Origin of the sequence: Streptomyces sp. NPDC048277, from assembly GCF_040652235.1 — a bacterium.
Taxonomy (GTDB): domain Bacteria; phylum Actinomycetota; class Actinomycetes; order Streptomycetales; family Streptomycetaceae; genus Streptomyces.
Genome location: NZ_JBEZLQ010000001.1, coordinates 799,452 through 857,122, shown reverse-complemented (window position 1 = coordinate 857,122; position 57,671 = coordinate 799,452). Strand labels below are relative to the sequence as shown.

Annotated in this window: 48 protein-coding genes (2 of these 48 cut by a window edge); 18 read left to right on the top strand and 30 right to left on the bottom strand. The window is 71.8% G+C overall.

Annotated elements, in window-relative coordinates:
- Positions 1-234, bottom strand: the beginning of a protein-coding gene (locus AB0D85_RS04015; protein WP_362313084.1) for an ATP-dependent DNA helicase UvrD2. It extends 1,962 nt beyond the left edge of the window; the window shows 234 of its 2,196 coding nt (coding positions 1-234); its start codon is at positions 232-234; its stop codon lies off the left edge, out of view.
- 177 nt (positions 235-411) lie between these two features.
- Here AB0D85_RS04015 and AB0D85_RS04010 point away from each other — a divergent pair, with 177 nt between their 5' ends.
- Positions 412-654: a mycoredoxin gene (locus tag AB0D85_RS04010; protein ID WP_362313082.1), complete on the top strand. Its 243-nt coding sequence runs from the start codon at positions 412-414 to the stop codon at positions 652-654.
- 51 nt (positions 655-705) lie between these two features.
- On the opposite strand, the gene AB0D85_RS04005 is transcribed toward AB0D85_RS04010, so the two are convergent.
- The 6 genes from AB0D85_RS04005 to AB0D85_RS03980 form a co-directional block, all read right to left on the bottom strand.
- Complete coding sequence (locus AB0D85_RS04005) at positions 706-1,308, bottom strand: methyltransferase domain-containing protein (RefSeq protein WP_362313080.1); 603 nt, start codon at positions 1,306-1,308, stop codon at positions 706-708.
- Positions 1,309-1,318: 10 nt separating this feature from the next.
- Positions 1,319-2,263: an NAD(+) diphosphatase gene (nudC, locus tag AB0D85_RS04000; protein ID WP_362313078.1), complete on the bottom strand. Its 945-nt coding sequence runs from the start codon at positions 2,261-2,263 to the stop codon at positions 1,319-1,321.
- Positions 2,264-2,418: 155 nt separating this feature from the next.
- Positions 2,419-3,822 (bottom strand): dipeptidase, encoded by a 1,404-nt coding sequence (locus AB0D85_RS03995; RefSeq protein WP_362313076.1) that lies wholly within the window; start codon positions 3,820-3,822, stop codon positions 2,419-2,421.
- Between the two features lie 10 nt (positions 3,823-3,832).
- Entirely contained in the window at positions 3,833-7,444 is a 3,612-nt protein-coding gene (locus AB0D85_RS03990) for a UvrD-helicase domain-containing protein (RefSeq protein ID WP_362313074.1), read from the bottom strand.
- 45 nt (positions 7,445-7,489) lie between these two features.
- Positions 7,490-10,777 (bottom strand): ATP-dependent DNA helicase, encoded by a 3,288-nt coding sequence (locus tag AB0D85_RS03985; protein ID WP_362313072.1) that lies wholly within the window; start codon positions 10,775-10,777, stop codon positions 7,490-7,492.
- Positions 10,778-11,043: 266 nt separating this feature from the next.
- Positions 11,044-11,430: an MGMT family protein gene (locus tag AB0D85_RS03980; RefSeq protein WP_362313071.1), complete on the bottom strand. Its 387-nt coding sequence runs from the start codon at positions 11,428-11,430 to the stop codon at positions 11,044-11,046.
- A 161-nt stretch (positions 11,431-11,591) separates the two neighbouring features.
- On the opposite strand from AB0D85_RS03980, the gene AB0D85_RS03975 reads away from it, so the two are divergent.
- From AB0D85_RS03975 to AB0D85_RS03965, 3 genes are all read left to right on the top strand, one after another.
- On the top strand, positions 11,592-14,390 hold the full coding sequence (locus tag AB0D85_RS03975; protein ID WP_362313069.1) for a lysylphosphatidylglycerol synthase domain-containing protein: 2,799 nt from the start codon (positions 11,592-11,594) through the stop codon (positions 14,388-14,390).
- A gap of 70 nt (positions 14,391-14,460) precedes the next feature.
- Positions 14,461-16,002, top strand: coding sequence for an alpha/beta hydrolase (locus AB0D85_RS03970; protein WP_362313067.1), 1,542 nt, complete (start codon positions 14,461-14,463; stop codon positions 16,000-16,002).
- A gap of 158 nt (positions 16,003-16,160) precedes the next feature.
- Positions 16,161-17,708 (top strand): alpha/beta hydrolase, encoded by a 1,548-nt coding sequence (locus AB0D85_RS03965; protein ID WP_362313066.1) that lies wholly within the window; start codon positions 16,161-16,163, stop codon positions 17,706-17,708.
- 62 nt (positions 17,709-17,770) lie between these two features.
- Here the strand turns inward: AB0D85_RS03965 and moeZ are convergent, their stop codons facing one another.
- From moeZ to AB0D85_RS03905, 12 genes are all read right to left on the bottom strand, one after another.
- Positions 17,771-18,949, bottom strand: coding sequence for an adenylyltransferase/sulfurtransferase MoeZ (gene moeZ / locus AB0D85_RS03960; protein ID WP_362313064.1), 1,179 nt, complete (start codon positions 18,947-18,949; stop codon positions 17,771-17,773).
- A 63-nt stretch (positions 18,950-19,012) separates the two neighbouring features.
- Entirely contained in the window at positions 19,013-19,762 is a 750-nt protein-coding gene (locus AB0D85_RS03955) for a spherulation-specific family 4 protein (protein WP_362313062.1), read from the bottom strand.
- Positions 19,750-20,709: an NAD-dependent epimerase/dehydratase gene (locus tag AB0D85_RS03950; RefSeq protein WP_362313061.1), complete on the bottom strand. Its 960-nt coding sequence runs from the start codon at positions 20,707-20,709 to the stop codon at positions 19,750-19,752. The genes AB0D85_RS03955 and AB0D85_RS03950 overlap by 13 nt, the downstream gene beginning before the upstream one ends.
- A gap of 183 nt (positions 20,710-20,892) precedes the next feature.
- On the bottom strand, positions 20,893-22,239 hold the full coding sequence (locus AB0D85_RS03945) for a hypothetical protein (RefSeq protein ID WP_362313060.1): 1,347 nt from the start codon (positions 22,237-22,239) through the stop codon (positions 20,893-20,895).
- Positions 22,236-23,936 carry a glycosyltransferase gene (locus AB0D85_RS03940; protein ID WP_362313505.1) on the bottom strand — a complete coding sequence of 567 codons (1,701 nt, stop codon included), beginning with the start codon at positions 23,934-23,936 and terminating at the stop codon, positions 22,236-22,238. The genes AB0D85_RS03945 and AB0D85_RS03940 overlap by 4 nt, the downstream gene beginning before the upstream one ends.
- 256 nt (positions 23,937-24,192) lie before the next feature.
- Positions 24,193-25,785: an ABC transporter ATP-binding protein gene (locus AB0D85_RS03935; RefSeq protein ID WP_362313058.1), complete on the bottom strand. Its 1,593-nt coding sequence runs from the start codon at positions 25,783-25,785 to the stop codon at positions 24,193-24,195.
- The gene (locus tag AB0D85_RS03930) at positions 25,782-26,780 is read right to left on the bottom strand and encodes an ABC transporter permease (RefSeq protein ID WP_362313056.1); all 999 of its coding nucleotides are present in this window, start codon (positions 26,778-26,780) and stop codon (positions 25,782-25,784) included. The genes AB0D85_RS03935 and AB0D85_RS03930 overlap by 4 nt, the downstream gene beginning before the upstream one ends.
- Positions 26,777-27,841 carry an ABC transporter permease gene (locus AB0D85_RS03925; protein ID WP_362313054.1) on the bottom strand — a complete coding sequence of 355 codons (1,065 nt, stop codon included), beginning with the start codon at positions 27,839-27,841 and terminating at the stop codon, positions 26,777-26,779. The genes AB0D85_RS03930 and AB0D85_RS03925 overlap by 4 nt, the downstream gene beginning before the upstream one ends.
- 4 nt (positions 27,842-27,845) lie before the next feature.
- On the bottom strand, positions 27,846-29,564 hold the full coding sequence (locus tag AB0D85_RS03920) for an ABC transporter substrate-binding protein (RefSeq protein WP_362313053.1): 1,719 nt from the start codon (positions 29,562-29,564) through the stop codon (positions 27,846-27,848).
- Positions 29,565-29,731: 167 nt separating this feature from the next.
- Positions 29,732-29,824, bottom strand: coding sequence for an Ms4533A family Cys-rich leader peptide (locus AB0D85_RS03915; protein WP_355722876.1), 93 nt, complete (start codon positions 29,822-29,824; stop codon positions 29,732-29,734).
- Positions 29,825-29,880: 56 nt separating this feature from the next.
- The gene (locus AB0D85_RS03910) at positions 29,881-31,533 is read right to left on the bottom strand and encodes a DUF3152 domain-containing protein (RefSeq protein WP_362313051.1); all 1,653 of its coding nucleotides are present in this window, start codon (positions 31,531-31,533) and stop codon (positions 29,881-29,883) included.
- Between the two features lie 7 nt (positions 31,534-31,540).
- Positions 31,541-32,530 (bottom strand): alpha/beta hydrolase, encoded by a 990-nt coding sequence (locus AB0D85_RS03905; RefSeq protein ID WP_362313049.1) that lies wholly within the window; start codon positions 32,528-32,530, stop codon positions 31,541-31,543.
- A 199-nt stretch (positions 32,531-32,729) separates the two neighbouring features.
- Here AB0D85_RS03905 and AB0D85_RS03900 point away from each other — a divergent pair, with 199 nt between their 5' ends.
- The 4 genes from AB0D85_RS03900 to AB0D85_RS03885 all read left to right on the top strand — a co-directional run bounded on the left by AB0D85_RS03900 (position 32,730) and on the right by AB0D85_RS03885 (position 34,601).
- Complete coding sequence (locus tag AB0D85_RS03900; RefSeq protein WP_362313048.1) at positions 32,730-32,954, top strand: hypothetical protein; 225 nt, start codon at positions 32,730-32,732, stop codon at positions 32,952-32,954.
- A 168-nt stretch (positions 32,955-33,122) separates the two neighbouring features.
- Positions 33,123-33,767: a TetR/AcrR family transcriptional regulator gene (locus tag AB0D85_RS03895; protein ID WP_362313047.1), complete on the top strand. Its 645-nt coding sequence runs from the start codon at positions 33,123-33,125 to the stop codon at positions 33,765-33,767.
- A gap of 140 nt (positions 33,768-33,907) precedes the next feature.
- Positions 33,908-34,135, top strand: a complete 228-nt coding sequence (locus tag AB0D85_RS03890; RefSeq protein ID WP_362313046.1) for a DUF3107 domain-containing protein — start codon at positions 33,908-33,910, stop codon at positions 34,133-34,135.
- Between the two features lie 193 nt (positions 34,136-34,328).
- Positions 34,329-34,601, top strand: a complete 273-nt coding sequence (locus tag AB0D85_RS03885; protein ID WP_362313044.1) for a hypothetical protein — start codon at positions 34,329-34,331, stop codon at positions 34,599-34,601.
- Positions 34,602-34,710: 109 nt separating this feature from the next.
- Here AB0D85_RS03885 and AB0D85_RS03880 read toward each other — a convergent pair whose 3' ends face one another.
- A complete protein-coding gene (locus AB0D85_RS03880; protein WP_362313042.1) occupies positions 34,711-35,457 on the bottom strand; it encodes a ferritin-like fold-containing protein in 747 nt (248 codons plus the stop codon).
- 498 nt (positions 35,458-35,955) lie between these two features.
- On the opposite strand from AB0D85_RS03880, the gene AB0D85_RS03875 reads away from it, so the two are divergent.
- Positions 35,956-38,679 (top strand): DEAD/DEAH box helicase, encoded by a 2,724-nt coding sequence (locus AB0D85_RS03875; RefSeq protein WP_362313040.1) that lies wholly within the window; start codon positions 35,956-35,958, stop codon positions 38,677-38,679.
- A gap of 129 nt (positions 38,680-38,808) precedes the next feature.
- Positions 38,809-39,690 (top strand): alpha/beta hydrolase, encoded by an 882-nt coding sequence (locus AB0D85_RS03870; protein WP_362313038.1) that lies wholly within the window; start codon positions 38,809-38,811, stop codon positions 39,688-39,690.
- A 35-nt stretch (positions 39,691-39,725) separates the two neighbouring features.
- On the opposite strand, the gene AB0D85_RS03865 is transcribed toward AB0D85_RS03870, so the two are convergent.
- Positions 39,726-40,619 carry an NYN domain-containing protein gene (locus AB0D85_RS03865; RefSeq protein ID WP_362313503.1) on the bottom strand — a complete coding sequence of 298 codons (894 nt, stop codon included), beginning with the start codon at positions 40,617-40,619 and terminating at the stop codon, positions 39,726-39,728.
- A 170-nt stretch (positions 40,620-40,789) separates the two neighbouring features.
- On the opposite strand from AB0D85_RS03865, the gene AB0D85_RS03860 reads away from it, so the two are divergent.
- The gene (locus AB0D85_RS03860; protein WP_362313036.1) at positions 40,790-40,942 is read left to right on the top strand and encodes a hypothetical protein; all 153 of its coding nucleotides are present in this window, start codon (positions 40,790-40,792) and stop codon (positions 40,940-40,942) included.
- A gap of 100 nt (positions 40,943-41,042) precedes the next feature.
- Here AB0D85_RS03860 and AB0D85_RS03855 read toward each other — a convergent pair whose 3' ends face one another.
- From AB0D85_RS03855 to AB0D85_RS03845, 3 genes are all read right to left on the bottom strand, one after another.
- Positions 41,043-41,648 (bottom strand): MarC family protein, encoded by a 606-nt coding sequence (locus tag AB0D85_RS03855; protein WP_362313034.1) that lies wholly within the window; start codon positions 41,646-41,648, stop codon positions 41,043-41,045.
- Between the two features lie 68 nt (positions 41,649-41,716).
- Positions 41,717-42,574, bottom strand: a complete 858-nt coding sequence (locus AB0D85_RS03850; RefSeq protein WP_362313033.1) for a PHP domain-containing protein — start codon at positions 42,572-42,574, stop codon at positions 41,717-41,719.
- A 172-nt stretch (positions 42,575-42,746) separates the two neighbouring features.
- On the bottom strand, positions 42,747-43,388 hold the full coding sequence (locus AB0D85_RS03845; protein ID WP_362313031.1) for a DUF6758 family protein: 642 nt from the start codon (positions 43,386-43,388) through the stop codon (positions 42,747-42,749).
- A 173-nt stretch (positions 43,389-43,561) separates the two neighbouring features.
- Between AB0D85_RS03845 and AB0D85_RS03840 the strand changes: the two genes are divergently transcribed.
- Positions 43,562-44,788, top strand: coding sequence for an MFS transporter (locus tag AB0D85_RS03840; protein ID WP_362313029.1), 1,227 nt, complete (start codon positions 43,562-43,564; stop codon positions 44,786-44,788).
- A 54-nt stretch (positions 44,789-44,842) separates the two neighbouring features.
- Here AB0D85_RS03840 and AB0D85_RS03835 read toward each other — a convergent pair whose 3' ends face one another.
- Positions 44,843-45,439 carry a suppressor of fused domain protein gene (locus AB0D85_RS03835; RefSeq protein WP_362313027.1) on the bottom strand — a complete coding sequence of 199 codons (597 nt, stop codon included), beginning with the start codon at positions 45,437-45,439 and terminating at the stop codon, positions 44,843-44,845.
- A 486-nt stretch (positions 45,440-45,925) separates the two neighbouring features.
- Here AB0D85_RS03835 and AB0D85_RS03830 point away from each other — a divergent pair, with 486 nt between their 5' ends.
- Complete coding sequence (locus AB0D85_RS03830) at positions 45,926-47,056, top strand: magnesium and cobalt transport protein CorA (protein ID WP_362313025.1); 1,131 nt, start codon at positions 45,926-45,928, stop codon at positions 47,054-47,056.
- 23 nt (positions 47,057-47,079) lie between these two features.
- Positions 47,080-47,592, top strand: a complete 513-nt coding sequence (locus AB0D85_RS03825; protein WP_362313023.1) for a hypothetical protein — start codon at positions 47,080-47,082, stop codon at positions 47,590-47,592.
- A gap of 297 nt (positions 47,593-47,889) precedes the next feature.
- On the opposite strand, the gene AB0D85_RS03820 is transcribed toward AB0D85_RS03825, so the two are convergent.
- Positions 47,890-48,615 (bottom strand): hypothetical protein, encoded by a 726-nt coding sequence (locus AB0D85_RS03820; protein ID WP_362313021.1) that lies wholly within the window; start codon positions 48,613-48,615, stop codon positions 47,890-47,892.
- Positions 48,616-48,814: 199 nt separating this feature from the next.
- Here AB0D85_RS03820 and AB0D85_RS03815 point away from each other — a divergent pair, with 199 nt between their 5' ends.
- Genes AB0D85_RS03815 through AB0D85_RS03805 form a run of 3 tightly spaced genes read left to right on the top strand, consistent with a single transcriptional unit; the run spans position 48,815 to position 51,879 of the window.
- Entirely contained in the window at positions 48,815-50,116 is a 1,302-nt protein-coding gene (locus tag AB0D85_RS03815; RefSeq protein WP_362313020.1) for a CBS domain-containing protein, read from the top strand.
- Positions 50,106-50,702, top strand: coding sequence for a DUF1003 domain-containing protein (locus tag AB0D85_RS03810; protein ID WP_362313018.1), 597 nt, complete (start codon positions 50,106-50,108; stop codon positions 50,700-50,702). The genes AB0D85_RS03815 and AB0D85_RS03810 overlap by 11 nt, the downstream gene beginning before the upstream one ends.
- Positions 50,703-50,745: 43 nt before the next feature.
- Positions 50,746-51,879 carry an Mrp/NBP35 family ATP-binding protein gene (locus tag AB0D85_RS03805; protein WP_362313016.1) on the top strand — a complete coding sequence of 378 codons (1,134 nt, stop codon included), beginning with the start codon at positions 50,746-50,748 and terminating at the stop codon, positions 51,877-51,879.
- Positions 51,880-51,974: 95 nt separating this feature from the next.
- Here the strand turns inward: AB0D85_RS03805 and AB0D85_RS03800 are convergent, their stop codons facing one another.
- Positions 51,975-52,373, bottom strand: coding sequence for a hypothetical protein (locus AB0D85_RS03800; RefSeq protein ID WP_362313015.1), 399 nt, complete (start codon positions 52,371-52,373; stop codon positions 51,975-51,977).
- 174 nt (positions 52,374-52,547) lie between these two features.
- Between AB0D85_RS03800 and AB0D85_RS03795 the strand changes: the two genes are divergently transcribed.
- A complete protein-coding gene (locus AB0D85_RS03795; protein WP_362313013.1) occupies positions 52,548-55,136 on the top strand; it encodes a DUF6185 family protein in 2,589 nt (862 codons plus the stop codon).
- Positions 55,137-55,220: 84 nt separating this feature from the next.
- Here the strand turns inward: AB0D85_RS03795 and AB0D85_RS03790 are convergent, their stop codons facing one another.
- From AB0D85_RS03790 to AB0D85_RS03780, 3 genes are all read right to left on the bottom strand, one after another.
- Positions 55,221-55,892 (bottom strand): hypothetical protein, encoded by a 672-nt coding sequence (locus AB0D85_RS03790; RefSeq protein ID WP_362313011.1) that lies wholly within the window; start codon positions 55,890-55,892, stop codon positions 55,221-55,223.
- A 226-nt stretch (positions 55,893-56,118) separates the two neighbouring features.
- A complete protein-coding gene (locus tag AB0D85_RS03785; protein ID WP_362313010.1) occupies positions 56,119-56,571 on the bottom strand; it encodes a sec-independent translocase in 453 nt (150 codons plus the stop codon).
- Positions 56,572-56,773: 202 nt separating this feature from the next.
- A protein-coding gene (locus tag AB0D85_RS03780) for a trypsin-like peptidase domain-containing protein (protein WP_362313008.1) crosses the window boundary here: on the bottom strand, positions 56,774-57,671 show its 3' portion. It continues 635 nt past the right edge of the window; only the last 898 of its 1,533 coding nucleotides appear in the window; the start codon falls outside the window, past its right edge; its stop codon occupies positions 56,774-56,776.

The window sequence follows — 57,671 nt, the reverse complement described above, 5'->3', positions numbered from 1 at the left end:
GTTGGTGAAGGTGACGGCGAGCACGCTGGACGGCTGGAGGATGCCGGCCCGCACCCCGTAGGCGATCCGGTGGGTGATCGCCCGCGTCTTGCCGGTACCGGCTCCGGCCAGCACGCACACCGGACCGTGCAGGGCGGTCGCCACCTCGCGCTGCTCGGGGTCGAGCCCTTCGAGCACCGCGTCGGCAGAGTCCGGTACCGGCGGGAAGAGGGAGGAGTGCGTTGCTGCTGTCACACAGCCATGCTGCCAGGTCGCCGGAGACGGCTGTGCCGGTTGTCCACAGGCAGCCCCTCGCAGTCGTACTAATGCGGCAGGCGTCACTCGGGGCAGGGGCCGCGGGAATGGCGGACGGGCCGCGTACGTTCCTTCCCTGGACGAACTTCCCCGACCTGCCGAAGGAGCGCGAGCGAGATGCAGGGCACTGTGACGATGTACAGCACCACGTGGTGCGGCTACTGCCGCCGGCTGAAGAGCCAGATGGACCGCGAGGGCATCGCGTACACCGAGATCAACATCGAGCAGGACCCCGAGTCGGCCGCGTTCGTGGAGAAGGCGAATGGCGGAAACCAGACGGTCCCCACGGTGCTCTTCGCCGACGGCTCGACGCTGACGAACCCCTCGCTGGCCCAGGTGAAGCAGAAGGTCGGCGCGTAGTTCTTCCGAGCAAGGCGGTCCCCGACCCGGTCGGGGACCGCCTTCCTGTGTTCAGCGTGGTTTGTCCCACACCATCGTGTAGCGCCAGAGCAGTCGGCGCCGGAACCGGCGCCCGGGGAGCAGGTGCGCGGTGGCCCGCCGGGCCTCTCCCCAGGTCATGATCGGTTCCTCGACGGGCATCTCGGCCGGGCCCTGCTCGCCGCCGTGCCGAAGCGCGGCCACCAGGTTCGCGGGGACTCCGCAGCAGCTGATCACCCGGTCCAGCAGGCTGTGGTCGTGTGCCATGCCGACGACGACCAGCCGGCCGCCTGGCGCGAGCAGCCGCACCAGCCGGTCGATCGCGTCGTCGAAGGGGGCGTGGTGGATGACGGCGACCGCGCTGACGAAGTCGTAGCTCCCCTCGTCGAGGTGAGCGGCGTCGAGATAGTCGGCCTCCAGGAAGGTGACGTTCCCGGCGTCCCGCTTGCCGGCCAGCCGGATCATCTCCGCCGAGCGGTCCACGCCGGTCACCGACTCCGCCCTGGCCGCGAGCCTGGTGGCCAGCAGACCGTCACCGCAGCCGACGTCGAGCGCGGCGCGGCAGCCGTCCGGTACGGCGTCCAGCACCAGGGGGTGGTAGTGGACGTTGTGGTTCCAGTACGTCTCTGCTGTCATCGCGAAGGCCTCAGACGAAGCTCCTCGTCGGCAGTGGCTTGCCGTACCACATCTCGATCAGGCGGGCCGCGATGGAGATGCCGTACGGCGGCAGGACGTCGCCGGAGTCGAAGGCGGCGCCGAGTTCGTCGCGGGAGAACCAGCGGGCCTCGTGGATCTCGTCACCGTCGACGTCGACCTCGGTCGTGGTCGCGCGGGCCATGAAGCCGAGCATGAGGCTGGACGGGAACGGCCAGGGCTGGCTGGCGACGTACTCGACCGGGCCGACGGTGATCCCGGCCTCCTCGAAGACCTCTCGGCGCACCGCCTGCTCGATGGACTCGCCGGGCTCGACGAAGCCGGCGAGCGTGGAGAAGCGGCCCTCGGGCCAGTGGACCTGGCGGCCGAGCAGGATGCGGTCGTCCTCGTCGGTGACGGCCATGATCACGGCGGGGTCGGTGCGCGGGTAGTGCTCGGCGCCGCAGGCGGGGCAGCGGCGGATGTGGCCGGCGGCGGCGATGACGGTGCGCTCGCCGCAGCGGGAGCAGAAGCGGTGGGTGCGCTGCCAGTTCTCCAGGCCGACCGCGTGCACCATCAGGCCGACGTCGCGGGGTGACAGCAGCAGCCCGGCCTCGCGCAGGCCCGCGGGCCGCGCGGACTGGTCGATGCGGCCGGGCAGGGCGTCCTTCTGGAGCGCGAAGTAGCTGACGCCGTCCTCGTCGGTGCCCAGGAAGTAACGGTGGGCCTCGGTGAGAGGGGCCTCGAAGGAGGGCGTCATCACGAGTTCGGTGCGGCCGTCGGCTGTCTCGTCGATGAGGACCTGGCCGCCGGAGACCACGAAGCAGCGGGTGTCGGGATGGCTCCACGCCGCCGCCAGCCAGGCCTCGTCGAGCCGGTGGTGGGCAGCGCGGTCGATGCCGCTCGGGGCGGTGAGCGAGATGGGTCGGTCAGCTGTGTGGTCGGTCCAGGTGGTCACGGGTGCTTCCAACTCCCCCAGTGCAACGGTTGTTTCAGCGGGCGGTTCAGCGGGACGAAGGGCGGGAGGAGACCGGGTCGGGCGGGGGCGGGACGGGCGGGGCGGCCCTTCCAGTGTGCCCCGCGCGCGATGCCGCTCCGGACGGCGCCGGTGGCTCAGGGTGCGTGGCGCCAGTTCTCGGCCAGGTCGCCCCACAGGTAGGCACTGGTCTCCACGCCCTTGAGGAGGAGGTCCAGCTCGACCTTCTCGTTCGGGGCGTGCCAGCCGTCGGAGGGGACGGAGATGCCCAGGAAGAGGACAGGTGCGCCGAGGACGTCCTGGAGGTCCGCGGCGGGCCCAGAGCCACCCGAACGGGTGAACCGGACGGGGCTCTCGAAGGCCCGGCCCATGGCGCGGGCCAGCGACTGGAGGCCGGGGTGGTCGAGCGGGGTCAGGCACGGGCGGGTGGCCGGCAGGAAGGTGATCTCGGCGCGGATCCCGGCGGGGATCCGCTCGGCGGCCCAGGCGCGGACGATCTTCTCGATGTGGTCGGGGTCCTGCCCGGCGACCAGCCGGAACGACAGCTTCAGCAGCGCCGACGACGGGATGATCGTCTTGCTGCCGGGGCCCTGGTAGCCGCCGCCGATGCCGTTGACCTCGGCGGTGGGGCGCGCCCAGATGCGCTCCAGGGTGGTGTGCCCGGCCTCGCCCTCGGTGGCGTACGAGTGCGCTTCGCGCAGCCAGCTCTCCTCGTCGAAGGGCAGCTCGGCCCACAGCTCACGCTCGCGGTCGCCGAGTTCGACGATGCCGTCGTAGAAGCCGGGGACCGCCACGCGCGCGTGCTCGTCGTGCAGGGCGGCGACCAGGCGGGCGGCGACGGTGGCCGGGTTGGGGACGGCGCCGCCGAAGGCGCCGGAGTGGATGTCCTGGTCGGGTCCGTGCAGGACGATCTGGCACTCGGCGAGCCCGCGCATGCCGGTGCACACCGTGGGGGTGTCCTCGGACCACATGCCGGTGTCGGAGACGATCACGGCGTCGGCGGCGAGCCGGTCCGCGTGCTCCTCGACCAGGGCGCGGAAGTGCGGGGAGCCGGACTCCTCCTCGCCCTCGATCAGCAGCTTCAGGTTGACCGCGGGGGTGGTGCGGCCGGTGGCGGCGAGGTGGGCGCGGACGCCGAGTGTGTGGAAGAACACCTGGCCCTTGTCGTCGGCGGCCCCGCGCGCGTAGAGGCGGTTCTCCCGGACGACGGGCTCGAAGGGCTCGCTGTCCCAGCCGTCCTCGCGGGCGGCGGGCTGCACGTCGTGATGGCCGTAGACCAGGACCGTGGGCGCCTCGGGGTCGTCCGCGGGCCACTCGGCGAAGACGGCCGGGGCGCCCGGTGTCTCCCAGACCTCGGCGGTCGGGAAGCCGGTCTCCCGCAGCTTGGCGGCGAGCCAGTCGGCGCTGCGGCGTACATCGGGGGCGTGGTCGGGCTGGGCCGACACGGAGGGGATGCGCAGCCATTCGGCGAGGTCGTCGAGGAAGGCGACGCGGTGCTGCTCGATGTACGTACGGACGGCGCTGTCCGGGGTCTGGCTCATGGTCACGAGCCTATCGGCCCGCGCGGACATCCTCGGCGGGCGGTTCGTCACACTCGGCTTGCCCAATTGTCCGATCTGATTGTCCGACGATCAGCCTTTCCAGGGCTGCCCGGTCCGGCAGCCCGTCCGGTCGTTCGATCTCGCCGGTGCGGACATGCACGAACGCGACCGTGACCGACTCGGGCGGCACGCCCTGCTGCTCGGCCCAGCCGATCCGGTAGATCGCCAGCTGGAGCGGGTCGGCGAGGCGGGTGCGGCTGGTCTTCCAGTCGACGATCTCGTACGTCGTCCCGTCGCCGTGCCCGGTCTTGTAGACGGCGTCGATACGGCCCCTGACGACCCGGCCCGCGAGGGCGAGCTGGAAGGGGGCCTCGACGCGGTAGGGCGTGCGGTGGGCGTACTCGGTGCGTTCGAAGGCCTCCTTGAGGGCTTCGAGGTCCCGTTCGTCGGCGATCTCGGCGTCGCTGCCGGGGAGCTCGTCGGGCTCCAGCATGGGCAGCGTGAGCTCCTCGAAGCGCGCCTCCACCCAGGCGTGGAACCGGGTGCCCCGGCGGGCGGCCGGTTGCGGAGGGCGCGGCATGGGGCGCGCAAGCTCCTGCGCGAGCCCGTCCGGGTCCTCGGCCAGCCGCATCAGCTGGGTGGCGGAGAGCGTGGCGGGCAGGGGGACGTCGGTGACGGCCTGCCGGGCGCGCAGGAGTTCGCCGGTGAGGGCGTCGAGGTCGCGGTCCCAGGAGGCGATGGCGCGGGCTTCCTCGGGGGTGAGGGGGGTGTGGGGGGTGCGCTCGGGCTCCGGGGCGGGTACGGGACCGGGTTCCTGGGCGCGCGCGGGCCCGGCTTCCGGGGCTCGTTCGTGCTCCGGCGTGCGCGGGAGCGTGCGCTCGGCGGGTGCGGCCTGGTGCGGGACCGTGGGGCGGTCGGTGCTCCAGGAGTCCCAGCCTGCGGAGTCCTCATCCGGGACGTCGTCCTCGTAGACGTCCGGGGTGTCGTCCTCGTACGGGTCCGGTGCCTCGTCGTAGGGGTCGGTTTCCTCGTCCTCGGGCGGCGGGGGCCACTCCGGGTCCTCGTGGCCGCTCGGGTCGTGGCCGGCCGGCGGACGGCCGTCCGTCTCGGCCGTGAGGGCGTCCAGGTGGGCGAGGACGGTCTCGGCGGCCGCGCGGCGACGGGCCAGGGCACCCTCGTCCAGGGGCAGCGGCCACACCTGGTCGGCGGTCGCCGTGTGCAGCGCCGGGTTCTCCTCGTCCTCCTCCGGTGCGTCGGCCCAGGCCTCGATCTCGCCGTGTCCGGCGGTGCAGTGGTCGTACAGCTCCTGGAGGAAGTCGGAAGGGCCGCGCGGCTTCTTCTGGTTGGGCCCCCACCAGTGGCCGGAGCCGAGGAGAAGGGAGCGGGGGCGGGTGAAGGTGACGTAGCCGAGGCGGAGTTCCTCGGTGTGCTGGTGGTCCTTCATGGCCTCGTGGAAGGCCTTCATGCCCTTCGAGTCCCAGGCCTCGACGTCGGGCAGGGTGTCGCTGTCGCCGCGCAGGGCGTGCGGGAGCACCTTGGCCTGGGCGGTCCACTTCTCGCGGCCCTGGCTGCTCGGGAAGGTGCCCTTGACCAGTCCGGGGACGGCGACGACGTCCCACTCCAGGCCCTTGGACTTGTGCGCGGTGAGCACCTTGACGGTGTTCTCGCCGCCGGGCAGGGCGTTGTCGAGGCCCTTCTCGTACTGGGCGGCGGTGCGCAGGAAGCCGAGGAAGGCGAGCAGGGTGGCCTCCTGGTCGCCGGCCGCGAAGGAGGCGGCGACGTCCAGGAAGTTGGACAGCGTCTCGCGGCGGCGGGCGGCCAGCGCGTGCGGGGACGCGGACAGTTCCACCTCCAGGCCGGTGACCGCGAGGACGCGGTGCAGGACGTCCATGAGCGGGTCGGACAGGGCGCGGCGGAGCTCGCGCAGCTCGGTGGCCAGGCGGGCGAAGCGCACGCGCGCGTCGGGCGAGAACGGCAGCCCGTCGTCCTCCTGCCCGAACTGCTCGGTGCCGAGCGGCAGCTCCAGGAACGTGTCCAGGGCGTCCGCGAGCGATATCACCTCGGCGGGGTCGACCCCCTCGACGGCCTCGGCGAGCCGGCGGTCCGGGTCGTCGGCGTCGCCCACGCGCGCGTGCGCCACGAGCAGCCGGGCGCGGCGGCCGAGGAGGGCGAGGTCGCGGGGGCCGATGCGCCAGCGCGGGCCGGTCAGCAGCCGGACCAGCGAGGCGTTGGCTCCGGGGTCCTGGAGCACCTCGCAGACGGCGACGAGGTCGGCCACCTCGGGCAGATGCAGCAGTCCGGAGAGTCCGACCACCTCGACGGGGACGTCCCGGGCGACGAGCGCGCCCTGGATCTGTGCGAAGTCGGTCGCCGTGCGGCACAGGACGGCGATCTCGCCGGGTGCGGTGCCGGTGCGGACGAGGTGGGCGACCGAGTCGGCGATCCAGTCCATCTCCTCGGCGTGGGTGCCCAGCAGGGCGCAGCGGACCGTGCCGTCCCGCTCGGCGCCCGGGGCTGGTCGGAGGGCCTCCACGCCCGCGTGCATGGCGCGCAGCGGTTCGGCGAGGCCGTTGGCGAGGTCGAGGAGGCGGCCGCCGCTGCGTCGGTTCTCACTGAGCGCCTGCCGGGTGGCGAGGCTGCCGTCGGCGTGCGCGAAGTGCTCGGGGAAGTCGTCCAGGTTGGCGACGGAGGCGCCGCGCCAGCCGTAGATGGCCTGGCAGGGGTCGCCGACCGCGGTCACGGGGTGGCCGGTGCCACCGCCGAACAGGCCCGCCAGGAGCACACGTTGGGCGACCGAGGTGTCCTGGTACTCGTCGAGGAGCACGACGCGGAACTCCTCGCGCAGCAGCCGGCCCACCTCGGGGATGCCGGCCAGTGACGCGGACAGCGCGATCTGGTCGCCGAAGTCGAGCAGGTCCCGCTCGCGCTTGGCGGCCCGGTAACGGACGACGAGTTCGGCCAGTTCGCGGCGGGCGGCGGCCGTCTCGGGCACCTTGCGCAGATCGGCGTTGCCGAGCCTGACGCCCGCCAGGGTGTTCAGCAGTCCGGCGTCCCAGGTGCGCAGGTCCTCGGGGCGGACGAGGTGTTCGGCGAGTTCGGAGTCGAGGGTGAGCAGGTCGCTGACGAGGTCGGCGAAGGAGCGGGTGAGGGCCGGGTAGGGGCCGGGGGCCTCGCGCAGCACGCGCGCGGCGAGCTGGAAACGGGTGGCGTCGGCGAGCAGCCGGGAGGTCGGCTCCAGGCCGATGCGCAGGCCGTGGTCGGTCAGCAGCCGGCCCGCGAAGGCGTGGTACGTCGAGATGACCGGCTCGCCCGGCGGATTGTCGGGGTCGATGACGTCGGGGTCGGTGACGCCCGCCCTGACGAGCGCCGTGCGGACGCGCTCGGCGAGCTCACCGGCCGCCTTGTTGGTGAAGGTCAGGCCGAGGACCTGTTCGGGGGCGACCTGTCCGGTGCCGACGAGCCAGACCACGCGGGCCGCCATCACCGTCGTCTTGCCCGACCCGGCTCCGGCCACGATCACCTGCGGGGCGGGCGGCGCGGTGATGCAGGCCGTCTGCTCCGGGGTGAACGGGATGCCGAGGAGCTCCTTGAGCTGCTCGGGGTCGGTGATGCGGGCGGGCATAAGGAAAGAGGCTAGCGGCGGGCACTGACAACCGGGACACGGCGCTCACTCGACCACGTGCCGTCCCTCGGGCCGCGCGCTGCACGACGCGCGGAAGGCACAGTGCGTGCAGTGCTGGCCGGTGGTCGGGGTGAACCGTTCGTCGAGGACCTTGCCGGCGGCGGTGGCCAGGAGCTCGCCGACCCACTCCCCCTCCAGCGGCTCCTGGGCCTGCACCTTGGGCAGGGTCTCGCCGCCGTCGCGCTGGGCGGCGCCCTGTCTGAGGTGGACCAGTTCGGCGCCCCCGGGCTCGGGTCGTACGCCGTCGAAGGCCTCGTCGACGGCGCCCTCGCGGACCGCGAGCTGGTAGACGGCGAGCTGGGGGTGGCGGGCCACCTCGGCCGCGCTCGGCGCCTGCTTGCCGGTCTTGAAGTCGACGACGTACGCGCGGCCCTCGCCGTCCGTCTCGACGCGGTCCATCTGGCCCCGGATGCGCACCTCGTAGTCGCCCGCTCCGAGGGTGACGTCGAAGTCCTGCTCGCTGGCCACGGGGGTGCGTGCGGTGCGGTCCAGGACGTGCCACTTCAGGAAGCGTTCGAGCGCCACGCGCGCGTTGTCCTTCTCCTGCGCCGACTTCCAGGGGGCGTCGAAGGCGAGCGCGTTCCACACCGACTCCAGGCGCTCCATGAGGACGGCCAGGTCGGCGGGGGTGCGTCCGGAGGCGACCTCGTCGGCGAGGACGTGCACGACGTTGCCGAAGCCCTGGGCGGTGGTGGCGGGGGCGTCGGCCTTCACCTCGCGGCCCAGGAACCACTGCAGGCTGCAGGTGTTGGCGAGCTGGTCGAGAGCGCTGCCCGAGAGCACGACGGGCTGGTCGCGGTCGCGCAGCGGCACCTTGCTCTCGGTCGGCTCGAACATGCCCCACCAGCGATAGGGGTGGGCGGACGGCACCAGGGGGCGGCCGTCCTCGTCGGCGAGCGCGGCCAGCCGGGCCAGGCGCCGGGCGGCGGCCTGGCGCAGGGCGTCGGACGCGCGCGGGTCGACCGTGGTCGCGCGCAGTTCGGCGACCAGGGCGGCCACGGCGAGCGGGCGGCGCGGCCGTCCGGTGACGTCCTGGGGTTCGACGCCCAGTTCGGTGAGGAACCGGGAGGGCTGGTCGCCGTCGTCCGCGGGGGCCTTCACCGCGGTGACGACGAGGCGCTCACGCGCGCGTGTGGCGGCGACGTAGAACAGGCGGCGCTCCTCGGCGAGGAGCGCGCCCGGGGTGAGCGGTTCGGCGAGTCCGTCGCGGCCGATGCGGTCCGCCTCAAGCAGCGAGCCGCGGCGGCGCAGGTCCGGCCACAGCCCCTCCTGGACGCCGGCGACGACGACCAGGCGCCACTCCAGGCCCTTGGCGCGGTGCGCGGTCATCAGGCGTACGGCGTCGGGGCGTACCGCGCGGCCGGCGAGGGTGTCGGCGGCGATGTCCTCGGCCTCGATCTCCGCGAGGAAGTTCAGGGCGCCCCGGCCGCCGCTGCGCTCCTCCGCGCGGGCGGCGGTGGCGAACAGGGCGCACACGGCGTCCAGGTCACGGTCGGCGTTGCGCCCGGCCGCGCCGCCGCGCCGGGCGGTGCGCTCCAGGCGCGAGGGCCAGGGTGTGCCGTTCCACAGGTCCCACAGCGCCTCCTCGGTCGTGCCGCCGTCCGCCAGGCGCTCCCGGGCCTTCCTGAGCAGCGCGCCGAGCCGCTGTGCCCCGCGCGCGTACCGGGGGTCGTGGACGGCCAGGCGCTCGGGCTCCGCGAGCGCCCGCGCGAGCAGCTCGTCCGAGGGGGGCGGGAGCGCGTTGCCGGCCGCGCGCTCCTCGTCGCGCAGGGCACGGCCGAGGCGGCGCAGGTCGGCCGCGTCCATGCCCGCGAGGGGGGAGGTGAGCAGGGTGAGCGCGGTCTCGGTGCCGATCCGGCAGGCGCCCTCTTCCGTGTCGTGCGCCGCCTCCGCCACCGCCCGGAGCGCGGTCAGCAGGGGCGCCACCGCGGGTTCGTGGCGCAGCGCAACGTCGTCGCCGTCGATGTCCAGGGGCACGCCGGCCGCGGTGAGGGTGCGGCGGACCGTCGGGATGGTGCCGGATCCGGCACGCACCAGGACGGCCATGTCGCTCCAGCGGACGCCGTCCTCCAGGTGCGCCCGGCGCAGGATGTCGGCGATGTTGTCCAGCTCGGTGCCGGGCGTCGGGTACGTGTAGACCTCGACGCGGCCGCCGTCGCGCGCGGCCGTCGGCTCGCGGTGGGCGCGTGCCTTGTCGGCGGGCAGCCTGTTGAGCGGCATCCGCCGGGTCAGCAGGCGGGTGGCGGCCAGCAGGCCCGCGCCGGAGCGGCGGGCGGTGCGCAGCACCTCGACCGGGGCGGGACGGCCGTCCACGCGCGCGAAGGCCGACGGGAAGTCGAGGATGCCGTTCACGTCCGCGCCCCGGAACGTGTAGATCGACTGGTCCGGGTCGCCGAACGCGACCAGGGTGCGGCCGCCGCCCGCCAGGGCGTGCAGCAGGCGCACCTGGGCCGGGTCGGTGTCCTGGTACTCGTCGACGTACACGGCGTCGTAGCGGCCTGCGAGGTCCAGGGCGACCTCGGGGCGGTGGGCGAGCAGTACCGCGCGGTGGACGAGTTCGGCGTAGTCGAGAACGCCCTGGAGGTCGAGGACGTCGAGGTACTCGGCGAGGAAGGCTGCCGCGGCCCGCCAGTCGGGGCGGCCGATGCGGTGGGCGAAGGCGTCCAGGGCGGCCGGGTCCAGGCCCAGTTCGCGGCTGCGGGCGAGGACCGCGCGGACCTCGTCGGCGAAGCCCCGGGTGGTCAGGCAGGCGCGCAGCTCGTCCGGCCAGCGCACATGGTTCAGGCCGAGCCGCTCCAGGTCGGGCTGGCCGGCCAGCAGCTCGCGGACGGCCACGTCCTGCTCGGGGCCGGACAGCAGCCGCAGCGGGTCCACGAACAGACCGCTGTCCTGGTGGGCGCGGACCAGGGCGTAGCAGTAGGAGTGGAAGGTGGTCGCCCGGGGCGCGCGGGCCGCGCCGACGCGCAGGGCCATGCGGTCGCGCAGTTCGACGGCGGCCTTGCGGCTGAACGTCAGCACCAGGATCCGCTCGGGGTCGTCGCCACGGGCGATCCGCGCGGCCACGGACTCGACCAGAGTGGTGGTCTTCCCGGTGCCGGGACCCGCGAGGACGAGCAGCGGGCCGGACCCGTGGTCAACCACGGCGCGCTGTGCGGCGTCCAGTCGAGGGGGATCCACGTCGGCCGACGGGGTTCGGACCAGTCGGTAAGCGCCACGGTTCCCCTGTCGCACCGGGAGGTGCGACAGGCGCCTGGTGAAGGAAGAGGAGCTCACGTGGTTCGCCGGTCCTGGTGGGTGTGCTGGTCGGTTCGCGGTCGCGCGTGCGCAGCGGTGGCCGCGGGGTGAGCGGGACACGCGCAGCCGACGCTACGCCGACGAACCGGACGGAAGCAGAGCTTCCGCTTCTTCCCATCCGTCTCGGGCGGCACTCACGGCACACGCGCCCCGCATCTCACGAACGTACGTCATGCCACGGACGTCCCCCGTGTCCCCCGCAAGGGTCACGCATTCCCCCCGAGAGCCTCCGATGGCGGAAGCTGTCAGGTGTGAGCCTCCTCGTCCGCACCGCCGTCCCACCGCGCCCGCTTCATGTCGAGCCGCGGCAGATGGCCCTCCGCGGCCCTGCTCGCCTCCTTCAGCGGAGTGCCCTCGGCGCGGTAGTGGTCCAGGGCCCTCAGCTCGTGCCCCGGGAGCAGCACCCCGTCGGAGCGCACCACACGCCACCACGGGACGGCACCGCCGTAGAGGGACATCACACGCCCGACCTGGCGCGGCCCTCCCTCCTCCAGCCACTCCGCGACATCGCCGTACGTCATCACGCGCCCGGACGGAATCCGCTCGGCGACCTCCAGAACCCGCTCGGCGTACTCGGGCAGCTCGTCCGTGTACCCCTCTCGGGTGTCCTCGGGAAGGCTCTGCTCGCTCATTCGCCCCATCCTGCCGCACCCCACCGACAACCGGCGCGGTGCGCGTCACGCCGCCGCCTCGCCCTCCGGCGGCGCATCGGGCAGACTGTGCGCCCCCGCATCTGCACCCTGATGCCCTCGTGTGTCGGTGGGGCATGCCACCATCGTGCGGGCGGTGACTGGTGATACGAGATCAAGAAGAGACGACCAAGCAGCAGGGCGTGCACCCCGACGGCGCGGCGGGCACCTCTGACGCCGCCGCACGCCCGGACGCGGCGCGGACCGGCACCGCACGCCGGGACGCCGCGGACACGGACGCGGCCCGCGCGGACGTCGTGGCGCCGGACGCCGCCCACCCGGACACCGCCGCCGACCCCGACGCCCCCGAGGCGGAACACGTGCCGGACGAGACGCACACCGACGAGGTGGAGGGCGACGAACCGCTGCTCCCCGCGCGCGTGCACCGCCCGTCCGACCTCATGCGGCTCCTGGTCGGCGTGCTCGCCATCGCCGTGCTGCTCGGGATCGCCGCGTTCGCGCACGGCACCACCTCCGGGCTCGAACAGGACATCAACAAGGGCACCGGACAGGCCCCCGACCTGCTCATCAGGTTCGCGGGGCTGGCCTCCAGCATCGCGATCCTGCTGGTGCCGGTCGCCTTCGCGATCGAGCGGCTGATCAAGCGGGACGGGCTGCGGATCGCCGACGGTGTGCTCGCGGCCGTCCTCGCGCACGGAGTGACCCTCGCCACGGACCTGTGGGTCGCCAGGGGCGCCCCCGGCTCCATCCAGGAGGCGCTCACCCAGCCCTCCCCCGGTGACATCCACGCCCTCACCGACCCGGTGCACGGCTATCTCGCGCCCGTCATCGCCTATATGACGGCCGTCGGCATGTCCCGGCGGCCGAGATGGCGCTCGGTCCTGTGGATCGTGCTGCTGCTCGACGCGTTCTCCATGCTGGTCACCGGCTACACGACACCGTTCTCGATCATCCTCACGGTGCTGATCGGCTGGACCGTCGCCTACGGCACGCTGTACGCGGTCGGCTCGCCCAACGTCCGCCCCACCGGCCGGACCCTGCTGGCGGGCCTGCGGCACGTCGGCTTCCACCCCGTCGGCGCGGCCCGCGAGGAGGCCCTGGACAGCGAGAACGGCGACCGGGGCCGACGCTACTTCGTCACCCTGGAGGACGGCCCGCCACTGGACGTCACGGTCGTCGACCGGGAACAGCAGGCCCAGGGCTTCTTCTACCGCGCGTGGCGCAACCTGACCCTGCGCGGCTTCGCCACCCGCTCCAGCCTCCAGTCGCTGCGCCAGGCCCTGGAGCAGGAGGCGCTGCTGGCGTACGCGGCGATCGCGGCCGGCGCCAACGCGCCCAAGCTGATCGCCACCTCCGAGCTGGGCCCCGACGCCGTGATGCTCGTCTACGAGCACACCGGCGGCCGCACGCTCGACTCGCTGGCCGACGAGGAGATCACCGACGAGCTGCTGCGCAACACCTGGCACCAGGTCCAGGCGTTGCAGTCGCGCCGGATCGCGCACCGCAGGCTCGCGGGTGACGCCATCCTGGTGGATCGTTCCGGCAAGGTGATCCTCACCGACCTGCGCGGCGGCGAGATCGCGGCCGGGGAACTGCTGCTGCGCATGGACGTCGCCCAGCTGGTCACCACGCTCGGCCTGCGGGTGGGCGCGGAGCGTGCGGTGGCCTCGGCGGTCGGCGTCCTCGGCCCGGACGCCGTCGCCGACTGTCTGCCGATGCTCCAGCCGATCGCGCTGACGCGCTCCACGCGCGCGACGCTGCGCAGGCTGGCCAGGGAGCGCGCCCAGCGCGAGCGCGACGCGGTCCTGGAGGCGTCCCGGCAGGCCAAGCAGGCCCGCGCGGAGGAGGCCGAGAAGCCCGACAAGAAGACGGTGCGGGCCGAGCAGCGGGCCGAGAAGCGGGCCCTGGACGAGGCGCTGGAAGAGGCCCGCGAGGAGGACCTGCTCACCCAGATCCGGCACCAGGTGCTGCGGATCAGACCGCAGGCACCCGTCGAGCCGGCCCGCCTGGAGCGGGTGCGGCCGCGCACGCTGATCAGCGTCATCGCCGGCGCGATCGGCGGGTACTACCTGCTGACCCAGCTCACCCACATCGAGTTCGGCCCCCTGGTCGCGAACGCCCAGTGGGGCTGGGTGATCGCCGCGGTGCTGTTCTCGGCGCTCAGCTACGTCGCCGCCGCGATGGCACTGCTCGGGTTCGTGCCCGAGCGGGTGCCGTTCCTGCGGACCGTGGCGGCGCAGGTCGCCGGTTCCTTCGTGAAGATCGTGGCGCCCGCCGCCGTGGGCGGTGTCGCCCTCAACACGCGTTTCCTGCAGCGCGCCGGCGTGCGCCCCGGACTCGCGGTGGCGAGCGTCGGCGCCTCGCAGCTGTTCGGGCTCGGCTGCCACATCCTGATGCTGCTGTCCTTCGGCTACCTCACCGGCACCGAGAAGACCCCGTCGCTGTCGCCCTCCCGCACCGTCATCGCGGGCCTGCTGACCGTCGCCGTGCTGGTCCTGGTGGTGACCTCGGTGCCGTTCCTGCGGAAATTCGTCTCCACGCGCGTGCGGTCACTTTTCGCGGGTGTCGTGCCGCGCATGCTGGACGTGCTCCAGCGGCCGCAGAAGCTCGTCACCGGCATCGGTGGCATGCTGCTGCTGACCGCCTGCTTCGTGATGTGCCTGGACGCCTCCATCCGCGCGTTCGGCGACCAGTCGACCTCCCTGAGCATCGCCAGCGTCGCCGTGGTCTTCCTGGCCGGCAACGCGCTCGGTTCCGCCGCGCCCACCCCGGGCGGCGTCGGCGCCGTCGAGGCGACCCTGACGGTCGGTCTGATCGCCGTCGGCCTGCCCAAGGAGGTCGCCGCCCCGGCCGTCCTGCTGTACCGCCTGCTGACCCTGTGGCTGCCGGTGCTGCCGGGCTGGCTGGCCTTCAACCATCTCAGCCGCAAGGGCGCCCTCTAGGGCCGGAGGCAGGTACCTCGTACGGCTCGCGCCCCGCGCGCGTGACGGTGCGCGACCCCAGGATGGGAGCATGCCGAACCCCTTCCGGATCCGCGTCGCCGCCCTGACCACCGCACTGGCGCTGTCCTGCCTGCTGACCGGGTGCAGCGACGGATCCAAGGACGGGGATCTGGAGGCCCAGAAGCTGGCCTGGAAGGACTGTCCGGCGCCCGACGAGGCCGAGGGCGGCGGCGACACCCCCTCGCCCCTGCCCGGCGGCGGCAGCTGGCAGTGCGCCACCATGAAGGCCCCCCTCGACTGGGCGAACCCGAAGGGCGCCACCATCGGTCTCGCGCTGATCCGCGCCAAGGCCAGCGGCGACCCGAGCAGCCGGATCGGCTCCCTGATCTTCAACTTCGGCGGGCCCGGCGGCAGCGGCGTCACCACGCTCCCCGCGTTCGGCGAGGACTACGCGGCCCTGCGCACCCGCTACGACCTCGTCAGCTTCGACCCGCGCGGAGTCGGCCGCAGCGACCCCGTCGAGTGCCTGAACGACGCCCAGCTCGACGACTACTTCCAGCAGGACGCGACACCGGACACCAGCGCCGAGCGCACCCAGCTGATCAACCGCACCAAGCAGTTCAACACCGCCTGCGAGAAGAACTCCAGGACGATCCTGCCGCATGTGCGCACCACCGACGCCGCCCGTGACATCGACCTGATGCGCCAGGTCCTCGGCGACAGACAGCTGCACTACTTCGGCATCTCCTACGGCACCGAACTCGGCGGCGTCTACGCCCACCTGTTCCCGAAGCACGTGGGCCGGGCCGTCTTCGACGCCGTCGTCGACCCCACCCAGAACCCCGAGCAGAGCTCCCTCGGACAGGCCAGGGGCTTCCAGCTCGCGCTCGACAACTTCGCCCAGGACTGCACGTCGAAGACGACGGAGTGCCCGATCGGCGACACCCCGCAGGACGTGAAGGACCGTATCGCCACGCTCCTCACCGACCTCGACAAGAAACCGATCCCCGGCATCCTCCCCCGCCAGCTGACCCAGACCGCCGCGACCAACGGCATCGCCCAGTCCCTGTACTCCAAGGACTTCTGGGAGTACCTCACCGAGGGTCTCGAGGAGGCGTACGACGGCGACGGCAAGATCCTGATGCTGCTGTCCGACTCGATGAACGGCCGCGACCAGAACGGCGAGTACAGCAACATCACCGCGGCGAACATCGCCATCAACTGCGCCGACCAGAAGCCGCGCTACACCGCCGACTACGTCCAGCGGAGACTGCCCGTGTTCCGCGCCGCCTCCCCGCTGTTCGGCGACTACCTCGCCTGGGGCATGGTCAGCTGCACGAACTGGGCGGTGCCGGGCGCCGCCGACCATCCCGACGTCAGCGCGCCCGGGTCGGCGCCGATCCTGGTCGTGGGCAACACGGGGGATCCGGCCACGCCGTACGAGGGTGCGAGGAAGATGGTGGAGGCGCTCGGGAAGGGCGTCGGGGTCGAGCTGACGTACAAGGGGCAGGGGCACGGTGCGTACGACAGCAAGAACAAGTGCGTGCAGGGTGCGGTGAACGGCTATCTGCTGGAGGGGACGGTGCCGGCGGCCGGGAAGATCTGCACGTGACGGTCGCACAGCTCCCTCCACCTCGCTCCGGGCGCCACAAAAGCGCAGGTCAGACGGTTATCCACAGGCTTTCACAGGCCGTGCTCGATCCGCCTACCATGGCCTGACCGCTCTCCCGCGACGAATGTGCGGGGAGCCTGTGAGGGGGGTGTGCGCGCATGGTGCGCTTTGTACGGTGGGCGGCCGCTGTTGCCGCGGGGCTGCTCGTGGCCGGGTGCGGCAGCGGGTCGTCGGACGGGGGCGGGGACGAAGGGAAGGCCTCGTCCGGGCAGCCGTCGGCCGCTGCCACCGGCTCGGTCGCGCTGCCCTCGTCCCTCACCTCGCAGAAGCTCGACTGGGTCCGCTGCAAGGCCACTTCGGACTCCGCCGCGCCCGGTGACGAGTGGCGGTGTGCGACGCTCAAGGTGCCGTTGGACTGGGCGAAGCCGGACGGGGAGACCATCGGGCTGGCGTTGATCCGGGCGAAGGCCGACGGGGGTTCGGGGAAGCGGATCGGCTCGTTGCTGTTCAACTTCGGCGGGCCGGGCGGCTCCGGCGTCTCGACGATGCCGTACTACGCCTCCACCGTCTCCGCGCTGCGCGAGCGGTACGACCTGGTGAGCTGGGATCCGCGTGGGGTGGCCGCCAGTGAGGGGATCCGGTGTCGCAGTGACAAGGCCATGCAGGCGGCCGAGTCGATCGACGCCACGCCGGACACCCCGGCGGAGGAGACGGCGTACTTCCAGGACGCCGCCGACTTCGGCAAGGGCTGCGAGAAGGCGGCCGGCAAGCTGATCGCGCATGTCTCGACGACCGACACGGCCCGCGACATGGACCTGATGCGCCAGGTTCTCGGCGACGCGAAGATGCACTACTTCGGCATCTCGTACGGCACCGAACTGGGCGGTGTGTACGCCCACTTGTTCCCGAAGAAGGTGGGGCGGCTGATCCTGGACGCCGTGGTCGACCCGACCGCCGACTCGGTCGGCCACGCGAAGAACCAGGCCCAGGGCTTCCAGCGGGCCCTGGACGACTACCTCAAGTCCACCGGCCAGGACCCCGAGCAGGGCTCGCAGACGATCGTGGGCCTGCTGAAGAAGATCGACGCCACGCCGTTGCCGACGTCGTCGGGGCGGAAGCTGACGCAGACGCTCGCGGTCACCGGCATCGTCCTGCCGCTGTACAGCCAGGACAGCTGGCCGACGCTGACCAGCGCGCTCAAGTCGGCCGAGGAGGGCGACGGTTCGGAGCTGCTGTCGCTCGCGGACCAGTACAACGAGCGGGACTCCTCGGGGCACTACGGCACGACGACCCACTCCCAACGGGTCATATCGTGCCTGGACGACAAGCAGCGGCCGACGCCCGCCCAGACGAAAAAGCTGCTGCCGGAGTTCGAGAGGATCTCGCCCGTCTTCGGGGACTTCCTGGGCTGGGACACCGCCGGCTGGTGCCACGACTGGCCGGTGGCCGGGGAGTACGACACCCCGGAGGTGAGCGCCCCGGGCGCGGCCCCGGTCCTGCTGGTCGGCAACACCGGCGACCCGGCGACCCCGTACGAGGGCGCCCGGAGGATGGCCGACGAGCTGGGCAAGGGCGTCGGCGTGGAGCTGACCTGGAAGGGCGAGGGGCACGGCGCGTACGGCAGCGGGAGCGACTGCGTGGACTCGACGGTGAACGCCTATCTGTTGAACGGCACGGTCCCGAAGGACGGCAAGGTCTGCTCATGACGAAGGCGGGGGCTCCGGGCATCTGTCGTGCCCGCGGCCCCCGCCCTCGGCGGAGCTTCTGCTCAGTAGACCGGCTTCGACGGCTCGATCTGGTTGACCCAGCCGATCACGCCGCCGCCGACGTGGACGGCGTCCGCGAAGCCCGCGGACTTCAGGACCGCGAGGACCTCCGCACTGCGGACACCCGTCTTGCAGTGCAGGACGATCTTCTTGTCCTGGGGCAGGCCCTCCAGGGCGGTGCCGAGGAGGAACTCGTTCTTCGGGATCAGCTTGGCGCCCGGGATGGAGACGATCTCGTACTCGTTCGGCTCACGGACGTCGATGATCTCGATGTTCTCGCCGTCGTCGATCCACTCCTTGAGCTGCTTGGGAGTGATCGTCGAGCCGGCGGCCGCCTGCTGGGCCTCCTCGGAGACGACGCCGCAGAAGGCCTCGTAGTCGATGAGCTCGGTGACGGTCGGGTTCTCGCCGCAGACCGCGCAGTTCGGGTCCTTGCGGACCTTGACCTGGCGGTACTGCATCTCCAGGGCGTCGTAGATCATCAGGCGGCCGACGAGGGACTCACCGGTGCCGGTGAGGACCTTGATGGCCTCGGTGACCTGGATGGAGCCGATGGACGCGCACAGCACGCCCAGGACGCCGCCCTCGGCGCAGGAGGGGACCATGCCCGGCGGCGGGGGCTCCGGGTAGAGGCAGCGGTAGCAGGGACCGTACTCGGACCAGAAGACCGAGGCCTGGCCGTCGAAGCGGTAGATCGAGCCCCAGACATACGGCTTGTTGAGCAGCACGCAGGCATCGTTCACCAGGTAGCGGGTGGCGAAGTTGTCCGTGCCGTCGACGATCAGGTCGTACTGGCTGAAGATGTCCATCACGTTCTCGGCCTCGAGCCGCTCTTCGTGGAGGATCACGTTCACGTACGGGTTGATGCCGAGGACGGAGTCACGGGCGGACTCGGCCTTGGAGCGGCCGATGTCGGCCTGACTGTGGATGATCTGACGCTGCAGGTTCGACTCGTCGACCTCGTCGAACTCCACGATGCCCAGGGTGCCGACGCCCGCGGCGGCCAGGTACATCAGCGCGGGCGAGCCCAGGCCGCCGGCACCCACACAGAGCACCTTGGCGTTCTTCAGCCGCTTCTGCCCGTCCATCCCGACGTCGGGGATGATCAGGTGGCGGGAGTACCTGCGGACCTCGTCTACGGTGAGCTCAGAGGCTGGCTCGACCAGGGGTGGCAGCGACACGGGGACTCCGTTGATCGGTCAATCACTACAGTTGTTCTCCCTGTAACACTGCCACGGGCTTCTTCATTCCGAGACACCTGTTCCGATCCGCGAGACGATGTCGTCCCAGTAGCCGGGCATGGTCTCCCAGGGGTCGACGCGGCCGCCGCGGTCCGTGCGGTCGGTGACGTAGATGGTGGCGGCGCCCTGCCAGCGGGCGATGCGCAGCGCCTCGTCGAGGTGGCCGCGGGGCACGCTGTGCACGAAGTGGCAGAAGCGGTCGGGCGGGTAGTCGGCGGTCCACTCGGCGACCTGGGACCAGCGGTAGTCGCTCCAGGGGCCGGCGAAGGTCACCAGCTGGTCGGCGTTCTCGGCGTATCCCGGGTAGGGGTGGGTGCCGTGGCCGAGGACGATGTGGGGATCGTCACCGGCGGAGCGGAGCGCGGCGACCGTGCGGCGGACCTCGGGGAGCGCGGTGCGTTCGCTGGGGCAGCGGTCCAGCAGGAAGCCGTCGACGCGGTACCAGTCGTGGTAGCGGTGGGCGTCGGTGATCAGGTCGGCGTGGGGGCGGGCGCCGTAGGTGGCGTCCAGGTGGCCGAGGACGCGGACGCCCGCGTTGCGGAGCCGGCCGGCCGCCTCCAGGCAGTGCGGGTCGGGGCGGCTGCCGGGGCCGCCCGCGACGTTCAGGGCGACCCAGTGCAGCGGGGTGCCGGGGCGGGTGAGTTCGGCCCACTGGGCGGGGGCGAGAAGGGGGTGGGCGTAGCCGGGGACGCCGACGGCGGTGCGGACGCCGGTGGTCGCTGCGCCCGCCCTGGTGCTGGTCAGATGCGGCATGCCGCCTCCATCCAGATGTCCGCGAGGGACTCCTCGAGGTTGATGCGGGGGCGCCAGCCGAGCCGGTCGCGGGCGCAGCGCACATCGGCCTGCTGCCAGCTGCCGCAGCCGTCCGGGTACGGGTACGCGGACGGGGCCGCGTGGTCGGGGTCCAGGCGGGGGTGGCCGATGGGGCTGCGCAGCGGGCCGGGCGGACCGTCGAGCTCGTGCAGGGCTCCGCCGTATCCGGCGACCCGAGCGAGCACGGCGGCGGCGTCGCGGAGCCGGACGGCGCGGCCGGAGCCGATGTTGATGACGCCCTGGGCGGCGGAGAGCGAGGCCGCGTGGACGGCGCGGGCGACGTCGCGGACGTCGACGAAGTCGCGCTGGGCGCCGAGGCCGCCGAGTTTGAGTTCGCCGTCGCCGGACTGCATGGCGCGGCGCATGGCCTCGGCGAGCCGGCCGAGCGGGGAGCCGGCCGGGGTGCCGGGTCCGGCGGGTGAGAAGACGCGCAGGACGACGGCGTCGAGGCCGGAGCCCAGGACCAGTTCGGTGGCGGCGAGCTTGCTGACGCCGTACGGGCCGCCGGGGCGCGGCACGGCGTCCTCGGCCGTGGAGGAGCCGGGCTGGCTCGGGCCGTACTCGGAGCTGCATCCGATCTGCACCAGGCGGGCGCCGCAGCCGCTGCGACGCAGGGCCTCGCAGACGGTGGCGACGGCGACGGTGTTGTGCCGGGTGAGTTCCCGGGCTCCGCCGCGGGTGGCGCCGGCGCAGTTCACGATGACGCCCGGGTGGACCGCGTCGAGGAAGCGGGTGAGCGCGCCGGGGCTGCCGGTGGCGAGGTCGAAGCGGACGTCGGCGTCGTCGCCGCGGCCGAGCGCGGTGAGCTGGACGGCCGGGTCGGCGAGCAGCCGGTCGGCGACGAAACGGCCGAGGTATCCGTTGGCTCCGATCAGCAGAACCCTCATCGTGCGGCTCCCGGGGTGCGTGCTCCGGCGACTCCGGCGGTTCCGGACGCTCCGGGTCCGGGTCGGGAGGTGGTCATCTGGTGGTCTCCTTCAAGAGGTGGTGCGGTTTTGCCTCCGGCGGGATGCCGGGTGCCGGCCGCCGGGACGGCGCGGCGAGGCCTGTGAAGAGAACGGCGGCCCGGCTCACTCCGGGTCTGCCGTCGGCGCGTGGGCCGAGGCCCGGGTGAGGGTGCGGGTCGCCTGGAAAAGCAGTGCCAGGGCGGTGGCGCCGCAGACGAGGGCCGGGACACTGCCCGCGCCCCACGTGGCGACCAGGGCTTCGACGGGGGCCGCCAGGAAGCCGCAGCCGGGCAGCCGGCCGGCCAGGACCAGGGCCACGGCGCCCGCTTCGGCGGCGGCCGCGGCGGCGAGGGCGTGGGTGGGTCCCTGCGGGACGTTGTGGACGGTGAGGAGGCGGGCGAGCAGCAGGAGGGCGCCGAGGGTGAGGGCCTCCGGGTAGCCGGCCGGTTCGCGCAGGGCGGCACCGCACAGGGCGAGCAGGGCGGTGAGGGCGCCCAGGAAGAGGGCGAACACACCGAGCAGCAACGGCTGTACGGCCGCGGTGAACTCCTCCAGGCCGCGGCTGGCCGCGAGCCTGCGGCGGGCGCCCGCCCTCAGGACATGGGCGCTCCAGGCTGCCGGGGCGCAGGCCAGGGTGAGGGCGAGGACGGGGGCGGTGGTCACCGGCCAGGGGCCGTGCGCGGCGCCGGTCGGGAGGCCGTCGGGGCCGCCGTCGGCCACCGCGCGCAGCAGGCCGTTGCCGAAGAGGGCGTAGGCGAGCAGCCAGCAGGTCCACGCGCGCGTGCCGGTCGCGGTGCGCCGGGCGACTGTGCGGACCGGCACGGCCAGCGGGCCGCGGCGCAGGGCCAGTCGTACGGCCAGGGCGACGGTGAGCACGCCGGTGGCCGCCACCAGGAGGCGTGGGCGGCCCTCGGTGAGCCGTACGCCGGTCACGACCGCCCCGCAGACGGCGCCCGGGAGGAGCGCGAGCAGGGCCCGGTCGGCGCGCACGCGGGGCGCGGGCGCCGGTTCCGGGCATGGGTGCTGGTCGCCGTCGTGGGGCACGCGCGCGTAGAGCTCCTCGGCGAGCGAGAAGACGTCGCGGTGCCGGAAGCGGGCGGCGGTCCGGTCGGTGACCCCGTGCGCTTCGAGACCGGCCGCGATCTCCAGCGGGTCGACGGCTCGCTCGCAGAGCGCCCGGTGACGGTGCATCAGGGATTTCACGGGGTCGGCAGCGCCTCGACGGGGGCCGGGGCCCCGGCTGCCCGCGTGGTCCTTGGCAGCGGCACGGTCCGCCGAGGGGGCCGCGCCCGACGCCGGTCCCGGCCCTGGCGACTCGCTCCCGGAGAAGGCGTCTCCCAGGCCGCCCTCCTCCGTCCCCAGGAGCCACTCCTGCGACCGTGTGTCCCAGGCGTCGGCTCCGCCGGGTCGCCCGGGGCGGTCCAGCTCCCCCAGGCCGCCGCTCGCCGCGCCGCCCTCGTCGCCGTTCACCGGGCGGCCTCCGTGGCCGCGAGCGGAGTGGCCCGTACCGGGGTGGGCCGCGGCGCGGCGCCCAGGGCCCAGCCGGGCCCGCCCCGGCTCACCACGCGGGCCGTGGGGCCGGTCCAGCGACCGGGAACGTGGGCCTCGGCCGGTACCGCGAACGGCAGTGGCTCGCCGGCCTGGTCGAGGACGACCCGGTGCACCGGGCAGTGCGAGACGATCTCCAGGTAAATGCCGCGAAATGCCGTGATGTTCTGCTCGACGGTGAACAGTTCGAGTGCGCGGGCGCGCGCGGCGGCTCCCAGGCGCTCACGGCGCTCGGGGTCGCGCAGCAGCGCCACGCAGGCCTCCGCGAGCGCCCGCGGATTGCGCGGGGGCACGACGAGCCCGGTGCCGCCGATGACCTCCACCACGGCGCCGACGTCCGTGGAGACGGTCGCGCGGCCGCAGAACATCGCCTCGACGAGGCCGACCGGGAAGCCCTCGACGACGCTGGAGAGGACGACGACCGCGCCGGACGCGTAGGCGTCGGCGAGGGTCGGCGCCTCGGGGCCGCCGATCTCCTCGAAGGCGACCGGGTTGTCGCCGACGGCGTGCACGCCCTCGGCCTCGTCGGGGAAGAGCTGGGCGGCGAGCGCCCTGCACTGGCCCAGGTAGGCCTCGCCCTCCGGTCCCGCCGGGGCGCCCACGACCCGCAGCCGCGCCTTGGGCTCGTCCTTGCGGACCTCGGCGAAGGCGTGCAGCAGCGACACCAGGTCCTTGGACGGCTCGATCCGGCCGATCCACACCAGCGAGTCCGGGTCGGCGCGGTCCGGGGCCTCGCCGACCTCGGTGAAGCGGGAGGCCTCCATGCCGGGGTGGACGGTGCGGATCCGGGCGCGGTCGGCGCCGCAGCGCTCCTGCCAGCGGCGGGCGTGCGCGTTGCCGGGGGTGATGATCGCGGCGCGACGGTAGACCTCGGCGGCGAGCCGGCCGTGGAAGGCGGCGAGCAGGGCGCGGACGGCCGGGGTGGCCGCGTCGGGGCCGGCGGCGAGGTAGTGCGAGCGCAGTTGCACGCCGTACTCGGTGACCAGGAGCGGCACGTCGGAGAAGTGGCGCGCGAGGAGACCGGGCAGGGCGGCCGGGCCGCCCGCGGTGGCGTGGCAGAGGTCGGCCGCGCCGAGGCCGTCGTCGCCGTACCAGTCGAGGGAGAGGGGGCGCAGGGCGCGTTCGAGGTGCGCGGCCACGGCGAGCAGATCCGGCACGCGCGCCTCGCGCGCCGACCCGAGCGCGCCGGGCGTGCGACAGGCGCGCTCCAGCGCGCGTACGGCGATGTCGGAGCGGAGAGCGCCGACCAGCCCGCCCTCGTCACGGGCGAGTTCGGCGAGTCCGTGGAGCGCGCTGCCGAAACGGTCCGCCAGGTGGCTGTGCCCCGCACCGGAGCCGTCCTCGCCCTCGGGGCCGTCCGTGCCCGGACCGGCGCACAGCACCGCCGCGAGCTCGCCGTAGCTCTCGGCGAAGCGCCGGCGCGCGCGCCGCCCGTACGCGACCCCGTCCTCCTCGGCGGTCCACAGGGGGGCAGTGCGTACCTGGCTGACGTGCGGCGGCAGTTCCAGCCGGCCTTCGTCCTCCTGGCGCCTGCTGCGGCTGAGCGCGTAGATGTCGAACTCGTGCTGCTCGAGCCCGCGCACGAGCCGGTCGCACCAGAGTCTGGCGTCACCGCTCACATACGGATAGCCGCCCTCCGTAAGCAGTCCGATGCGCACGTGTGCACCCCCGATCGATCTCCCGTATGGGGAGCCACCGTTGCCTCGGTGGCTCGCAGCGGGACGAACGTATGCGGACAAGGCGGTGGCGCGATGGACGGTTGTCCATCGCGCCACCAAAAGGGGTGAACGGTCGTAACTTTCCCGTGCGGGTCGCGTTCGGTCGCGCTAGGCGATCAGTCGGCGGCGGAACGTCACGCCCGGAGCAGCAGGAACGTCACGCCGACGCCAGTTCCCGCCGTGCCGCCCGTCGTCGGGCCGCGGCCCCGGGGTCGAGGGCGGGTACGGCGGCCAGGAGTTGCCGGGTGTACGGGTCCTGGGGGTTGTCGTACACCTCGTCGGCGGGGCCGGTCTCGACGATCCGGCCGCGGCGCATGACCGCGACCCGGTCGCTGACCTGGCGGACGACGGCGAGGTCGTGGGCGACGAAGACGAGCGCGAGGCCGAGTTCACGCTGGAGCTCGCCGAGCAGGGCGACGACCTGGGCCTGGGTGGTGACGTCCAGCGCGGAGACCGGCTCGTCGCAGACGATGACGCGCGGGTCGGCCGCGAGCGCCCGCGCGATGCCCACGCGCTGGCGCTGACCGCCGCTGAACTCGTGCGGGTAGCGGTCGTAGTGCGCCCCTTCGAGCCCCACGCGCTCCAGCAGTTCGATCACGCGCCCCCGGATGCGCCCCTCGTCACGCTCACCGCGCGCGCGGAGCGGGTCGGCGATCGACTCGCCCACACTGCGGCGCGGGTTGAGGGAGGACACCGGATCCTGGAAGACCATCTGGACGGCCGGCCGCACGCCGGCGCGCGCGTGGCCGTCGTGACGGACCTCCCCCGCCGTCGGCTCCAGCAGCCCGACCAGCATCCGGCCGAGCGTGGTCTTGCCGCTGCCGCTCTCACCGACGACGCCGAGGGTCTCGCCCCGGCGGACGGCCAGCGAGACGTCGTCCACGGCCGCGAACGCCCGCTTGCCGCGCCCGAATTCGCGCCGCAGGCCGGTCGCCTCCAGGACGACCTCGTCGGACGCCTCCGAGGGCGCGCGGACCGCGTCGACGCGCGGGACGGCGGCCAGCAGGTCGCGTGTGTACGGCTGTGCGGGCGCCCCGAGCACGGCGGCGACCGGGCCCTGTTCGACCACCCGCCCGTGCCGCATGACGAGCACCTGGTCGACGCTCTCGGCGGCGACGCCCACGTCGTGCGTGACGAGGAGCAGGCCCATGCCGCTCTCCTCGCGCAGGGTGTGCAGCAGGTCGAGGATCTGGGCCTGGACGGTGACGTCGAGGGCGGTGGTGGGCTCGTCGGCGATCAGCAGGTCGGGTTCGCAGGCGAGGGCCATGGCGATGAGGGCGCGCTGGCGCATGCCGCCGCTGAACTCGTGCGGACGTGAGCGGGACCTGCGCGGGGCGTCCGGGATGCCCACCCGGTCCAGGACCTCAACGGCACGCGCGCGTGCGGCCCGTCGGGACACGCGCGTGTGCACGCGGTGGACCTCGGCGATCTGGTCGCCGATCGCGTAGTACGGGTCGAGGGACGACAGCGGGTCCTGGAAGACCATGGCCGCCTTCGCGCCGCGCAGCCGCCGCAGTTCCTCGTCGGAGGCCTGCTGGACGTCGACGCCGGCGATTTCGACCGAACCGCCGACCCGCGCGCCCGTGCCGTGGTGCAGGCCCAGCAGCGCCGAGGCGACGGTGGACTTGCCGGAGCCGGACTCGCCGACCAGGGCGAGGGCCTCGCCTGCCTCCAGGGTGAGGGAGAGTCCGTCCACGGCCCGCAGGTCGCCGAACTCGACGGTCAGATCAGTGACTCGGACGAGACTCACGCCAGTACCACCCGTCGGTCGGCCACCGCGTACAGCACGTCCGCGACGGCGTTGGCGAGGACCACGAAGAAACCGATGACCAGGACCATGCCGACGACGACGGGCAGGTCGACCACGGTGACGGCGTGGACGAGTTCCTGGCCGATGCCGGGGAGGCCGAAGAGGGTCTCGATGAGGACGGCGCCGCCGACGGCACTGCCGAACTCGTTGGCGTTCAGGGCGATGATCGGCGCCAGCGCGCCCCGCAGCGCGTGCCGGCCGACGATCGACCGTTCGCCGACGCCGTAGGCGCGGAAGGTCCGGATGTGGTCCTCGGCGAGCGTCTCCAGCATCGACGCCCGGGTCATCCGGGCGAAGTAGGCCGCCTCGGCGAGGGCGAAGGTGAGCCAGGGCAGCAGGAGGTTCCAGGCCCACTGCTCGGGGTCGTCCGAGAAGCTGACGTACTCCGGGAACGGCAGCAGCTCCAGCTGCCCGCAGACCACGATCATCAGGACCAGACCGATGACGAAGACCGGCGTGGACATGCCCGCCAGGGTGAGTCCGGTCAGCGCGCGCTCGGTGAACCGGCCGCGCCGCCAGACGGAGAGGATTCCGGTGCCGACCCCCAGCAGCAGCCAGAGCACCATCCCGCCGAGGACCAGCGACAGGCTGACCGGCAGCTTGGTGAGGATGATCCCGGTGACCTGCTGGTCGGTCTGGTACGAGAGTCCGAGGCAGGGCGCCGGGCAGTGCGCCACGGACGTGCCGGTCGAGTAGTCCTGGCCGGCGACGATGCCCTCCAGGAAGTGCCAGTACCGCAGGTACAGCGGGTCGTCGAGCCTGAGCTGCTGGGCGACCTGGTGCACCTGTTCCGGCGAGCAGCGCGGGCCGCAGGTGATCTGGGCGACGTTGCCGGGGGTGACGTAGAAGACGACGTAGACGATCACCGAGATGGCCAGCAGCGTGATGACCGCGCCGACCGTGCGGCGCAGGGCGAATCCGGCGAAGCCGTTCATGACTGCGCCTCCTTCGCGGCGGCGGCCTTCGCGGACTCCGCCGTGGAGCCCGCCTTCGCCGTCTCCGTCACGGCGCCCGCCCTGGCCTCCTGCCTGCGGCCCGTTCCGACGCGCAGCCGGGAGGCCGAGCGCGGATCGAGGGCGGTGCGGACGCCGTCGCCGAGCACGGTGAGCGCAAGCACGGTCGTGAACAGGGCGCCCGCGGGCAGCAGCAGGTACTGCGGGGCGGCCTGGTACCAGACGTTGGCGGCGGTGAGCATCTGCCCCCAGGACGGGGTCGGCGGCTTGACGCCGACCCCGAGGAAGGACAGCGCGGCCTCGATGGCGATGTTGTTCGGCACCATGAGCGCGGCGTAGGTGATGACGGGCGCGGCGAGGCCGGGCAGCAGTTCCCGGCGGGCGATCCGCCAGGTGCTCCAGCCGCTGAGCCGTGCGGCCGCCACGTAGTCCAGGTTCTTGAGGGAGAGCGTCGCGGCGCGCGCGATCTTGCCGATGGTGCCCCAGGCGACGAAGCCGATGATGAGGGAGACCAGGACCGGCCTCGGGAAGCTGCTCGGCACGACGGCCAGCAGTGCCAGCGCCATGATGATCAACGGCATGGCGACGATGATGTCGGTGATCCTGCTCAACAGTTGATCAACCCATCGGTTCCCGAGCCCGGCCGTGACGCCCACGACGACGCCGAGGACGACCTGCACGGTGGTCGCCGCCAGCGCGACGCCCAGGGATACCCGGGCGCCGTACACCAGCCGCGCGAACAGGTCCCGCCCGGTCTGCGGTTCGACGCCGAGCCAGTGGTCGGCGCCGATGCCGCCCAGGGAGCCGATGGGCACACCGCCGCGTGCCGAGTCGACGAGGGCGGGGTGGTAGGTGGTCGGGTCCTGGCCCTCCAGCGCGGTGAGCAGCGGTGCGGCGAGCGCGACCAGGACGAGCAGCGCGACGACGCCCGCCGCGACCATGGCGGCCCGCTGTGCGCGCAGCCGCCGCCAGAACTGACGGGCCCCCGAGGCCCCCGGGGCGGACGCCCCGGGGGCCTGGGTGGCGACAAGTGCCTCGCTCACGGCGCTACTTCACCGCGACCTGGGAGATGTCCAGGACACCGGTCCAGTCGCTGATGACGACGTTCCTGATGTCCTTGCCGACCAGTCGCTTGTAGACGGGGTGGAACAGCGGCACGGTCAGCGCCTGCGCGCCGATCTTCTTGTCCAGTGCACCCCACCGCTTGGCGGCCGCGTTGAGGTCGGTCAACTTGTTGATCGCGTCAATCTCGGCATTGACCGAAGCATCGTTGAGCTGGCCGGTGTTGAAGTTCGCGCCGTCCTTGACGATCTGCCGGCCGTCGAAGATCGGGGCGAGGAAGGGGCCGCCGGAGGGCCAGTCGGCTCCCCAGCCGGTGAGGAAGAAGCCCGGCTCGGTCTTCACGTCGTGGATCGTGTCGGAGTAGTTGTTGTCCTCCAGACCCTGGAGCTTGACCGTGATGCCGGCCTTCTTGAGGGCGTCCTGGACGGCGGTCGCGATCTCGGGGCTGGTCTTGAAGTTCTGGGCGTTGTCGTGGGTCAGCGTGACCGTGAGCCCGTTCGGGTAACCCGCCTCCTTCAGCAGTTCCTTGGCCTTGGCCGCGTTGCCGGTCGCCCCCGCCGGGAACAGGTCGTACGGCTCGTAGCCGAAGGACTTCTGGTTCGGCAGGTAGGTGGTGGCGGCCTCGGCGAGCGCGCTGCCGCCCGCCGCGTTGATCACGGAGGACCGGTCGACGGCGTACGAGATCGCCTGCCGCACCTTGGGGTTGTCGAACGGCTTGACCTTCGGGTTGAACGCTATGTAGTTCGTGTAGCCGAAGTGGCCGGTGCCGACCCGTGCGGCCAGCTCCTTGTCGCCGGTGACCTTGGCGAGTTCGGCCGGGCCGAGGTTGGTGTCCGTGGTGACGGCGGCCGCGTCCGCGCCCTGGGACGCCGACAGCCGCTGGTTGATCACGGCGGAGTCGAGCCCGGAGCGGACGTCGATGGTGTCCGGGTAGGCCTTGCGCTGGTCGTCGACGGACGCGGACCAGTACGTGTTGCGCTCCAGGACGAGGTGTTCACCGTCGTTCTCGTTCTTCACGACCTTGTAGGGGCCGGACGAGACAGGGTGCTCCTCGTACTTCGTGCCGGTGTCCTTGGCCTTCGGGACGGGCGTGAACTGCGTCTGCGTGGCCAGGTACGGGAACTCGCCCTCGGGCTTGTTCAGGTGGAAGACGATCGTGCGGCTGTCCGGCGTCTCGATCGCCGAGAGGCCCTTCTTGTCCTTGTACGGCCCCTGGTAGTCGGCCGCGCCGACCAGCCAGTCGCGCAGGTAGGGCGCGCCGCCGGAGAGTTCGGGGGCGAAAGAGCGCTCGATGCCGTACTTGATGTCGGCGGACGTGATCGACGTGCCGTCCTCGTACTTCAGGCCCGCCTTCAGGGTGTACGTCCACACGGTCGCGTTCTTGCTCGGCCGCCCGGTGTCGGTGGCCAGGTCGGGGACGACCTTGGCGCCGGCCGCGCCGTTCGCGCGGTTGCGGGTGGTGAGCGTACGGAAGACCAGGGAGGGCACGTTGCCGCCGCCGGAGGTGTACAGCCGGGCCGGGTCGAAGTCCGACTGCGGGTCGGAGTTCAGGACGGTGAGCGTGCCGCCCTTGTGCGGCGTGGAGTCGCCACCGGAGCCGCTGGCATCGTTGTCATTCGGACCGCAGGCTGCGGCGCCCGCTGCCACGACCAGGCTGACGGATGCCACGGCCATGCGGCGCGCTATGACGGACGGTTGACGCATCGGAATGACGACCTCTCGGAAGGCATGTCTCGATCGGCGAGACAGATTGACGAGGAGTGAGACGAAAGTGAGCAGACGTCTGCCCGGGCGTCAGGTCGTCGGAAAAAGCCATGACCGAGTCACGGCGACAGAATGAAGATCGCGACGCGAACGCCCAGAGGCGAGCGTCAGCGACAGTGGATGTCGGCCACGCAGAGCGCGGTCACGCCGATGAGCGCCAGCTCGATGGCGGCGCGCGCGGAGACGTGAAGGGACGACATGCCCAGAAATATGTATGAACTTTCTGCCCATGTCAATGTGATGTATGAGCCACCTGTCAACTCTTGGGATAGGGCCAGGGGTTGGGCAGACAGTGGATTCCGTCGTGGTCGAGGAACTTGGTCTGCTGCTGCATGACCGGCGCCAGCTCGCCGTCCTTCTCGCACTTCACATGGCCGTAGCCGAGCCGGTGGCCGACCTCGTGGTTGATCAGCATCTGCCGGTAGGCGTAGATCTTGTCGCCGTACGTCTTGCTGCCCTGCGCCCACCGGTAGGCGTTGATCATGACGCGTTCGGTGGCGGCCGAGTCGCAGGACACATTGTCCTCGGTGGTGTCGAGGCCGGACTTGGCACACCACTTGGCGGTGGTCCCCGGGCTGGCGAGGGTGATCACGAAGTCGGGCTTGCCGGAGGAGACGCGCTCGAAGGTGCGGGCGCCGTCGTGGGCCCAGCTGCGGTCGTCGTTGAGCGTCTTCTGCACGGCCTCGGCGAACAGTTTCCCGTCCAGCCCGAGCCCCTGCTCCACGTCGACGCGGTAGGTGTACTTCCGCCCCTTGCCGGGCGCCTTGGCGGTCCCGGGCACGGCGGAGAACTTCCCGGACCCGGTCAGCGAGGCGCCGAGCGGGTACTTCGTGTCCATCGCCTGCTCGTACGACAGCGTCGTCACGCGCGGCGAGGCGGAGACGGACGGCGTCGTACGGCCGTTGCCGCGCGAGGCGGCGTCCTCGGTGGCCCGGGTGTCGCCGGCGGCCGACTGCGACCGTACGGCGCTGCCGCCGTCGGCGACCTGCCCGGCGACGATCACCGCGAGCACGGTGGTGACGGCGGCGGCCGCGACTCCGGTGAAGGCCCGGCCCTTGCCGCCCTTGGGCTGGGCCGGTACGCCGACGGGCGGCGCGTCGTCATCGCCGCCGGCGCCGTCGCCCGGCCCGGACGGGAGCGTGGAGGTGTGCGGGTCGTCGGAGACGGGCGGATACGTTTCCGCGCGCTGGGCGCCGATGCCGGGGCGGGTCGCGAAGACGTCGACGTCCTCGTCGAAGGCGTCGACGTACTCCTGCCGGAGCCCGCCGGGCCCGCTCTGCCGCTGCCGCGGTATCGACACACCGGCCGCGGCGGAAGCGCCGGCCGCTCCGCCCGGCTCACCCCAGCCACCGCCCGCTTCACGCTGCTGGGGATGACCACCGCGGACCCGGGGAACCCCGTGGGCGGGGGTCCCGTCCGGGAAACGGGGGACACCGCGAGCCGGGGTGCCGTCGGGGAAGCGGGGTACGCCGTGGGCGGGCGTACCGTCCGGAAGCCGGGCCGTGCCCTGCGCGGGCGTACCGCCGGGAAAGCGCGGAGCCCCCTGGGCGGGCGTTCCGTCCGCGAGGCGAGGCACCCCACGCGCGGGCGTGCCGCCCAAACCACGCACGGGCGCACCACCTGGACCACGCGCGGGCGCACCGCCTGGACCACGCGCGGGACCCGGAACCCGGGGAACCCCCTGGGCCGGCGTGCCGTCCGTGAATCGTGGTGCCCCGTGTGCAGGTGTTCCGTCCGGCAGGTGCGGTGTCGCGCCCGCACGCGTGTCCTCGGCGCTGCGTGGCGCCGGTGTCTTCCCGGCGGGGCCGCGCTCCCCTGCTTTCGGGCCCTCCTTCCGGCCCGCAGTCATGCCTGTTATGTCCGCGGGGTCACCTTTGGGTGCCGGGCCGCGGCGGCTGTGGCGTCCCACCCGCCCCTCAGCTCCCCGCACCCGGCGCGGCCGGGCCGCCCAACCCGTCGGCATCCGCGAGGAGTTCACTGAACGCCCCGGCCACCGTCTCCGGGTACTCCATCATCGCCACGTGCCCGGCGTCCGGCATGGACAGCAGCCGGGAGTGGCGGAAGCTGCGCGCGGCCTTCTGGGCCATGCGGTAGCCGACGAGCTGGTCGCGGCCGCCGTAGATCAGCAGGGTGGGGGCGAGGACGCGCTCGGCCTGGCGCCAGAGCCCGTGCTGGCCGCCCAGCGTGTACGCGTTGACGATCCCGCGCGCGGACCGCGCCATCGCGTCCCAGAAGTACGGCAGCCGCAGCCGCCGCTCCAACTCCTCCACCGCGTGCTCGAACGCCTCGGGCGTCACCCGGCCGGGATCGCCGTAGCAGAGGGCCAGTACGCCCCGTACGCGCTGCTCCGCGGTCCACTTGCCCGTCGTGCGGGTGAGGAGCCCGGCGACGCCGGGCAGGCCGAGCAGCACCGTCGGTACGGCCGTGCGCTGCACGCGCAGCTCGGGCAGGGCCGGCGAGATGAGCGTCAGGGTGCGGACGAGGTCCGGGCGGGCGGCGGCGACGCGGGTGGCGACCGCGCCGCCGAGCGAGTTGCCGAAGAGGTGGGTCGGACCGCGGCCGGACGCGTCGAGGTAGCGGATGACCGCGCGCGCGTGCCCGGTGACGGAGTAGTTGCCGTCGTCCGGCGGCGGCGAGTCGCCGAAGCCCGGGAGGTCGACCGCCTCTCCGTCCACGACGCCTTCGAGCCGCTCCATCAGCGACGACCAGTTCTGCGAGGAGCCGCCGAGCCCGTGGACGAACAGGGCGGGCGGCAGGCCCGCGCGCACGGGCGGTCGCGAACGGACCGAGAGGGTGACACCGGACAGCCCCACCGACCGCAGCCGCTCGCCCTCCGCGACCCTGACGGCCGCCCCCTTCGGGAGCACGCTGGTGGGCGGCACTGACGGCAGCTCGGTCGAAGACATGGGCCAATGTTACGAGACGATCACACCGTGGTTCATGTGTTCGCCGTCACAGAGCCACCCGGGCGAGCCGCCGCCGGGTCCGGGTGAACGGCCGCCGATGACATAGCGTCCGCTTCCGCAGTCTCCTACGCTCATAGACAGGGCACCCGTTTGTGGCCCCCTGCTTCCGGCAGGGACGTTCGAAGGAAGGGAGCCCACCATGGCCTATGACCCCACCGACCCCGACGTGCTCGACGATCTGGAGGCGGAGGACGCCCCGGAGATCGACGTCGAGGCCCCGGAGGGCGACACAGCCGAGCAGCACACGGACATCGCTCCGTCCCACGACGACCCGCTCACCGGTGTGGACCCGGACCGCGCGAACGAGGCCGATCTCATCGAACAGGCACGCGTGGTCTCCCTCGACGAGGACGACTACCGCTGACCGAAACCGGCCTCCGCGGGGCCCACCTGCCCTGTCCGCATTTCCCGGTGCGGCTTTCGCCGTCGTCCGGTACGTGAAATTCTGCGCTCGCACCGCGCACACCACGGTTACCGAAAAGTACGATGGGCGCGCGGCGCAATCCGCAAGTGGACGACTTTGGGAGGCGGCGTGACAGCCATCGAGCAGACAGAGGCGGCACGCCCGCGGGGCACTCGCCTGCCGCGCCGTGCCCGACGGAACCAGCTGCTGGGCGCCGCCCAGGAGGTTTTTGTCGCGCAGGGGTACCACGCGGCCGCGATGGACGACATCGCCGAGCGCGCCGGCGTCAGCAAGCCGGTGCTCTACCAGCACTTCCCGGGCAAGCTCGACCTGTACCTGGCCCTGCTGGACCAGCACTGCGAGGCCCTGATCCAGGCGGTACGCGGCGCGCTCGCGTCGACGAGCGACAACAAGCAGCGCGTCCGGGCGACCATGGACGCCTATTTCGCGTACGTCGAGGACGACGGCGGTGCCTTCCGCCTGGTCTTCGAGTCCGACCTGACGAACGAGCCCGCGGTCCGCGAGCGCGTAGACAAGGTCACCACCGAGTGCGCCGAGGCGATCTGCGAGGTCATCGCCGAGGACACCGGCCTGCCGCGCGCCGAGTCGATGCTGCTGGCCTCCGGCCTCGGCGGCCTCGCCCAGGTGGTGGCACGGTCCTGGCTGCACAGCGACCGCAGCGTCCCGCGCGACCAGGCGGTACAGCTGCTCACCTCGCTGGCGTGGCGGGGCATCGCCGGCTTCCCGTTGCACGCCCTCGAGTCCCACCACTGACGGCTCCGCGCGGCATTCCCGTTCGCTGTTCGCTCCTGGCGTGCAGGCTCGCCACGTGTACGTCCCCTTCACCGGGCTAGTGTGTGCAGCGTACGGCGCGGAAGGTCGCGCACTTCACTGACCGTCGGAGGGACATAGCCGTGGAGGTCAAGATCGGCGTGCAGCACGCGCCCCGCGAGATCGTGCTGGAGAGCGGTCTGAACGCCGAGGAGGTCGAGCGCCTCGTCGCCGACGCGCTGGCCGGCAAGTCGCAGGTGCTGTCCCTGGAGGACGAGCGCGGCCGCAAGGTCCTCGTCCCGACGGAGCGCCTTGCGTACATCGAGCTCGGTGAGCCGACGGTGCGCAAGGTGGGCTTCAGCGCGGTCTAGCCACAGCAGCGCGAGGGGGCCCGGCGGACGTGTGTCCGGCGGGCCCCCTCGCCATGTCCGCCCTCGCCCCCCATGCCCGTCCTCCACACCGGGCCCACAACTCACCCACAGAGGAGGATTGCATTCCGCAGGTCACGGGTAGGACGGCCTACGACCGTGAAGCACCGGCCGGCCGTGGGAGGGAACCCTCGTGATGCTCCTGGAAGTCCTTCGATCCGCCCTGCTCGGCCTGGCCCTGTCGTGGGCCGCGGCCAGCCGCCTGGCCCACCGCCTCCCGGCCCGCCCCCTGGTGTTCTCCACGGGCATCGCGGGAGCCCTCTTCGGCGACTTCGTCACCCACAGCGCACTGGGCCCCGGCACGGCGTTCGTGAGCCTCGCGGGAGCGGCCATCGTCTCGGTGGCATCCCTCTCCCTGCTCCTCCGCCCGTCAGGCCGCCGCCTACGCCGACGATCGATCCCGGCGTAACTTTCAAGCGCCCCGAACCGAAGCGCCCCAAAGGGGCGCGGGGAACTGCGCGACCAGCCACCAGGCACCCGCAGCCGCGCAACCCCCCGAAACCACCCCCCACAGAGCGCTACGCCGCCAACCCGAGCGCAGCCATCCGCTTCGTGTGCGCCTCGGTGATCCGCGAGAACATCCGCCCCACCTCGGCGAGGTCGAACCCGTCGGCCACCCCGCCCACCAGCATGGTCGACAACGCGTCCCGGTCGGCGACGACCCGCTGGGACTGCGACAGCGCCTCCCCCATCAACCGCCGTGCCCACAGCGCCAGTCGGCCCCCCACGCGGGGGTCGGCGTCGATGGCCGCCCGCACCCGGTCCACCGCGAAACCGGCATGCCCCGTGTCGTCGAGAACGGCCAGCACCAGCTCGCGCGTGTCGGAATCCAGCCGGGCCGCGACCTCCCGGTAGAAGTCGCTGGCGATCGAGTCACCGACGTACGCCTTGACCAGGCCCTCCAGCCAGTCCGACGGCGCCGTCTGCCGGTGGAAGCCGTCGAGGGCCGCGACGAACGGCTCCATCGCCTGCGTCGCGTCCTCGCCGATCTCCGTCAGCCGGTTGCTCAGCCGCTCGAAATGGTGGAACTCGGCCGACGCCATCTTCGCCAGCTCGGCCTTGTCCACCAGCGAGGGCGCCAGCTTCGCGTCCTCCGCGAGGCGCTCGAACGCCGCGAGCTCGCCGTATGCGAGCGCGCCGAGCAGGTCCACGACCGCGGCACGGTACTGCGGGTCGGCCGACGCCTGCGTCCAGTCCTGGGCGGCGACACCAGTCGGTTCGGCGGAGGCGTTCTCAGGCTTGTCAGAGCTCGTCATGAAGCGCACAATAGCCCGCTCGTAGCCCCCGGGAAGCCCCAGGTCATCCACTGTGACTACCATGACGTGACCAAATCGGCCATCGCATGTGCGCGATTCCGGGGTATGGTGGTAATGCGCCTGCTGGTACGCCGACGTATTTCGTCGTGCCTCGACAGGCCGCACGTATGAGGATGCCCGGTCGGTGGCCCGATCGGCTCCGACCCGACAGCCCTCCCGGCTCGTACGGCACTGTGCGTACGACGACCGGAGGGACACACCCTCAGCGGTACGAGCGCTAGAGCGTCGGCAGAGGTCCCGTGCACTACGGCGTGCCCCCCACGGCCCGCCCGTAAGGCAGCCGACGTCCCCGGCACGGTCCGTCAAAGACCCCCGCGCTCGCCTCGCGCCGCGACACACAGAAGAGGCAAAACCCTGACTACGACGTTTCGTGAACTCGGAATCCTTCCCGAGACCGCCGAGGCCCTGGAAGCCGTCGGCATCATCAACCCCTTCCCCATCCAGGAGATGACGCTCCCGGTCGCCCTGTCCGGCACCGACGTCATCGGCCAGGCCAAGACCGGCACCGGCAAGACCCTCGGATTCGGTCTGCCGCTCCTGGAGCGGGTGACCGTCCCCGCCGACGTGGAGGCCGGCCGCGCCGCCCCCGAGGCCCTCACCAACGCCCCGCAGGCGCTCGTCGTCGTCCCCACGCGCGAGCTCTGCACCCAGGTCACCAACGACCTCCTGACGGCCGGCAAGGTCCGTAACGTACGCGTTCTCGCCATCTACGGCGGCCGTGCCTACGAGCCGCAGGTCGAGGCCCTGAAGAAGGGCGTCGACGTCGTCGTCGGCACCCCGGGCCGGCTCCTGGACCTCGCGGGCCAGAAGAAGCTCGACCTCAAGCACATCAAGTCGCTCGTCCTCGACGAGGCCGACGAGATGCTCGACCTGGGCTTCCTGCCCGACGTCGAGAAGATCATCGACATGCTTCCGGCCAAGCGCCAGACCATGCTGTTCTCGGCCACCATGCCGGGCGCGGTCATCGGCCTCGCGCGCCGGTACATGAGCCAGCCCACCCATATCCGCGCCACCGCGCCGGACGACGAGGGCGCGACCGTCGCGAACATCGCGCAGTTCGTCTACCGCGCGCACTCCATGGACAAGCCGGAGATGATCGCGCGCATACTGCAGGCCGAGGGCCGCGGGCTCGCGATGATCTTCTGCCGCACCAAGCGCACGGCCGCCGACATCGCCGAGCAGCTGCAGCGCCGGGGCTTCGCCTCGGGTGCCGTCCACGGCGACCTGGGCCAGGGCGCCCGCGAGCAGGCGCTGCGCGCGTTCCGCAACGGCAAGGTGGACGTCCTCGTCTGCACCGACGTCGCCGCGCGCGGTATCGACGTCGAGGGCGTCACGCACGTCATCAACTACCAGTCCCCCGAGGACGAGAAGACGTACCTGCACCGGGTCGGCCGTACGGGCCGCGCGGGCGCGTCGGGTACGGCGATCACGTTCGTCGACTGGGACGACATCCCGCGCTGGCAGCTCATCAACAAGGCGCTGGACCTCAAGTTCCCCGACCCGGTGGAGACGTACTCCACCTCCCCGCACTTCTTCGAGGACCTCAAGATCCCCGCGGGCACCAAGGGTGTCCTGCCGCGCGCGGAGCGCACCCGCGCCGGCCTCGACGCGGAGGAGCTGGAGGACCTGGGCGAGACCGGGGGCCGCGGTGGCCGCGGTCGCGGTGCCCGTGGCGGTCGGACCGAGGCCCCCCGCTCCGAGGAGCGCGAGCGCCCGGCCCGTACGCCGCGCCGCCGCCGTCGCACGCGTGGCGGTTCGAACCTGGACCCGGCGAACGGTACGACGTCCACGGCGCCCGCCGCCGAGTCCGCGTCCCCCGTCGCCGAGGAGCCCACGGCCACCCGGACCCCGCGCCGCCGTCGCCGTACCCGCGCCGGAGCGTCGCACGAGCCGGTGGCGGCAGCCGCCCCGGTGACCGTGACGCCGGAGGCCGTCGTCGAGACGGTCGAGGCCGTGGTGGAGCCGGCCGCGCCGGAGAAGCCGCGCCGCCGTCGCACCCGGAAGGCGGCAGAGGCCGCACCCGTGGCCGAGGTCACGCCGGTGACCGAGGCGCCGGTGGCCGAGGAGGCACCGGCGGCGCCCGCTCGCCGCCGTACCCGCAAGGTCGCAGAGGCTCCCGAGGCCGCCCCCGTGGCAGCCGTCGAGGCGGTCGTCGAGGCAGTGGAGGCCGTGGCGGAGCCGAAGCCGCGCCGTACGCGCAAGACGGCTGCCGCCGCCGAGACCGCGGTGGACACCGCCGAAGCCGTCGAGGCCAAGCCGCGCCGCCGTACCCGCAAGGCCGTCGAGGCCACCGAGCCCGTGACCGAGGTCGCGCAGGCTCCGCAGGAAGCCGTCGAGGCCCCGGTGGCACCGGTTCGCCGTCGCACCCGCAAGGCCGCCGAGCCGACCGAGCCGGTGGTGACCGCGCCGGAGGCCGTCGAGGCCGAAGCCGCGCCCAAGCCGCGCCGCACGCGGAAGACGGCCGCCGCCGCCGAAGCCGCCGCGGACATGGCCGAAGGCACCGAGGCCAAGCCCCGCCGCACCCGCAAGACGGCCGCCGCCGTCGAGCCCGTGGCGGACACCGCCGAGGTCGCGGAGGCCAAGCCGCGTCGCACCCGCAAGGTCGCGGCCGCAGCTCCGGAGACCGTCGAGGCGGTCGTGGAGACCACGGAGGCTACCAAGCCGCGCCGTACGCGCAAGACGGCTGCCGCCGCCGAGACCGCGGTGGACACCGCCGAAGCCGTCGAGGCCAAGCCGCGCCGCCGTACCCGCAAGGCCGTCGAGGCCACCGAGCCCGTGACCGAGGTCGCGCAGGCTCCGCAGGAAGCCGTCGAGGCCCCGGTGGCACCGGTTCGCCGTCGCACCCGCAAGGCCGCCGAACCCGTGGTGACCGCGCCGGAGCCGGAGGCCGTCGCGGAGCCCAAGCCCCGTCGCACCCGGAAGACGGCCGCCGCCGCCGAAACCACGGTGGACACGGCCGAAGGCACCGAGGCCAAGCCCCGCCGGACCCGCAAGACGGCCGCCGCCGTCACCGCGGAGATTCCGGCGCAGGCCAGCGACGAGCCGGAGGCCAAGCCGAGGCGTCGTACCACCCGCAAGGCGGCGGAGTCCGCCGAGGCGGTGGCCGACGCGGAGGCGGCGCCGAAGGTCCGCCGGACCCGGAAGGCCGCCGCCGCGGCTCCCGAGGCCTGATCGCGCCACGCGCCACGACGGCCCGGCCCACCACGTGTGGGCCGGGCCGTCGGCGTCTGCGCACCCCGGGCCACGGGATTCACCCACCGTCTCCCGGGCCGTCGCCGGCCTGCGGATAACCTCTCCCCTATGAGCAGGCCTCGTACCTTTGTCCCGCCCGCCGGTGCCCGGGCGTACGCGCTCGCCACCGCGCGGGGTGAGTTCGCCGTCGTCGACGCGCCCGTGGCCGCCGGGGCCGAGCCCGAAGGGACCGCGCTGTTGCTGCCCGGGTTCACCGGCAGCAAGGAGGACTTCAGCCCGCTGCTCAGGGCACTGGGCGCGCGCGGGTACCGGACCGTCGCCGTGGACGGGCGCGGGCAGTTCGAGTCAGACGGGCCCGAGAACGACGAATCGGCGTACACGCAGGAGGAGTTGGCGCGGGACGTGCTCGCGCAGGCGGCGGCGGTCGGCGACGGCCGGCCCGTGCATCTGCTGGGGCACTCCCTCGGCGGTCAGATCGCGCGCGCGGCCGTGCTCCTCGACCACACGCCGTTCCGTTCGCTGACCCTGATGGCGTCGGGCCCGGCGCAGATCTCGACCTCCCAGCAGCAGCGCGTGAAGCTGCTGCGGGACGCGCTCGCCGTGATGTCGATGGCCGAGGTCTGGGACGCCATGCAGGCCATGGAGGCGCCGGAGGAACTGGACGGGGACCCGGCGGACCTGGAGGACGGCGAGGATCTGCGGCGCCGCTGGCTGGGCAACAAGCCGGCCCAACTTCTCGCCACCGGCCGCCAGTTGTGCACCGAACCGGACCGCGTCGCCGAACTCGCCGCCGTTCCGCTGCCGTTCCACGTCCTGTCGGGCGCGCGGGACGACACCTGGCCGGTGCCGCTGCTGGACGACATGGCGGTACGGCTGCGGGCGCGCAGGACGGTCGTACCAGGGGCGGAGCACTCGCCCAACACCGAGCAGCCGGCCCCCACCGCCGCCGCGATCGCCGCGTTCTGGGACAGCACCGCCGAGCAGGGCTAGTACAGCGGGCCAGTGCTGAGGATCAGTGCTGCGGGTCAGTACTGCGTCTGCAGGTGCTCCCAGAAGCCGTCCCGCAGGGCGCGGCGCAGGTCGGCCTGGCCGCGCAGGGAGTACTGGAGCATGCCCTCGGCCTCGACGAGGAGGTCCTGGTCGACCGGGCCGGGCAGGTAGGGATGGCCGGGCAGCAGCTCCACGAGCGCCTCGCGCCCCCGCGCGGACAGCCACTTCGCGGCGATCTGCGCGCCGACGAAGCGGACGTCCTCGCGGCTGGGTCTGCTGGTGCCGGCCTCGTAGGCGGGTGCGGCGCGTCTGGAGACGTACGGCTTGAAGAACTCGAGGTCGAGGGTGCGCTGGCTGTCGACCTCCCAGAGCAGCGGCTCGGCCTGGTTGCGCCCTTCGGGGGCCTCGATGCCCCAGAGGTGGACGCGGGCGCCGTAGCCCTGGGCGGCCTCGACCGCGGAGACCAGGTCCTCGTCGCCGCCGAGCAGCGCCGCGTCGCTGATCGCGCGGTGCCGGGCGAGTGACTCCAGGTCGGTGCGGATCAGGGAGTCGACGCCCTTCTGCTGGTTGTTCGCGTTGAGGTTGCCGAGGCGGACCTTGACGTCGGGCAGCTCGGCGATGGTCTGCTGTTCGGCGGTGTGGATACGGCGGCGGGCGCCGTCGTACCAGTACACGCGCAGCAGCCGGCTGTCCGCGAAGATCTGGCGCGCCTTGTCGATGAGTGCCTCGATCAGCCCCTCGGCGTCGAGGTCGAAGGCGCGGCGGTCCTCCGTTCCGGCGACGAGCCGGCCCGTGGCCGCGTAGAGGTAGCCCGCGTCGACGAAGATCGCATGCGTCGAGGGCGTTTTCGCCACTTCGGCGAGCATGCGGGTGAGCAGCTCGTTCGTGCGGTCGATACGGGCCTGGAGGGCGGCGAGGTCGTCGTTCATCGCCTCCATTGTCCCGGCGGTCACGCTGCGAACACAACCGGTCCCGGTCAGTCTCCTCCATGACTCTTACCGGTCGGTAATTAGGCGTTCGAAAAATTTATTTAGCGTAGGGAATGTTTGTAACACGCAAGTCGTTGACTAGGACGGAACACGAGACGAAGGGAGAGGCCATGCGCTTCGAGATCAGGCGACTCAACGAAGTCGACGGCACCACCGTGGACTGCACCGTCGTGGACGCCGCCTCCGTCAACAGGATCGTGCAGCAGGCCGCCGCCATCGGGCAGCGCCTGTGGATCCGACCGGCCGAGAACCAGGCTTCGTAACGAGAGACGAGCCACACTGACGCGCGGAACACCGCAGAGTCTTCAGAGCCCCCGTACGGCATGGATGCCGTGCGGGGGTTCTGCGTCTGCCCACACGCGGTTACGCGCCCTTGATCACCTGGGTGACGCCGTTGATGATCTGTTGCACGGCGATCGCGGAGAGCATCATGCCCGCGAGGCGCGTCACCAGGACCACGCCGCCGTCCTTGATGACCCGGATGATCAGCAGCGAGTAGCGCATCACCAGCCACAGCACGACATGGATCGCGAGGATCGCGGTCCACACGGACACCTGGCTCGCGACGCTGCCGGCCTTCTGCACGGCGAGGATGACCGACACGATGGCGCCGGGACCGGCCAGCAGCGGCATGCCCAGGGGCACCAGTGCCACGTTCACGTCCTTGGTCTGCTTCGGCTCGTCGGTCTTGCCGGTGAGCAGGTCCAGGGCGATGAGCAGGAGCAGCAGCCCGCCCGCGATCATCAGCGCGGGCACGGAGACATGCAGATAGTTCAGGATCTGGTGCCCCAGCAGCCCGAAGACCGTGATCACACCGCCCGCCACGCACACGGCCTGGAAGGCCATCCGCTTCTGCACCTTGCCGGGGCGACCGGCGGTGAGCGCGAGGAAGATCGGGGTGATCCCAGGGGGATCCATGATGACGAAAAGGGTCAGGAAGAGGGAGCCGAAGACGGCGAGGTCGAACATGGGTGTGCTACAGGCCTTGCGGGAGGAAGTGATCTGGGCGAGGGACTCGGGCCGGCGAGGGCCGGGCCTCAGGCCCCGCCGGTCCCCGGCACCGGGAACGCGCCCGTCGCCCGGCGCGTGATCTCGCCGTACACCTCGGGGTCGGTCGTGTACTCGCCGAGCGTCACGGTCTTGCGGCTGCCGTGGTAGTCGGACGAGCCCGTGACCAGCAGCCCCAGCTCCCCGGCGAGGCCACGCAGCCGCGCGCGTGTGTCCTCGTCGTGGTCCATGTGGTCGACCTCGATGCCGTCGAGCCCGGCCGCGGCCATCTCGGCGATCGCCGACTCGGGCACGGTACGCCCGCGCTTGGACGCCCCCGGATGCGCGAACACGCACACCCCGCCGGCCTGCTTGACCAGCCGGATCGCCTCGAAGGGGTCGGTCTCGTGCTTCTCCACGTAGGCCCGGCCGCCGTCGGCCAGCCACTGCTCGGTGAAGGCGTCGCTCACGGTCGGTACGACACCGAGCTCGACGAGCGCGGAGGCGACATGCGGCCGCCCCACGGAGCCGTCCCCGGCGATCCGCTCGACCTGCTCCCAGGTGACCGGCACGCCCAGCCCGTTCAGCTTGGCGATCATGCCGTGGGCCCGCGGCACCCGGTCGTCCCGGACCAGCTCACGCTCGGCGAGCAGATCGGGCTCCTCGGGGTCGAAGAGGTAGGCCAGCATGTGCATCGAGACGCCGTCGATACGACAGGACAGCTCGGCCCCGGTGACCAGGGTGAGCCCCGCGGGCAGCGCGGCGACGGCCTCGGCGTACCCACGGGTGGTGTCGTGATCGGTCAGCGCGACGACGTCCAGCCCGGCAGCGGCGGCATTGCGCACCAGCTCGGCCGGGGTGTCCGTACCGTCGGAGGCGGTGGAGTGGCAGTGCAGATCGATACGCACGACGCGGACTCCAGCGGACGGTAGGGATGGGGACGCGTCAAGGATAGCGGCCTCCAAGGCGTGCCCTGTCACACCCGCAACCTGTGAGCGCCCTTTACGTGCCCTACCTAGGGGCGCGGGGAACTGCGCGACAAGCCACGACGCCGCCGCACCTGTCCACGCGCCGCACCCCTCACGGCTCAAGCAAGCGCGGCGACAACGCCCCGCACGGCACCAGGTCCACCTCGGCCCCCGCATCCCGCAGATCGGTCAGCACCAGCTCGTCGTACATCAGCAACCCGGTCTGCTCGGGCCACACGACGATCCACAGCCACAGCCCCCGGGCCTCACCCGCGAAGACCGCCCTGTCGTCCGGCGCCCCGGAGACATGCCACAGCGGCGTCGGCCGCCCGGCGGCCAGCACCTTCGCCTGCGGCGGCTTCTCCACGTTCATCCCCGGCCCCGGATCCGGCCCGTCGATGCCCGCGTACCGCGCGCCGAGCCCGACGCCCAGTTCCTCGGCGACCAGGATCATCTCCCCTATCCCACCGAGCGGCGCGGGCCCGGAGCACGCGACAGCGGTCGCACGGCCGCCGCTGCGGTCGTCACCCGCACAGGCCACGCCCGTGAACAGCCAGCCGACCGGCAACGGCCAGGGCATCCACACCGGCACCTGGGTGCGGTGCACCACGACACCGAGGGCCTCGACGCTGGGCGGGATCACGGGCTGCACCGGATGCACGGTCCCGTGCACATCGCACTGCCAGGTGTCGGCGAAGAGTCCGGGAGCCCTGACCCGGCCACCACACTTCGGGCAACTGGGTTCGCCCCTCATAGGGCCCCACGGTCCTACCCCGAATCCCCCACGTCAAGGACGATCACCCGTCCGGACGGAACCGTTCACCAGGCAAAACTAGATGCACCTTGCATTAATTAGCTCCTCTAACTTACTATGTGCATACACCAACTAAATCTGCGGCACGAAGCACCACGAAGCGGAGGAAGCGCATGGACGACCCATTCGACGCGGGAGCGGGCAGCATCCTGCGACAGCCGAAGGCCGTGTGGGCGACGGCCGGCGCGTCCGTCGTCGCCTTCATGGGCATCGGACTCGTCGACCCGATCCTGCCGTCCATAGCCAAGGGCCTGGATGCCACGGCCGGCCAGGTCTCCCTGCTCTTCACCTCGTACTTCCTGATCACCGCCGTGGCGATGCTGCTCACCGGCTTCGTCTCCAGCCGCGTCGGCGGCCGCAAGACCCTGCTGCTCGGCCTCGCGTTCGTGGTCGTCTTCGCCGGACTCGCCGGCACCTCCGACACCGTCGGCCAGCTGGTCGGCTTCCGGGCCGGCTGGGGCCTCGGCAACGCGCTCTTCGTCTCGACCGCCCTCGCGGTCATCGTCGGCGCGGCGGCCGGCGGCAGCGCCGCGGCGATCCTGCTCTACGAGTCCGCGCTCGGCCTCGGCATGGCGTGCGGACCGCTGCTCGGCGCGGTGCTCGGCAACATCAGCTGGCGCTACCCGTTCTTCGGCACCGCCACCCTGATGGCGGTCGGCTTCCTGTGCATCACCGCGTTCCTGAAGGAACAGCCGAGGCCGGCCCGCAAGACGTCGATCCTGGACCCGATCAGGGCCCTGGGCCACGGCGGCCTCGCCTCCGCGGCCGTGTCGGCCTTCTTCTACAACTACACGTTCTTCACCGTGCTGGCCTTCACCCCGTTCGTGCTGAACATGACCCCGTACCGTTCGGGCGCGGTCTTCTTCGCCTGGGGTGTGCTGCTCGCGGTCTTCTCGGTGCTCGTGGCCCCGCGCATGCAGCAGCGGTTCGGCTCGCTCAAGGTGCTCGGCGGCTCGCTCGTGCTCCTCGCCGTCGACGTCCTGGTCCTCGGCTACGGCGGCCACACCGCCGCGGTCGTCTGCACGATCCTGTCCGGTGCGTTCATCGGCGTGAACAACACCGTCTACACCGAGCTGGCTCTCGGCGTGTCGGACGCGCCGCGCCCGGTGGCGAGCGCGGGCTACAACTTCGTCCGTTGGTTCGCCGCCGCGGCCGCGCCCTACTTCGCGCCGAAGATCGAGGAGTGGAGCAACATCCGGATCCCGTTCGTGGTGGCGGCGGCCACCGCCGTGCTGGGCGCGGTCGTGGTTCTCGTACGACGGAACGCCCTCACGCACGACACCGAAGTGCTGCAGTCGAAGCACGCCGCGGAGGACAGCGTCACGGTCTTTGCCAACTGACTCTTTCCGAGCGGCGCTTGGTGAGCTTGCTCACCCTCGCGGTCGCTCGACGGGTCAGTCCAGCGGGACGGATTTCCGGTTCGGATCCCGGAGGTCCGTCCCGTTCGCGAGCCAGCGCTCCTGAAGGGCCTGCGCGCCGTGCACCCGCTTCCAGGCGGCCTCGTTCGGCGTCATCGGCAGCAGCGGCAGGAACCGTACGGGATCGAGCGGCCCGTCCAGCTCCAGATCCTCGACGAGCCCGCCCGCCTCGCCGACCAGGACCGAGGTGAAGGGGGCGCCCGGCCACAGCGGGTCGCCGACGTCGAGAGACGCGCCCGGTGTCACGACCAGTCCCTCCACCTGCGGAGACGCGGCGAGTACGGCGAGCGCGCGGAGCACCTTGTCGGTCTCGGCGAGCCCGGCGCGGACCGACAGGACCAGCTCGGCGCGGGGCCCTCCGACGGGGTCGGCGACCATCGCGGTGGGGTCGGTCATGGGGTGCGCGGACATGCCGAGCGTGGCATAGCGGAGGACGTTCTCGCCCTGGAGATCCTCCTGGAAACGGAGCACCTCGATGCGGTCCGTACCGAGAAAGGTGACCGCCGCGCGCGCGTCCGGTTCGCCCAGCGCGGTGGTCAACCGGGCCTCTACAAGAGGAAGAACATCAGCCATGTCGTGAGCATAGAACTCGTCAGTACCGGGCAAAGCGGCGCCTTGACACCGAGGGCTGCTGCTAGTCTGGCCGCGGTGGTTCGAGGCAGCACGCAGCGCGTCGCGGTAAGCCCTCGACACCGACAGGACTCCCTTACGAGGGACCGGCTGGAGGAGGTGGGGCTGTCATGGATCGAAGTCACCCGTGCAGTACCACTCGCTCTTCCGGCCTCTGATTTCCTCTCTGGCTGGCTGCCGCCCGTTTCGTGCGCGTTGTCGTTCGGAAGAGCACTTCGTTTCGCTTGCCTGGTCCCTCTGACCGACCCCTTCCGGATCGGTCTGGATCCGTTCGTCTGATCCGAATCAGTAGCGAAGACGCCACCGCAATGGTGCGGTGCTCCCCGCTTTGTGGACGTGCCAAACATCCGCAGTCAGGACGTCCTCATTCCGGGTAGTTCCACCCGTTCGTCGGCGATCTTTCGTTGCCTGTCGCGAAGGAGCCTGCCCATGTCGATGATCCGCGACCTCCGTGCCGTGGTCCGCCCCTCCCGCCCCTCGCTCCGCAAGAGCCTGCGGCCGGACACCGGTGCGTACGACACCACCCGCGACCCCGGTACGCCGTCGGCCGTCGTCGACTGCGCCGTGTACCGCGACGGTGCGCGCGTCGAGACGGCGAAGCCGCTGACCCCGCACGAGGCGATGCGGCAGGTGCGCCGCGACGGCGGGTTCGTGTGGATCGGGCTGCACGAGCCGACCGAGGCCGAATTCGCCGTGATCGCGAGCGAGTTCGGGCTGCACCCGCTGGCCGTGGAGGACGCCGTCCAGGCCCACCAGCGCCCGAAGCTCGAACGCTACGACGACTCCCTCTTCACGGTCTTCAAGACCATCCACTACGTCGAGCACGACCAGCTCACCGCCAACAGCGAGGTCGTGGAGACCGGTGAGGTCATGTGCTTCACCGGCCGGGACTTCTTCATCACCGTCCGGCACGGCGGCCAGGGTTCGCTGCGGGCGCTGCGGCACCGGCTCCAGGACGACCCCGAGCTGCTCGCCAAGGGCCCCTCGGCCGTGCTGCACGCCATCGCCGACCACGTCGTCGACGGCTATGTCGCGGTCGCCGACGCCGTGCAGGACGACATCGACGAGGTGGAGACCGAGGTCTTCACGCCCGCCCGCAGGGGCGGGGTGTCCCGAGGCGTCGACTCGGCGCGCATCTACCAACTCAAGCGCGAGGTCCTGGAGTTCAAGCGCGCGGTCTCGCCCCTGCTGCGCCCGATGCAGCTGCTGAGCGAACGCCCCATGCGGTTGGTCGACCCCGACATCCAGAAGTACTTCCGGGACGTCGCCGACCACCTCGCCCGCGTCCAGGAGCAGGTCGTCGGCTTCGACGAACTCCTCAACTCCATCCTCCAGGCCAACCTCGCGCAGGCGTCCGTGGCGCAGAACGAGGACATGCGGAAGATCACGGCGTGGGCCGCGATCATCGCCGTACCGACGATGGTGTGCGGGGTGTACGGCATGAACTTCAAGTACATGCCGGAGCTCCACTGGAAGTACGGCTACCCGGTGATCATGGGCATCACGGTCTGCATCTGCCTCGGCATCCACCGCACGCTGAAGCGCAACGGCTGGCTGTGAGCGGCCCGGTTAGGGTGAGCGCCATGACAAGCGAGCTGCTCGACCAGGCCCTCGTCGAGGAGGCCACGAAGAAGTCCGGCCTCATCTGGGTCCGGGGCGCCGGGGCGCCGGCCGCGCGTGTGGTGTGGCATGCGTGGGCCGACGGGGGCGTGTGCCTGGTCGGCGACGGGGCCGAGCAGCCGCTGCCGGGGCTGGCCGACGGGGGGTCGGCGGAGGTGACCGTCCGCAGCAAGGACAAGGGCGGCCGGCTGGTCACCTGGGCGGCGACGGTCGCGGAACTGCCCGCCGGGTCCCCCGAGTGGGACGCGGCGGTGGCGGAACTGAAGGGAAAGCGCCTCAACGCACCCGACGGCGAGGCCATGACGGAGCGGTGGTCGCGGGAATGCAGGGTGCTCCGCCTGACGCCGACGGGAGCGACGCTGTCCCTGCCGACGGGAAACCTGGCCGAGCCCCCGGTACCGTCCCCGGCGACGACCCGCCACCCGATCCCGGCCGGCCTGCCCCGCCTGCTCACCAAGCGGAGAAAGACCAAGTAGCCGAGGGCTGCGGGGAGTTCTTCACCGCCGAACAGCGACACCGCGGCTGAGCGCGGTCGCGGCGGGATCCGGGGGACGCGGGCACATCGTTTCGGACCGCCGTTTCGGACCGCCGGTCCGGAGAACAGCCGGACCTGCGGGACCACCGGCCGGGCAGATCCGCCGGCCCTGCGAGACCACCCGCCGGGCAGATCCGCCGGTCCCGGAAACCCGTCGGTCCCATCGGTCCGCCGCAACGGCGCTCGGCCCCCGCGGCGGCGGTCGGCGGTGCCGGGCCCACCGCAAGCCCGTGCTCCCCTAAGACGCCGGCAGTTGCTTCCCGTAGTCCACCGTCTCACCCTTCTCCGGCTCGGACACGCTGAAGTCCTTACCCCAGTCGGAGAAGGTGAGGGTGCCGGCGCCGCCGCCGCGTTCCAGGCGCAGGGGGTAGGGCCTGCCCTCCAGAGAGACGTCGAGTGTGCCGCCGGAGCCGTTGTCGCCGGTGATGCGGATCGTGCGGGTCCCCGACTGTTCGTGGTGACCGGCCGTCGAGAGCGAGCCGTGCAGCGTCAGGAGGCCCGACAGGAGGAGGTCCTTGTCCGTGAAGCCGCTGAACTTCTTGTACGCCGGGTCTCCCTGCGGCACCTTCACGTACTTGCCGTCGAGCGTGCCGGCCGCGGTCGTGTCGCTGCCGTCGGCATGGTTCCAGAAGTCCGCGTCGGCCTGCAGGTACAGCGTCTGGCCCACCCGCAGCAGCTGGAAGGTCGCGCCCTTGGACGTGACCGACCCGGTTCCGCCGTGCTTGTTCAGACGCATGTCCAGCCGGTACGTACGCCCGCTCGTGACCACGGTCCCCGCCATCCGTACCGTCGCCACCCCCGTCGCCGCGGCCCGGGTCCTCGACTGGATCACGGCCGCGGACAGCTTCCCCACCCCGTTCGTGCCCGCGTCCGGATCCTCGCTGCATCCCGTGAGGACGACCAGCGCGCACATCGCGGTCGCCACCGCGGCGCGGCGTGTACGGCCCGGAGCGATCGTGGTCACAGACAGGGCCACCCTTCTGACGGATCCGGCACGGCGTACCGCAGCGTACCGGTGCCCCGCCGGCCCTGCGGAGCCGGTCCGTCCGGACCGCCCACCAGGGCATATCCGATCGGGACGGGCTAGCCTGAAGCCCACCGAGCGGGCAGGAAAGACAGGAAGTTCACCAAGCGGCACGTCCGCAGGCAAAGGAAGCGAAACCATGGCAGCCGGCGCTCCCCGGATCTTCGTCTCGCACCTCGCCGGTGTCGCCGTGTTCGATCCCAACGGCGACCAGGTGGGCCGCGTCAGGGACCTCGTCGTCATGCTGCGCGTCGGCCGCAAGCCCCCGCGGCTGCTCGGCCTCGTCGTCGAACTGTCCACCCGGCGCCGTATCTTCCTGCCCATGACCCGGGTGACGAGCGTCGAGTCCGGCCAGGTCATCACCACCGGCGTGCTCGACGTCCGCCGCTTCGAGCAGCGCCCCACCGAACGCCTGGTCTTCGGCGAACTCCTCGACCGCCGCGTCCAGCTGGTCGAGACCCGGGAGGAGGTCACCGTCCTCGACCTGGCCGTGCAGCAGCTGCCGGCCCGCCGGGACTGGGAGGTCGACCGGGTCTTCGTCCGCAAGGGCCGCAAGGGCACTTTCCGCAGGGCCAGGGGGGAGACGCTCACCGTCGAGTGGTCGCAGGTCACCGGCTTCTCCCTGGAGGAGCACGGGCAGGGCGCCGAGAGCCTGCTCGCCACCTTCGAGCAGCTGCGCCCCGCCGACCTGGCCAACGTGCTGCACCACCTCTCGTCCAAGCGCCGCGCCGAGGTGGCCGCCGCGCTGGATGACGACCGACTGGCCGACGTGCTCGAGGAACTTCCCGAGGACGACCAGATCGAGATCCTCGGCAAGCTGAAGGAGGAGCGGGCGGCGGACATCCTGGAGGCCATGGACCCGGACGACGCGGCCGACCTGCTCGCCGAACTCCCGGAACAGGACAAGGAACGGCTGCTCAGCCTGATGCAGCCGGCGGACGCGGCCGAGATGCGGCGGCTGATGTCGTACGAGGAGCACACGGCGGGCGGTCTGATGACGACCGAGCCGATCGTCCTGCGTCCCGACGCCACCGTCGCCGACGCCCTCGCCCGGGTCCGCAACCCCGACCTGTCCCCGGCCCTCGCCGCCCAGGTCTACGTCTGCCGCCCGCCGGACGAGACCCCGACCGGCAAGTACCTGGGCACCGTCCACTTCCAGCGGCTGCTGCGCGACCCGCCGTACACCCTGGTCAGCTCGCTCGTCGACGACGACCTGCAGACACTCGCCCCCGACGCCACGCTCCCGGTCATCGCCGGGTTCTTCGCGACGTACGACATGGTTCAGGCGCCCGTGGTGGACGAGGCGGGGTCGCTCCTCGGCGCGGTGACCGTGGACGACGTACTGGACCACATGCTGCCGGAGGACTGGCGGGAGACCGAGTTCCACCTGGACGAGGAGGAGCAGACGGAGCAGAAGGGGGCGGGGACCCATGGTGTCTGAACGCGAGAACGCCCGGGAACGCACACCGTCGGGCGCCACCGCGGCCACCCGGTCGCGGAGCACCCGGCTGGACCAGCCGCGCCCGCCCCGGCGGCGGATCGTGCCCGAGTGGGACCCGGAGGCCTTCGGACGGCTGTCGGAGCGCATCGCGCGGTTCCTGGGCACCGGGCGGTTCATCGTCTGGATGACGTTCGTGATCATCCTCTGGGTGCTGTGGAACATCGCGGCACCCGGGAAGCTGCGCTTCGACGAGTACCCGTTCATCTTCCTGACCCTGGCCCTGTCCCTGCAGGCCTCCTACGCGGCCCCGCTGATCCTGCTCGCGCAGAACCGGCAGGACGACCGCGACCGCGTCAACCTCGAACAGGACCGCAAGCAGAACGAACGGTCCATCGCCGACACCGAGTACCTGACCAGGGAGATCGCCGCCCTGCGGATGGGGCTGGGCGAGGTGGCGACCCGGGACTGGATCCGCTCCGAGCTCCAGGACCTGCTCAAGGATCTGGACGAGCGCCGGGACGGCCATCACGAACATGCCGTAGTCCCGGCAGAACGGTCGCCGGGGCGTGACGTAGACGACCGCTGAGGGGCGTTATAGGGGCCTGGCACCTCGCCGTACCATCGTCTGTATGGCTAGCGAAGACGCGGTGCGCGAGGCACTGGCGACGGTGAACGACCCCGAGATCAACCGGCCCATCACCGAACTGGGGATGGTCAAATCGGTGGAGATCGGGCAGGACGGCGCGGTCGCGGTCACCGTGTACCTGACGGTCTCCGGCTGCCCCATGCGCGACACGATCACCCAGCGTGTCACCGAGGCGGTCTCGCGGGTGGAGGGCGTCACCCGTGTCGACGTCACGCTGGACGTGATGAGCGACGAGCAGCGCAAGGAGCTGGCGTCCGCCCTGCGCGGCGGTCAGGCCGAGCGCGAGGTCCCCTTCGCCAAGCCCGGCAACCTCACCCGCGTCTACGCGGTCGCCTCCGGCAAGGGCGGCGTCGGCAAGTCCTCGGTGACGGTGAACCTCGCCGCGGCCATGGCCGCCGACGGCCTCAAGGTCGGTGTCGTCGACGCCGACATCTACGGCCACAGCGTCCCGCGGATGCTCGGCGCGGACGGCCGCCCCACCCAGGTCGAGAACATGATCATGCCGCCGTCGGCGAACGGCGTGAAGGTCATCTCGATCGGCATGTTCATCCAGGGCAACGCCCCGGTCGTCTGGCGCGGCCCGATGCTGCACCGCGCCCTCCAGCAGTTCCTCGCGGACGTCTACTGGGGCGACCTGGACGTCCTGCTCCTGGACCTTCCGCCGGGCACCGGTGACATCGCGATCTCGGTCGCCCAGCTGGTCCCGAACGCGGAGATCCTGGTCGTCACGACCCCGCAGCAGGCGGCGGCCGAGGTCGCCGAGCGCGCCGGTTCCATCGCGGTGCAGACCCACCAGAAGATCGTCGGCGTGGTCGAGAACATGTCCGGCCTGCCCTGCCCGCACTGCGGCGAGATGGTCGACGTCTTCGGCACGGGCGGCGGCCAGACGGTCGCCGACGGCCTGACCCGCACCACGGGCGCCACGGTCCCGGTCCTGGGCAGCATCCCCATCGACGTCCGCCTCCGCGAGGGCGGCGACGAGGGCAAGCCGGTGGTCCTGACCGACCCCGACTCCCCGGCGGGCTCGGCCCTGCGCGCGATCGCGGGCAAGCTGGGCGGCCGGCAGCGGGGCCTGTCGGGACTGTCGCTGGGGATCACACCGAAGAACAAGTTCTGAGCTGCCACGACGAGGACTTCTGAGCCTCTACGACGAAGGGGGCGCCGTCCGCGAGAGACGGCGCCCCCTTCGTCGTGTGCCGTCCGCCGCCCCGGTCAGTGACCGTCGTCCTGCTCGCGTCCCGGGCACAGGTCCAGCACCGTGCACAGCAGGACCTCCTCGTAGGAGCCGCCCGCGGGCTCCGCGTCCCGGCCGCTCTCGGTGTGCCGGACGAACCGCCACTGCGAGGCCTTGCCGTGCCCTGTCCTGCCCGCCTTCTCCACGCGGATGTTCAGCGTGCGGGCCCGGGGATCGTTGGTCTCCACCAGGACCTCGTCCGCGGCCAGCGGGAAATGGTCGTGCAGCAGGCACAACCCGAAGCGGTCCAGATTGCCGTGCTTGGCCAGCACACCCACCAGATCCCGGACGAACTCCGCGTCCCGGGGGCCCAGCCCCTCGGCTTCCGCGAAGCTGGGCAATCGTTTCCGCTGGGCGGACACCGGTGTCTCGGTCATAACCCCTCCGTCAAATGGCCGACGGTCATCGGATTCCATTATCAGCCGCTGACACATTTCCTGCCATTCCACAGACCGGGGCCGAAGGGGTGGGCGCGCGGGCCGCAGTCGCGCGTCCTGGGGTGACGCCTAGAACGCGTGTCTAGATTCACCGGGGAGGAGGTGCCGAGAGCGATGAGGCGATGGTTCGGCCTGCTGTCACTGGTGATCCTGACGGCGGCTTGGTGGGCGTTCGCAGCCGCCGCACCGGCCACGGCGCGACCGGACACGCAGGACAACTGCCTGACGGATCAACTGAATTACAGCCACGTGACCGAGAGGCTCCAGTTCGATCAGCACGGCCAGGACTTCGTGAAAGTTTCCTCGTTCATGACCATCTACGTCCCCATGGAAAAATGGGGTCTGGCGCATCAGCTCACATTCGGCGAGGAATCCGGGGATTATCACAAAGCAATGCACTGCCTGCTCCGCGGCCAGGACAATACGATTCGAAACGACGAATGGCTTTACCGTGACCCACTCGTCACCGCGGACAAAAACACGGTCAAGGTGCAGTACAACTCCTTCGCCTGGATCAAGAGCTACGATCCCATCCTGCTCGGCCCCTGGAGCATCACGAGGGACCACGGGCAGACCTGGAAGATTTCCCTGAAACCGACAACACTTCAGAAAATCCCCTGGGACGAGGTCACGGCCGATCTGGACGGCCTCAGTTTCAACGACGTTTCGAAAGACGCGGTCTCTTCCGACGGAAAGACCTTGGCCTGGCGGAAAGAGCCACCCGAGCGGATCTCGATCGAAGCCGAACTTCCGTGGAAGCGTTCCTGGATCCTCAGTTACGACCAGTCCGAGTGGGAGCGCGTAGGGGTGGCCACGTGGTGGCTGTCCGCCTCCGTCGTGATCGCCCTGGCCGCGCTCCGCGACCAGCGGTCGTACGCGCCGTCCCCGGCAGCGGCGGCACAGGACCGCGGCAGCGGCAGCGGACTCACCGACAGCCCCGCGCGAGCGCTGCTGCAGTGGGCCCTGCTCAGCGGCGCGGTCGCCGTGATCCTGGTGCTGCTCGTCTCCCAGCAGCAGCTCAGTGCGCAGTGGCGCGCCCTCAGCTGCATCGTGGCGGGGTGGGTCCTCGTCCTCGTCGCCCGCCCCTGGAGCCGTGGTTCGTCGGACGCCCGCCCCGGCATCGGAGTGGATCCCGGAAACGCTCAACGCCGCCCGGCACGCACGGTCATCGGGGGCGTCACCGTGGCGGCGGCGATCGGCCTGCTCGTGGTGCTGGCCCCCGGGCTCTTCGACCTGCCCAAGGACCTGTCGCCCGCGTCGACGATGCCGACGGCCCTGAACAGGGTCGGGTACGCGCTCATGGGTCTGACGACGCTGTGGCTGTGGCTGGCCGCGATGACCGCGTGGGCCTGGCGCTTCGCGTCCGAGGGAGGCCTGCTCCCCGCCGCCTGGGTCACCACCTGGAACAGGACGCCCGTCCGCTGCTTCGCGGCCGTCTCGGCCGTGCTGTGGGTCGTCGTCGGCTGCCTGTACGCCTGCCTGTGGTGGGTCAGCGAGACGCAGTGGCAGCGCGTCAGCTGGCTCACCCAGCCGACCGGCCCGCACGGCCACGGCCATTACGTCAACAGTTACCTGACGAATTTCGCCTTCAGCTATTTGCTGTGGATCTTCGACTACAGCTGGGCCCTGACCGGAATCGCCCTCTTCGCGCTGCTGTACTACCGCGTCAAGTCCCAGCGCCACCGCGCCGGCCGGAAACACGAGACCACGACCATGGGGCCGGACAGAGCCGACTTCCTGCTGATCGCGGCGGTATTCGCACTCACGGTGGGTCTCCGGGGTGCCCGGATTTCGGGTCTCAATGCCCAGTGGAGCGCATGGTTCGCGCTGAACATCCTCTCACTCTTCCTGGTGCTTGCCGTGGGACGACAGAGGTCGGTGCTGAGTCAGCTGGGACATCGCTTCTACACGCACCGGCTGAGCACGAAAAAGCGGCGCCGTGAATTGTTGGCGAAAGCCCATCAGTACCGCAGTATCAACCGCCAGCTGCGCCTGCTGGACCAGGGGCGAGGCGGCATCAGCACGGGTGCGCAACTGGAGGACGAACTGCACGACATGCGCCGGTGGCTCGTCGCCGGCTGCGACCGGAAGAACCCGCCCGAGCAGATCTCGGTGCTGAGTGTCGCACTGGCCTGGGGGCCGGAGGGCCATTGGTGGTCCAACGCCATGCGCGCCGCCCGGCTGGCTTTCTGGTTCGGGTTCCCGGCGACCGGTGCCCTGCTGTTCCTGGATACCTCGGGCACTCTGAAACGGACGATGCTCACCCATGAACCCACCGCGATTCCGAGCATCGTCGTCAATTCCGTCGCCTATCAGCTGGCATGGGCCGGTGCCGGATTCGTCCTGGGCGCGCTCTGGCGGCTGCTGCCGGGCAACAGCAGTCCGCTCCGCGCCTGGAGTCTGACGTTCGCCTACGCCGTGCCGGCCTGCCTGGCCGCCCTGCTCATCCGGTTCACCGACACGGACCTCGGCCCGCTGCTCCTGTACTCGGTGCTCATGCTCACCTCCCTGACGCTCACCAGCATCTGGATGGACGCGGCGACATTCCGGGAGGAGCGGCAGTACTGGCCGAGCCGGTTCGCACTGCTGCAGTCGATCTACCAGCTGCGCGGCTTCTCCGGTCAGATCGCATGGCTCTTCGCCCAGATCGCGGTGGCCGTGACCATCTGGGCGAACCTGGCCAAGATCCACATCCACCTCTAGGGCGGGGACCGGGGGCAGGCCACGGGCCCAGGTCGCACGTCGGTGCCTGGGCCCGGAGTGCCGCGCATACGCGCGGCCGATCTGTCAGGCGTACTCGGCGATGTCCTTGATCATCGCGAACCCGAGCCCGTACGCGCTCATCCCCCGTCCGTACGCCCCCAGGTGCACGCCCTCCGTCGTGGACCCGGCGAGCACCCACCCGAACTCCGACTCCCGGTAGTGGAACGGCGTGGCCACTCCGTCCACCGGCAGGGACAGCGTCGACCACGCGTCGCCGGCCAGGTCGTCGGCCAGCTCCCACGCGGTCTCGGTCTGCTGCTCCAGCCAGTCGTCCCGCAGGCTGTGGTCCATCTGGCCCGGCCAGGTGAAGGACAGCAGGCCGACGCCCGCCAGCCACGCGGCCGAGGAGACCGACGTGGCCTCCAGAAGCCCCGTCCCGTCGGCGCTCCTGCGGGACGGACTCGCCGCGACGGTCACGACCACCGCGAACTTCTCCCTCGACTCGCTCGCGGCCGCCGCCAGGTGCTCGTTGCGCACCGACGGCTCGTCCCCGTGCCCGACCGAGCCGTGCTCGACGGCCCCGTCGGCCGCCACACCCACCTGCATGAGCCAGCGCGGCCCCGTGAACGCCTCGTCGAGGCCGTACCAAGGGAAGGGCGCCAGCAGGTAGCCGTCGACCGTACGGCGGGCGGTGGGGGCCTGCTGTCCGCCCTCCACGACCGGCGTCTGTCCGTCCACCCGACTTGTCGTCTCCATCTGCCCGGACGCCTCCTAGCTCTCGTCGGTCCGGGGCGGCCCGCCCCCCTTCGGGCGCACTCGTCCGGTCCGCACAACAACTCGGCAGCATATCGACACCGCTGGGACCAGCAGCGAAACCGCCCGGCGCGTGGGTCGCGCGGGCGGCGGGATCAAGCCGTGAGCGGCGCACGCGCGCTATGAAACGCGTCACGTACGCCGCTCGTGTCCGGGTGTGCGAGGTGACTCAGGTGGCGTCCGCGTCGAAGGGCGGGCGGTCGTCCTTGCCCGGGTCCTCGGGCTTCTTGGTCATGTCGATCCGGCCGCTCCCCGAAGAAGACGAGGAGGACGAAGAAGACGAGGAGGAGGTGTCGGCCTCGCGGCTGTTCACCGCCTCCGTGACCTCGGCCATCTCCTTCTTCAGGTCGAAGCCGTTGCGGATCTCCTTGAGCCCCAGCTCGTCACTGTCGAGGTGCTTGCGGATGAACGTCTTGGGGTTGAGGTCCTCGAGCTCGAAGTCCTTGAACTCCGGGCCGAGTTCCTGGCGGATGTCCGCCTTGGCGCTCTCCGAGAACTCCCGGATCTTGCGGATGGTCCGCATGACGTCCTGGATGACCTTCGGGAGCTTGTCCGGACCGAAGACGAGCACGGCGAGCACAATGATGGTCACCAGCTCGAGTGGTCCTATGTCATTGAACACCTGAAGCTCCTTGCGATGTCCTCGGGTCCTCGGCCCTCCGGTCGCTGTTGCGGGTGTTCCGTGGTCCGGGCCGGGTCCACGGTACCCGGCGTACCTGTCCGACCGGTACCGTCCCGAGGTGTCCGACTGCGTGTGTACGACCGGTTTTCCGGGTTGTTTGCCTAGTCGGAGCACGGACGGGGCCCCACCTGTGACGTTTCTGTCAGTTCCTGTCCGACGCGCCCAGGACGAGCGTGAGGCGTTTTTCGGCGCCGGAGCGCTCGACCGTGAGGCTCAGCCGGTCGCCGGGGCGGTGCGCGCGGGTGCGGACGATCAGTTCCGCGCCCGAGTGCACGGGCTGCCCGTCGACCGCGGTGATGACGTCGCCCGCCCGGAGGCCGGCCCGCGCACCGGGGCCGCCCTCGGTGACCGCCGGTCCCCCGTCGGCGGCCTGGTCGTCGATACGGGCGCCGTCGCCGGAGTAGGCCATGTCGAGGGTGATCCCGATGACCGGGTGGGTCGCCTTCCCGGTGTCGATGAGTTCCTCGGCGACCCGCTTCGCCTGGTTGATCGGGATGGCGAAACCGAGCCCGATCGAACCCGCCTGTCCGCCGTCGGGGCCGCCGTCCGGGCCGCCGCCGCCGTCCGCGCTGTCGGCGGAGCGGATCGCGGAGTTGACCCCGACGGCCCTGGCCTGGCTGTCGAGCAGGGGGCCGCCGGAGTTGCCCGGGTTGATCGGCGCGTCCGTCTGCAGCGCGTCGACGTACGACACGTCGCTGCCGTCCCCGCTCCCGCCGCCCGAGGTGATGGGCCGTTCCTTCGCGCTGATGATCCCGGCGGTGACGGTGTTGGGCAGGTCGAAGGGGGCGCCGATGGCCACGACCGGGTCGCCGACGCGGACGTGGTCGGAGTCGCCGAGGGGCAGGGGCGTGAGCCCGCGGACGCCGTGCACCTGGACGACGGCGAGGTCGTAGCCGGTGTCCCTGCCGACGACGGTCGCCCCCGCGGAGGCTCCGCTGCTGAACGTCACGGATATCCGGCCGCCACCGGACACCGCGGGCGCCACGACGTGGTTGTTGGTGAGGATGTGCCCGCGCGTGTCGATGACGAAGCCGGTGCCG

Coding starts and splice junctions, on each gene's coding strand:
- AB0D85_RS03980 (WP_362313071.1), bottom strand. CDS start 11,430: ATGAGCGAGCAGAGCCTTCCCGAGGACACCCGAGAGGGGTACACGGAC.
- AB0D85_RS03865 (WP_362313503.1), bottom strand. CDS start 40,619: ATGAACGACGACCTCGCCGCCCTCCAGGCCCGTATCGACCGCACGAAC.
- AB0D85_RS03995 (WP_362313076.1), bottom strand. CDS start 3,822: ATGAGCCAGACCCCGGACAGCGCCGTCCGTACGTACATCGAGCAGCAC.
- AB0D85_RS03855 (WP_362313034.1), bottom strand. CDS start 41,648: ATGTTCGACCTCGCCGTCTTCGGCTCCCTCTTCCTGACCCTTTTCGTC.
- AB0D85_RS03815 (WP_362313020.1), top strand. CDS start 48,815: ATGGCAGCCGGCGCTCCCCGGATCTTCGTCTCGCACCTCGCCGGTGTC.
- AB0D85_RS04010 (WP_362313082.1), top strand. CDS start 412: ATGCAGGGCACTGTGACGATGTACAGCACCACGTGGTGCGGCTACTGC.
- AB0D85_RS03970 (WP_362313067.1), top strand. CDS start 14,461: ATGCCGAACCCCTTCCGGATCCGCGTCGCCGCCCTGACCACCGCACTG.
- AB0D85_RS03990 (WP_362313074.1), bottom strand. CDS start 7,444: ATGCCCGCCCGCATCACCGACCCCGAGCAGCTCAAGGAGCTCCTCGGC.
- AB0D85_RS03800 (WP_362313015.1), bottom strand. CDS start 52,373: ATGACCGAGACACCGGTGTCCGCCCAGCGGAAACGATTGCCCAGCTTC.
- AB0D85_RS03790 (WP_362313011.1), bottom strand. CDS start 55,892: ATGGAGACGACAAGTCGGGTGGACGGACAGACGCCGGTCGTGGAGGGC.
- AB0D85_RS03915 (WP_355722876.1), bottom strand. CDS start 29,824: ATGTCGTCCCTTCACGTCTCCGCGCGCGCCGCCATCGAGCTGGCGCTC.
- AB0D85_RS03845 (WP_362313031.1), bottom strand. CDS start 43,388: ATGAGGGGCGAACCCAGTTGCCCGAAGTGTGGTGGCCGGGTCAGGGCT.
- AB0D85_RS04005 (WP_362313080.1), bottom strand. CDS start 1,308: ATGACAGCAGAGACGTACTGGAACCACAACGTCCACTACCACCCCCTG.
- AB0D85_RS03830 (WP_362313025.1), top strand. CDS start 45,926: ATGTCGATGATCCGCGACCTCCGTGCCGTGGTCCGCCCCTCCCGCCCC.
- AB0D85_RS03885 (WP_362313044.1), top strand. CDS start 34,329: ATGCTCCTGGAAGTCCTTCGATCCGCCCTGCTCGGCCTGGCCCTGTCG.
- AB0D85_RS03825 (WP_362313023.1), top strand. CDS start 47,080: ATGACAAGCGAGCTGCTCGACCAGGCCCTCGTCGAGGAGGCCACGAAG.
- AB0D85_RS03870 (WP_362313038.1), top strand. CDS start 38,809: ATGAGCAGGCCTCGTACCTTTGTCCCGCCCGCCGGTGCCCGGGCGTAC.
- AB0D85_RS03840 (WP_362313029.1), top strand. CDS start 43,562: ATGGACGACCCATTCGACGCGGGAGCGGGCAGCATCCTGCGACAGCCG.
- AB0D85_RS03950 (WP_362313061.1), bottom strand. CDS start 20,709: ATGAGGGTTCTGCTGATCGGAGCCAACGGATACCTCGGCCGTTTCGTC.
- AB0D85_RS03965 (WP_362313066.1), top strand. CDS start 16,161: ATGGTGCGCTTTGTACGGTGGGCGGCCGCTGTTGCCGCGGGGCTGCTC.
- AB0D85_RS03920 (WP_362313053.1), bottom strand. CDS start 29,564: ATGCGTCAACCGTCCGTCATAGCGCGCCGCATGGCCGTGGCATCCGTC.
- AB0D85_RS03930 (WP_362313056.1), bottom strand. CDS start 26,780: ATGAACGGCTTCGCCGGATTCGCCCTGCGCCGCACGGTCGGCGCGGTC.
- AB0D85_RS03835 (WP_362313027.1), bottom strand. CDS start 45,439: ATGGCTGATGTTCTTCCTCTTGTAGAGGCCCGGTTGACCACCGCGCTG.
- AB0D85_RS03795 (WP_362313013.1), top strand. CDS start 52,548: ATGAGGCGATGGTTCGGCCTGCTGTCACTGGTGATCCTGACGGCGGCT.
- AB0D85_RS03900 (WP_362313048.1), top strand. CDS start 32,730: ATGGCCTATGACCCCACCGACCCCGACGTGCTCGACGATCTGGAGGCG.
- AB0D85_RS03860 (WP_362313036.1), top strand. CDS start 40,790: ATGCGCTTCGAGATCAGGCGACTCAACGAAGTCGACGGCACCACCGTG.
- AB0D85_RS03905 (WP_362313049.1), bottom strand. CDS start 32,530: ATGTCTTCGACCGAGCTGCCGTCAGTGCCGCCCACCAGCGTGCTCCCG.
- AB0D85_RS03810 (WP_362313018.1), top strand. CDS start 50,106: ATGGTGTCTGAACGCGAGAACGCCCGGGAACGCACACCGTCGGGCGCC.
- AB0D85_RS03875 (WP_362313040.1), top strand. CDS start 35,956: ATGACGCTCCCGGTCGCCCTGTCCGGCACCGACGTCATCGGCCAGGCC.
- AB0D85_RS03955 (WP_362313062.1), bottom strand. CDS start 19,762: ATGCCGCATCTGACCAGCACCAGGGCGGGCGCAGCGACCACCGGCGTC.
- AB0D85_RS03805 (WP_362313016.1), top strand. CDS start 50,746: ATGGCTAGCGAAGACGCGGTGCGCGAGGCACTGGCGACGGTGAACGAC.